The sequence below is a fragment of the Sphingomonas populi genome, from assembly GCF_004208535.1.
Taxonomy (GTDB): Bacteria; Pseudomonadota; Alphaproteobacteria; order Sphingomonadales; family Sphingomonadaceae; genus Sphingomonas; species Sphingomonas populi.
Map to the genome: position 1 here is coordinate 1 of NZ_SGIS01000014.1, position 57,094 is coordinate 57,094.

Annotated in this window: 50 protein-coding genes, 1 rRNA gene and 1 other annotated feature (1 of these 52 cut by a window edge); of the genes, 27 read left to right on the forward strand and 24 right to left on the reverse strand. The window is 66.0% G+C overall.

All coding sequences use genetic code 11. The annotated features are described in order from the left end of the window. Positions 1-123, reverse strand: a 16S ribosomal RNA gene (locus EWE75_RS10630); the annotation flags it as partial. A gap of 838 nt (positions 124-961) precedes the next feature. Between EWE75_RS10630 and EWE75_RS10635 the strand changes: the two genes are divergently transcribed. Continuing rightward, positions 962-3,496, forward strand: coding sequence for a TonB-dependent receptor (locus EWE75_RS10635; RefSeq protein ID WP_206364742.1), 2,535 nt, complete (start codon positions 962-964; stop codon positions 3,494-3,496). 256 nt (positions 3,497-3,752) lie between these two features. Here EWE75_RS10635 and EWE75_RS10640 read toward each other — a convergent pair whose 3' ends face one another. After that, positions 3,753-4,430, reverse strand: a complete 678-nt coding sequence (locus tag EWE75_RS10640; protein ID WP_130157221.1) for a response regulator transcription factor — start codon at positions 4,428-4,430, stop codon at positions 3,753-3,755. A gap of 128 nt (positions 4,431-4,558) precedes the next feature. Between EWE75_RS10640 and EWE75_RS10645 the strand changes: the two genes are divergently transcribed. After that, positions 4,559-5,638 carry an AI-2E family transporter gene (locus EWE75_RS10645; protein ID WP_130157223.1) on the forward strand — a complete coding sequence of 360 codons (1,080 nt, stop codon included), beginning with the start codon at positions 4,559-4,561 and terminating at the stop codon, positions 5,636-5,638. A gap of 98 nt (positions 5,639-5,736) precedes the next feature. Here EWE75_RS10645 and EWE75_RS10650 read toward each other — a convergent pair whose 3' ends face one another. Continuing rightward, entirely contained in the window at positions 5,737-6,729 is a 993-nt protein-coding gene (locus EWE75_RS10650) for an L-threonylcarbamoyladenylate synthase (protein ID WP_231708308.1), read from the reverse strand. 60 nt (positions 6,730-6,789) lie between these two features. Here EWE75_RS10650 and EWE75_RS10655 point away from each other — a divergent pair, with 60 nt between their 5' ends. Continuing rightward, the gene (locus EWE75_RS10655; protein ID WP_130157227.1) at positions 6,790-7,620 is read left to right on the forward strand and encodes an arylamine N-acetyltransferase family protein; all 831 of its coding nucleotides are present in this window, start codon (positions 6,790-6,792) and stop codon (positions 7,618-7,620) included. 28 nt (positions 7,621-7,648) lie between these two features. On the opposite strand, the gene EWE75_RS10660 is transcribed toward EWE75_RS10655, so the two are convergent. The 4 genes from EWE75_RS10660 to EWE75_RS10675 all read right to left on the reverse strand — a co-directional run bounded on the left by EWE75_RS10660 (position 7,649) and on the right by EWE75_RS10675 (position 13,180). Next, positions 7,649-9,655: a TonB-dependent receptor plug domain-containing protein gene (locus tag EWE75_RS10660; protein WP_130157229.1), complete on the reverse strand. Its 2,007-nt coding sequence runs from the start codon at positions 9,653-9,655 to the stop codon at positions 7,649-7,651. An 85-nt stretch (positions 9,656-9,740) separates the two neighbouring features. Then, positions 9,741-10,181: a hypothetical protein gene (locus EWE75_RS10665; RefSeq protein ID WP_130157231.1), complete on the reverse strand. Its 441-nt coding sequence runs from the start codon at positions 10,179-10,181 to the stop codon at positions 9,741-9,743. 144 nt (positions 10,182-10,325) lie between these two features. Further along, a complete protein-coding gene (locus tag EWE75_RS10670) occupies positions 10,326-12,809 on the reverse strand; it encodes a TonB-dependent receptor plug domain-containing protein (protein WP_130157233.1) in 2,484 nt (827 codons plus the stop codon). A gap of 167 nt (positions 12,810-12,976) precedes the next feature. Continuing rightward, entirely contained in the window at positions 12,977-13,180 is a 204-nt protein-coding gene (locus EWE75_RS10675) for a hypothetical protein (protein WP_130157235.1), read from the reverse strand. Positions 13,181-13,526: 346 nt separating this feature from the next. Here EWE75_RS10675 and EWE75_RS10680 point away from each other — a divergent pair, with 346 nt between their 5' ends. Next, a complete protein-coding gene (locus tag EWE75_RS10680; protein ID WP_130157237.1) occupies positions 13,527-14,540 on the forward strand; it encodes a sodium:calcium antiporter in 1,014 nt (337 codons plus the stop codon). Positions 14,541-14,550: 10 nt separating this feature from the next. On the opposite strand, the gene EWE75_RS10685 is transcribed toward EWE75_RS10680, so the two are convergent. Both EWE75_RS10685 and EWE75_RS10690 read right to left on the reverse strand, forming a co-directional pair. Further along, a complete protein-coding gene (locus tag EWE75_RS10685; protein WP_130157239.1) occupies positions 14,551-15,189 on the reverse strand; it encodes a glutathione S-transferase family protein in 639 nt (212 codons plus the stop codon). A 44-nt stretch (positions 15,190-15,233) separates the two neighbouring features. Next, complete coding sequence (locus EWE75_RS10690; RefSeq protein WP_130157241.1) at positions 15,234-16,109, reverse strand: dienelactone hydrolase family protein; 876 nt, start codon at positions 16,107-16,109, stop codon at positions 15,234-15,236. Positions 16,110-16,196: 87 nt separating this feature from the next. Between EWE75_RS10690 and EWE75_RS10695 the strand changes: the two genes are divergently transcribed. Continuing rightward, positions 16,197-16,949, forward strand: coding sequence for a TonB family protein (locus EWE75_RS10695; protein ID WP_130157243.1), 753 nt, complete (start codon positions 16,197-16,199; stop codon positions 16,947-16,949). Positions 16,950-17,123: 174 nt separating this feature from the next. Here the strand turns inward: EWE75_RS10695 and EWE75_RS10700 are convergent, their stop codons facing one another. Both EWE75_RS10700 and EWE75_RS10705 read right to left on the reverse strand, forming a co-directional pair. Next, the gene (locus EWE75_RS10700) at positions 17,124-18,746 is read right to left on the reverse strand and encodes a helicase HerA-like domain-containing protein (RefSeq protein WP_130157245.1); all 1,623 of its coding nucleotides are present in this window, start codon (positions 18,744-18,746) and stop codon (positions 17,124-17,126) included. Positions 18,747-18,890: 144 nt separating this feature from the next. Then, the gene (locus EWE75_RS10705) at positions 18,891-20,078 is read right to left on the reverse strand and encodes a penicillin-binding protein activator (protein WP_130157247.1); all 1,188 of its coding nucleotides are present in this window, start codon (positions 20,076-20,078) and stop codon (positions 18,891-18,893) included. A gap of 11 nt (positions 20,079-20,089) precedes the next feature. Here EWE75_RS10705 and rsmI point away from each other — a divergent pair, with 11 nt between their 5' ends. The 3 genes from rsmI to gshB all read left to right on the forward strand — a co-directional run bounded on the left by rsmI (position 20,090) and on the right by gshB (position 22,358). Further along, positions 20,090-20,923, forward strand: coding sequence for a 16S rRNA (cytidine(1402)-2'-O)-methyltransferase (gene rsmI / locus EWE75_RS10710; RefSeq protein ID WP_130157249.1), 834 nt, complete (start codon positions 20,090-20,092; stop codon positions 20,921-20,923). Then, the gene (locus EWE75_RS10715) at positions 20,920-21,273 is read left to right on the forward strand and encodes a YraN family protein (protein ID WP_130157251.1); all 354 of its coding nucleotides are present in this window, start codon (positions 20,920-20,922) and stop codon (positions 21,271-21,273) included. Before rsmI ends, EWE75_RS10715 begins: the two co-directional genes overlap by 4 nt. Before the next feature lie 125 nt (positions 21,274-21,398). Next, positions 21,399-22,358, forward strand: a complete 960-nt coding sequence (gene gshB / locus EWE75_RS10720; protein ID WP_130157253.1) for a glutathione synthase — start codon at positions 21,399-21,401, stop codon at positions 22,356-22,358. Between the two features lie 140 nt (positions 22,359-22,498). Here the strand turns inward: gshB and EWE75_RS10725 are convergent, their stop codons facing one another. The 3 genes from EWE75_RS10725 to sppA all read right to left on the reverse strand — a co-directional run bounded on the left by EWE75_RS10725 (position 22,499) and on the right by sppA (position 26,284). Beyond that, the gene (locus EWE75_RS10725) at positions 22,499-23,710 is read right to left on the reverse strand and encodes a CaiB/BaiF CoA transferase family protein (protein WP_130157255.1); all 1,212 of its coding nucleotides are present in this window, start codon (positions 23,708-23,710) and stop codon (positions 22,499-22,501) included. Positions 23,711-23,849: 139 nt separating this feature from the next. Beyond that, positions 23,850-24,413 carry a GNAT family N-acetyltransferase gene (locus EWE75_RS10730; RefSeq protein ID WP_130157257.1) on the reverse strand — a complete coding sequence of 188 codons (564 nt, stop codon included), beginning with the start codon at positions 24,411-24,413 and terminating at the stop codon, positions 23,850-23,852. Then, positions 24,407-26,284, reverse strand: a complete 1,878-nt coding sequence (gene sppA, locus EWE75_RS10735) for a signal peptide peptidase SppA (RefSeq protein WP_130157259.1) — start codon at positions 26,282-26,284, stop codon at positions 24,407-24,409. The genes EWE75_RS10730 and sppA overlap by 7 nt, the downstream gene beginning before the upstream one ends. A 221-nt stretch (positions 26,285-26,505) precedes the next feature. Here sppA and groES point away from each other — a divergent pair, with 221 nt between their 5' ends. The 4 genes from groES to EWE75_RS10755 all read left to right on the forward strand — a co-directional run bounded on the left by groES (position 26,506) and on the right by EWE75_RS10755 (position 29,967). Next, positions 26,506-26,793 (forward strand): co-chaperone GroES, encoded by a 288-nt coding sequence (gene groES / locus EWE75_RS10740; RefSeq protein ID WP_069207177.1) that lies wholly within the window; start codon positions 26,506-26,508, stop codon positions 26,791-26,793. Between the two features lie 115 nt (positions 26,794-26,908). After that, positions 26,909-28,555 carry a chaperonin GroEL gene (gene groL, locus EWE75_RS10745; protein ID WP_130157261.1) on the forward strand — a complete coding sequence of 549 codons (1,647 nt, stop codon included), beginning with the start codon at positions 26,909-26,911 and terminating at the stop codon, positions 28,553-28,555. A gap of 201 nt (positions 28,556-28,756) precedes the next feature. Continuing rightward, positions 28,757-29,320, forward strand: coding sequence for a Uma2 family endonuclease (locus tag EWE75_RS10750; RefSeq protein ID WP_130157263.1), 564 nt, complete (start codon positions 28,757-28,759; stop codon positions 29,318-29,320). Positions 29,321-29,397: 77 nt separating this feature from the next. Next, positions 29,398-29,967 carry a Uma2 family endonuclease gene (locus tag EWE75_RS10755; RefSeq protein WP_130157265.1) on the forward strand — a complete coding sequence of 190 codons (570 nt, stop codon included), beginning with the start codon at positions 29,398-29,400 and terminating at the stop codon, positions 29,965-29,967. A gap of 37 nt (positions 29,968-30,004) precedes the next feature. Here EWE75_RS10755 and EWE75_RS10760 read toward each other — a convergent pair whose 3' ends face one another. Further along, complete coding sequence (locus EWE75_RS10760) at positions 30,005-30,532, reverse strand: hypothetical protein (protein WP_130157267.1); 528 nt, start codon at positions 30,530-30,532, stop codon at positions 30,005-30,007. 176 nt (positions 30,533-30,708) lie between these two features. On the opposite strand from EWE75_RS10760, the gene pepF reads away from it, so the two are divergent. From pepF to EWE75_RS10775, 3 genes are all read left to right on the forward strand, one after another. Next, positions 30,709-32,568 (forward strand): oligoendopeptidase F, encoded by a 1,860-nt coding sequence (gene pepF, locus EWE75_RS10765; protein WP_130157269.1) that lies wholly within the window; start codon positions 30,709-30,711, stop codon positions 32,566-32,568. Positions 32,569-32,881: 313 nt separating this feature from the next. Then, positions 32,882-33,148 carry a DUF1294 domain-containing protein gene (locus tag EWE75_RS10770; protein WP_130157271.1) on the forward strand — a complete coding sequence of 89 codons (267 nt, stop codon included), beginning with the start codon at positions 32,882-32,884 and terminating at the stop codon, positions 33,146-33,148. Between the two features lie 236 nt (positions 33,149-33,384). Next, entirely contained in the window at positions 33,385-34,398 is a 1,014-nt protein-coding gene (locus tag EWE75_RS10775; protein WP_165388345.1) for an energy transducer TonB, read from the forward strand. Positions 34,399-34,615: 217 nt separating this feature from the next. Here EWE75_RS10775 and EWE75_RS10780 read toward each other — a convergent pair whose 3' ends face one another. After that, on the reverse strand, positions 34,616-35,161 hold the full coding sequence (locus tag EWE75_RS10780) for a CAP domain-containing protein (protein ID WP_130157275.1): 546 nt from the start codon (positions 35,159-35,161) through the stop codon (positions 34,616-34,618). 38 nt (positions 35,162-35,199) lie between these two features. Between EWE75_RS10780 and hemW the strand changes: the two genes are divergently transcribed. Beyond that, a complete protein-coding gene (gene hemW, locus EWE75_RS10785; protein WP_130157277.1) occupies positions 35,200-36,366 on the forward strand; it encodes a radical SAM family heme chaperone HemW in 1,167 nt (388 codons plus the stop codon). Between the two features lie 59 nt (positions 36,367-36,425). Here the strand turns inward: hemW and EWE75_RS25300 are convergent, their stop codons facing one another. Both EWE75_RS25300 and dxs read right to left on the reverse strand, forming a co-directional pair. After that, a complete protein-coding gene (locus EWE75_RS25300; RefSeq protein WP_206364743.1) occupies positions 36,426-37,442 on the reverse strand; it encodes a transferrin-binding protein-like solute binding protein in 1,017 nt (338 codons plus the stop codon). Positions 37,443-37,640: 198 nt separating this feature from the next. After that, positions 37,641-39,566, reverse strand: a complete 1,926-nt coding sequence (dxs, locus tag EWE75_RS10795; protein ID WP_130157279.1) for a 1-deoxy-D-xylulose-5-phosphate synthase — start codon at positions 39,564-39,566, stop codon at positions 37,641-37,643. Between the two features lie 96 nt (positions 39,567-39,662). Here dxs and EWE75_RS10800 point away from each other — a divergent pair, with 96 nt between their 5' ends. After that, entirely contained in the window at positions 39,663-40,199 is a 537-nt protein-coding gene (locus tag EWE75_RS10800) for a GNAT family N-acetyltransferase (protein ID WP_130157281.1), read from the forward strand. A gap of 2 nt (positions 40,200-40,201) precedes the next feature. On the opposite strand, the gene EWE75_RS10805 is transcribed toward EWE75_RS10800, so the two are convergent. Continuing rightward, positions 40,202-40,672 carry a Fur family transcriptional regulator gene (locus EWE75_RS10805; RefSeq protein ID WP_130157283.1) on the reverse strand — a complete coding sequence of 157 codons (471 nt, stop codon included), beginning with the start codon at positions 40,670-40,672 and terminating at the stop codon, positions 40,202-40,204. 181 nt (positions 40,673-40,853) lie between these two features. On the opposite strand from EWE75_RS10805, the gene EWE75_RS10810 reads away from it, so the two are divergent. Next, the gene (locus EWE75_RS10810; protein ID WP_130157285.1) at positions 40,854-41,687 is read left to right on the forward strand and encodes a metallophosphoesterase family protein; all 834 of its coding nucleotides are present in this window, start codon (positions 40,854-40,856) and stop codon (positions 41,685-41,687) included. Positions 41,688-41,821: 134 nt separating this feature from the next. On the opposite strand, the gene galU is transcribed toward EWE75_RS10810, so the two are convergent. Both galU and EWE75_RS25530 read right to left on the reverse strand, forming a co-directional pair. Further along, complete coding sequence (galU, locus tag EWE75_RS10815; protein ID WP_130157287.1) at positions 41,822-42,694, reverse strand: UTP--glucose-1-phosphate uridylyltransferase GalU; 873 nt, start codon at positions 42,692-42,694, stop codon at positions 41,822-41,824. Positions 42,695-42,894: 200 nt separating this feature from the next. Beyond that, positions 42,895-44,301 (reverse strand): sugar transferase, encoded by a 1,407-nt coding sequence (locus EWE75_RS25530; protein WP_130157289.1) that lies wholly within the window; start codon positions 44,299-44,301, stop codon positions 42,895-42,897. A 163-nt stretch (positions 44,302-44,464) separates the two neighbouring features. Between EWE75_RS25530 and EWE75_RS25015 the strand changes: the two genes are divergently transcribed. Genes EWE75_RS25015 through EWE75_RS10835 form a run of 4 tightly spaced genes read left to right on the forward strand, consistent with a single transcriptional unit; the run spans position 44,465 to position 48,105 of the window. Further along, on the forward strand, positions 44,465-44,791 hold the full coding sequence (locus tag EWE75_RS25015; protein WP_165388346.1) for a hypothetical protein: 327 nt from the start codon (positions 44,465-44,467) through the stop codon (positions 44,789-44,791). A gap of 47 nt (positions 44,792-44,838) precedes the next feature. Beyond that, positions 44,839-46,641 carry a right-handed parallel beta-helix repeat-containing protein gene (locus tag EWE75_RS10825; protein ID WP_165388347.1) on the forward strand — a complete coding sequence of 601 codons (1,803 nt, stop codon included), beginning with the start codon at positions 44,839-44,841 and terminating at the stop codon, positions 46,639-46,641. Between the two features lie 16 nt (positions 46,642-46,657). Beyond that, positions 46,658-47,758 carry a glycosyltransferase gene (locus EWE75_RS10830; protein WP_165388348.1) on the forward strand — a complete coding sequence of 367 codons (1,101 nt, stop codon included), beginning with the start codon at positions 46,658-46,660 and terminating at the stop codon, positions 47,756-47,758. 59 nt (positions 47,759-47,817) lie between these two features. Beyond that, complete coding sequence (locus EWE75_RS10835) at positions 47,818-48,105, forward strand: hypothetical protein (RefSeq protein WP_130157295.1); 288 nt, start codon at positions 47,818-47,820, stop codon at positions 48,103-48,105. A 76-nt stretch (positions 48,106-48,181) separates the two neighbouring features. Here EWE75_RS10835 and EWE75_RS10840 read toward each other — a convergent pair whose 3' ends face one another. Beyond that, a complete protein-coding gene (locus EWE75_RS10840; protein ID WP_130157297.1) occupies positions 48,182-48,958 on the reverse strand; it encodes an SDR family NAD(P)-dependent oxidoreductase in 777 nt (258 codons plus the stop codon). A 111-nt stretch (positions 48,959-49,069) separates the two neighbouring features. Between EWE75_RS10840 and EWE75_RS10845 the strand changes: the two genes are divergently transcribed. The 3 genes from EWE75_RS10845 to EWE75_RS10855 all read left to right on the forward strand — a co-directional run bounded on the left by EWE75_RS10845 (position 49,070) and on the right by EWE75_RS10855 (position 53,358). Next, on the forward strand, positions 49,070-49,966 hold the full coding sequence (locus EWE75_RS10845; RefSeq protein WP_130157299.1) for a LysR family transcriptional regulator: 897 nt from the start codon (positions 49,070-49,072) through the stop codon (positions 49,964-49,966). Positions 49,967-50,104: 138 nt separating this feature from the next. Continuing rightward, positions 50,105-50,160: a sequence feature (sul1 is cis-regulatory element that is thought to sense ions involved in sulfur or methionine metabolism; They are found in Alphaproteobacteria), on the forward strand. 41 nt (positions 50,161-50,201) lie between these two features. Continuing rightward, entirely contained in the window at positions 50,202-51,692 is a 1,491-nt protein-coding gene (locus EWE75_RS10850; protein ID WP_130157301.1) for a SulP family inorganic anion transporter, read from the forward strand. Between the two features lie 196 nt (positions 51,693-51,888). Continuing rightward, positions 51,889-53,358, forward strand: a complete 1,470-nt coding sequence (locus tag EWE75_RS10855; protein ID WP_130157303.1) for an ATP-binding protein — start codon at positions 51,889-51,891, stop codon at positions 53,356-53,358. Positions 53,359-53,417: 59 nt separating this feature from the next. On the opposite strand, the gene EWE75_RS10860 is transcribed toward EWE75_RS10855, so the two are convergent. Continuing rightward, the gene (locus EWE75_RS10860; protein ID WP_130157305.1) at positions 53,418-54,692 is read right to left on the reverse strand and encodes an Hsp70 family protein; all 1,275 of its coding nucleotides are present in this window, start codon (positions 54,690-54,692) and stop codon (positions 53,418-53,420) included. Positions 54,693-54,772: 80 nt separating this feature from the next. On the opposite strand from EWE75_RS10860, the gene EWE75_RS10865 reads away from it, so the two are divergent. Then, a complete protein-coding gene (locus tag EWE75_RS10865; protein ID WP_130157307.1) occupies positions 54,773-54,949 on the forward strand; it encodes a DUF4169 family protein in 177 nt (58 codons plus the stop codon). Continuing rightward, positions 54,946-55,203 (forward strand): hypothetical protein, encoded by a 258-nt coding sequence (locus tag EWE75_RS10870; RefSeq protein ID WP_130157309.1) that lies wholly within the window; start codon positions 54,946-54,948, stop codon positions 55,201-55,203. Before EWE75_RS10865 ends, EWE75_RS10870 begins: the two co-directional genes overlap by 4 nt. A 125-nt stretch (positions 55,204-55,328) precedes the next feature. Here the strand turns inward: EWE75_RS10870 and EWE75_RS10875 are convergent, their stop codons facing one another. Further along, positions 55,329-57,094 carry the 3' portion of an acetyl-CoA carboxylase biotin carboxylase subunit gene (locus tag EWE75_RS10875; RefSeq protein ID WP_130157312.1) on the reverse strand. Its footprint extends 250 nt past the window's final position, so 1,766 of the gene's 2,016 nt are visible here — the last part of the coding sequence; its start codon lies off the right edge, out of view; the stop codon is at positions 55,329-55,331.

A 57,094-nucleotide genomic window follows, 5' to 3' on the forward strand; every position in this document is an offset into this window, starting at 1 on the left:
AGGGGCAGATTCCCACGCGTTACGCACCCGTGCGCCACTAACACCCGAAAGTGTTCGTTCGACTTGCATGTGTTAGGCATGCCGCCAGCGTTCATTCTGAGCCATGATCAAACTCTCAAGTTTATGTATGACAAGATCCAGGTGGAATGCCCCGATCAAGCCACTCATCTCAAGGAGCCGCTCTGCACATAACTTCAGGCGCCCATCAAAGTAATACTTTGATGGGAACCCATTTACGTATGGATACGTGAAGGACATAGAGAGCAGCTTAGCTTTAAACGAGTATCCGACGCCTTGAAGCCGCCAGAACCCGCAAGCCGCCGCCCACATGTCCCTTCATCTAAACCAACAATGTCAAAGAGCGCAAAATACCGACGCCCAACCTAACCCCCTTTTACCGGGGCGGTTCAGCGCCGAAGATTTCGTGACCACCGCGACGGCCATGTCGGCCACCGCTGCGGTGACATCCCTCTACGGCCACTCCCCCACACCGTCAAACCCTTTTTGCACTTTTCTTACGTTCACACCAAAAAATGGCGGTTTTCCGCCACTTCCGCGTGACAGTTCCGTGGCAGCCGATCCAACCCCTATCGCGAATCGACGGCTCGACGTGGCGACTCGTGGCAGCTTGACGCCCGGACCGTTGAGGTAGCGGACAACCAGCAACATCCTCGCCGCATCAAAGTGCGACATAGTCGCCACACCAAGAAGCGTTTCGACCGCAATCCTGCGTAAAGGAGCCGTACCGCGCTCGGGCAAATAGCACCCGGCAGCAGCCCGACACTCTAATATATAGACGCAATATCGCAGGCTTTAACGATATATGATATTTATATCATGTTTATGGTGCGAATATACGTTTACGATATCCGCTGCGTTGCAGCGATTGTAACGCCGGAGACTTAATAGGTTCGTACTGGCCCGCCGTCGGGAGAACGCTCCCGAGCCAAGGGGTAACGACATGAAAACTTCGCCAGGCGTTCGCCTGAAGCTGCTGCTCGGCAGCGCTCTTATCGCCTTCACCGCCGCGCCGGCTTTCGCAGCCGATGCCGTAGCGCCCGCACCCGCTCCCGCAGCAGACGCCGTTCCGGCCCCGGAGGCCGATACGGCCCAGATCGGCGACATCGTCGTCACCGCGACGCGCCGCGAAACCAATCTCCAGAAGACGCCGATCTCGATCAGCGTGCTCAGCTCGCAGGGCATCGCCGACCGCCACGTCCTCAGCCTGTTCAACCTCGCCGACGGCTCGATCCCGTCGCTGCGCGTCGCCACCTTCGAAGCCCGCCAGTCGGCGCTGACCATCGGTATCCGCGGCATCGTTCCTTATGACCAGAACCAGACCGCGCGTGACGGCGGCGTCGGCGTTTATATCGACGGCGTCGCGCTGGGTAAGACGCAGGGCCTGAACGCTGCGCTGTTCGACATCGAGCGCATCGAAGTTCTCAAGGGTCCGCAGGGCACGCTGTTCGGTCGCAACACCGAAGGCGGCGCGCTGAGCCTCGTCTCGAAAGCGCCGACCGGCGAATTCGGCGGCCGCATGACCGCTGGCGTGGGCAATTTCGGCGGTCGCAATGCCGACTTCCACCTCGACCTGCCTTCGTTCATGAACATCGCGCTCAAGTTCGACGGCGTGTACCAGCATCAGGACCCGACCGTGAAGGACCCGCTCACGGGTTCGACCGGCTGGAACTATTATGACCGCAAGGGCGGCCGCGCCGCCGCGCGCTGGAAGCCGATCGACGATCTGACGGTCGATCTCGCATACGATTATGCGAAGGACGACAACACGCCGCAGTACAGCCAACTGCTGAACTACAACCCCAAGGGCTATGCCGTGGGCACCTATGACGGCAGCGGCAAGCTGGTTTGCGCCACCTCGCCGTGCATCGCGCCCAAGGCGCCGCTCGTCGGCGTGCATCCGGATCGGCAGACCGTCGCCGACGTCGGCGTGCCGCAGCAGCCCAGCGTCGATATCACGCACGGCTTCTCGTCGAACATTAAGTACAAGGTCGCGCCGTTCCTCGAACTGCGTTCGATCACCGCGTGGCGCGGCGTTTCGACAGACCAGTGGGATAACTCGGGCGGTCCAGAGCGTCAGACCTTCGCGCCGAACGCGAACTTCAGCCGGTACAGCCTGTCGTTCCTGCGCCAGCACCAGTTCAGCCAGGAAATCCAGGCGGTCGGCAGCATCCCGCAGTTCGATTACGTCGTCGGTGCTTACTATTATACCGAACACGCGACCGAATACGCCGCGACGCCGCAGAGCAACCTGTGGAACGCCGACGGCACCGGCTACACCGTCCGCAGCCCGATCCCTGGCAACGGCAACCCGATCTCGAGCGCGAACTCGGGCTATCAGCAGTATGACTCGTCGTGCAACAACACGCTCGCCGCGACCGTGCCGCAGTTTGCCAACAGCTGCCAGTACATCACCCGCGCCAGCCAGGCTGTTGACCACAACTATTCGGTATTCGGCAACCTGACCTTCACACCGGAAGCGCTGGGCGACGTGGTCCACATCACGGCTGGTGGCCGCTGGACCAAGGACGACCGTCACGGCACGCTGTATGTCGTGAACAACAAGTCGAACCTGACCAACCCGACGGTCACGAACGTCGCGTCGCCGTTTAGCTTCAAGAACAGCATCAGCCGCTTCGATCCGATGATCAACGTCGCGTTCGATGCGACCGACACGATCCACCTGTACGCCAAATATGCGACCGGCTTCCGCGCCGGCGGCGCGAACGACCGTTCGCAGACCTTCAACGCGTTCGGCCCGGAATCGGTCAAATCATATGAAATCGGCGCTAAGATGGACTTTTGGGAGCACCGCGCTCGCCTCAACATCGCCGGTTATATCATGGACCGCAGCAACACCCAGTTCGACTTCGACCAGTACGATACGGCCGCCAACAGCCCGACGCTCGGCAGCCATATCGAACAGACGCAGAACGCCGGCGATACCAAGATCCGCGGTATCGAAGCCGATCTGACTGTGAAGCCGATTCCGGAACTGACGTTGTCGGCCTCGTACGCCTACACCTACTGGAAGGCACCGTCGGCGGTGAACCCGATCACCGGTGGCGCACCGCAGCAACTCTACATTGTCTACACGCCGACAAACGCGGCGTCGGGCGCGATCGACTATGTCACGCCGGTCAACATCGCGGGTGGCGCGAACATCCGCTTCCACCTCGACGGCAACTACGCGAGCAGCCAGTACAGCTTCCAGCTCGAGCCAACCAAGACCGACGCCAGCTTCGTCGTGAACGGCCGCATTGCGCTGGGCGACATCCAGGTCAGTGATCGCAGCAAGGTGACGGTCTCCGTCTGGAGTCGCAACCTGTTCGACACGACCTACGTCTATCGCCGGTCCGCAGCGAACTCGTCGCCCGCCAACAACAATGGCACGCTCAGCTATTCGGGCATCCTCGGCGATTACGGCAACCTCAACTCGCCGCGCACCTTCGGCGGCGAGATCAGCGTCAACTTCTGATCGCCTGATCGACCAAAAGAGAGGCCGGCGACCGCGAGGTCGCTGGCCTTTTTTTGTTGCGCACGGGCGTTATCGCGCTTCCCCCTTCCGATCCCACCTTCCCCGATCCCACCTTCCCCGGTCGTGCTAAGCTTGTCGAAGCACATGCCCCCAGCGCCCCGCTATCGATACGCACTCCGACGAGATAAGTGCGAACAGGTGCAATGCGATGGCGATACCGAAGCCGTATCGCGGAGGCGGTGCGCCCCTCCCCGTCTCAATCCCGATCGCTGAGCATGTACCCTGCGCCGCGGATCGTCGCGATCGGGTCGCGCTCGCCGGGCTGGGTCAGGTGGTTGCGCAACCGGGTCATGTGCGATTCGACCACGTTGGTCTTGGGTGCGGAGTCATAGTTCCACACCGTCTCGTACAGCATCTGCCGCGTCACGACGGTGTTCGCGTTGCGCACCAGCTCGCACAGGATACGGAATTCGATGTTCTGCACCTTGATTGCGCGACCGGCACGGGTCGCGCTGCGCTTGATCTCGTTGACCTCGATATCGCCCGCCCACATCACGCCGGACTTCCGCGTGCTCGCGCCACGCCGCAGGATCACCCGCAGCCTCGCATCGATCTCCGCCGGCGCGGCCGGCTTGACGAGATAATCGTCGGCGCCCGCCTCCAGCGCGATCAGACGCTGGTCGAGATCGTCGAGCGCGGAGACCATGATGATCGGCAGATCGATGCCGCGATCGCGCAGCAGCGCGGTCACGGCGACGCCGTCGACGAACGGCAACAGGCATTCGAGCAGGATCGCGTCGAACCGCGATTCGGTCGCCTGCGCGAGCGCGGCGCGACCGTCGCCGACGATCTCGCAATCGTGGCCCAGTTCGGCGAGATCGCGCGCCAGCAGCTTCGCGGCGGCGGGATCGGCCTCGGCGATCAGAAGGCGCATGACAGTGTTCGCTCCTCGCGGCAGATGCTCAAGCAGTCGCTTGCCAGCATGGGCGGCGTAATGCGCGTGAAATCCGTGTCATGTTCGCGGCCCTTTCGAAAACCGGCGATACCGCTACGGTGCGCGCCATGAACGATGAAGATGTCATGCGCGAACGCGTGCGGCGGATCGGCCGGGTCACGCTGGCCGCGCTGTTGGGGCTGCTCGGGCTATGGATCGCTTCGGCGTTCCTGCCCGCCTTGGTATGGGCGGTGGTGATCGCGGTCGCGATCGATCCGCTGCGGCAGCGCGCCGTCGCGCGCTGGCCGGGGCCGCGCGCGCGCACTTGGCTCGCCGCGATCGGCACCACCGCGCTGGCGCTGCTCGTGCTGATCCCGCTGATCCTGTGCATCGCCGAGGCCGCGCGCGAAGCGCATGAGGTCGCCACCTGGGTTACGCTCGCGCGCACGCACGGGCTGCCGGTGCCGGGCTGGGTCGCGCAACTGCCGGTCGGGTCGCACGCGCTGGCGTCCTGGTGGCAGGAGAATCTCACCACGCCCGAGGCGGCGAGCCTGCAATTGCAGCATTGGCGCAGCGCCGAGTGGCTGGCGCGCACGCAGTTGATCGGCAGCAACGTGCTGCACCGCGCGGTGATCTTCGGCTTTACGCTGCTGACCTTGTTCTTTCTGCTGCGCGACCGCGACTCGATCCTCGCGCAATGCCGCCATGCCGGCGACCGCATGCTCGGCCCGGCGGGCGAACGCATTGCGCTGCTCGCCGCGCTGTCGATCCGAGGCACGATCGACGGGCTCGTGCTGGTCGGCATCGGCGAAGGCGCAGTGATGGGCGTGGTGTATCTGGTGCTCGGCGTGCCGCATCCGTTGCTGTTCGGCGCGGTGACGGCGATCGCGGCGATGATCCCGTTCGGCGCGGCGGTGATGTTCGCGCTGGCGGCAGTGCTGCTGCTCGCCAAATCGGCGGTGGCGAGCGCGATCGCGGTGGTGGTGATCGGCCTGATCGTGGTCGCGATCGCCGACCATTTCATCCGCCCGATCCTGATCGGCGGCGCGACCCGCCTGCCCTTCCTGTGGGTGCTGATCGGCATCCTCGGCGGCGTCGAGACGCTCGGGCTGCTCGGCCTGTTCGTCGGGCCGGCGACGATGGCGGTGCTCATCATGCTGTGGCGCGATTTCGTCGGCGAGCCAGTGGTGGAAGCGGAGGCGGCATAGCCCCCCTTCCCGTCACCCCAGCGCAAACTGGGGTCTCGCGCGGCGGTCGTCACGCCCGCCCCGGAGAGATCCCAGCCTTTGCTGGGATGACGATAGCCTCAGCGCGGGTGCGCGGCCCGTCGCAGCCGGTCGTTGATTGCCGTCCCCACGCCGTCGCCCGGAATCGGCGCGACCGCGATGGCGGCCTTGCCGCTGGCATCCGCCTCATGCAGCAGGTCGAACAGCCGCGCCGCCGCTTCCTTCACATCGCCCGAGCGCGATAGCGAGGCATCGCCGAAGATCGGGCCGAAGCCGATCATCCACTCGTCGGGTTCGGCGTGGATCGCGTTGATCCGCAGTGGCTTGGACGGCGCATAATGCGAGGCGAGTTGCCCCGGCGCCTCGATCCGCGTCTCGAACCCGCTCAAACCCGGATCGAAGCGCTCGACCCCGGGGATGTCCCGCCACTTCTCGCCCGCACGCGCCTGGATCGTCGCGAGCAAGGCGTTGACGCTGACCGGACCGTGACGGAGCACGCGCGTCGCATTGTCGATTTCATGGACGATCGTCGATTCGACGCCCTGCTCGCACGGCCCGTCGTCGACGATCAGCGGGATGCGGCCGCCGAGGCTGGCGAGCACATGCTCCGCCCGCGTCGGGCTGATCGCACCGCTCAGGTTGGCGGACGGTGCGGCGAGCGGACGGCCCGATGCCTCGATCAGCGCGCGCATCGCGCGGTGTGCGGGCACGCGGATCGCGATCGTGTCGAGCCCGGCGGTGGCGACCGACGCCACCCCCGCCCCGGCGCGGCGCGGCACCACCAGAGTCAGCGGCCCCGGCCAGAACATCTCGGCGAGCGCCTCTGCCCGCCGGTCGAACTCGCCGAGCCGGTGCGCCATGTGCAGATCGAGGACATGGACGATCAGCGGATTGAAATTCGGCCGGCCCTTGGCGGCATAGATTTCCGCGACCGCCTTCGGCTGGGTAGCATCACCGGCAAGGCCGTACACCGTCTCGGTGGCGACGGCGACGACACCGCCGGACTTGATAAGCGTCGCCGCCTCGGCGATGGCGGCATCGCCGAAAGCCAATGTCCGGGTGCTGTTGATCATGCCGGGCGCGTTCATTGCGGCGCAATGTAGCATGTTGCGCCGCAATATAAAGAGGGCCTCATGACCAGCTTCAACTTTGCCGATTACCTTCAACGCATCCACTTGAGCGAACCCATCGCGGCTGATGTCACCGGACTGGAAGCGCTCCAGCGCGCGCATCGGCTGGCGATCCCGTTCGAGAACCTTGACGTGATGCTCGGGCGCCCGATCGCGATCGATAGCGGCGCGGTGTTCGCCAAATTGGTGACGGCGCGGCGCGGCGGCTATTGTTTCGAGCACAACCGGCTGTTCCTCGATGCGCTGGCGGCGGCAGGTTTTACCGCGCGGCCCCAGCTTGCGCGCGTGTGGCTCGGTGCCGAGACGACGCCGCCGCTGACGCATGCGATCAGCATCGTCACGCTGGATGGCGGCGAGTGGATCGCCGATGCCGGGTTCGGCGGCAGCTACACGCCGCCGATGCCGCTGATCGACGGTGCCGAGGCGACCGCGCCCGACGGCGCCAGCTTCCGCCTGACCCGCGAGGGCGAACAAGGCTGGATGCTATCGCGCGCCGGCGACCCCGCCACCACCGACGGGCGCGGCGGCGGAGACGGTTTCCAGCCGCAATACAGCTTCGTACCCGGCACCGCTTATGATGCCGATCTGGCGATGGGCAACCTCTGGGCCGCGACCGCGCCGGGCAGCCGCTTTCGCACCACCAGCGTGGTCAGCATCGTGCTGCCGCGCGGCTTCGCCTCGCTCACCGACCGCGCCTATCGCCGCCGCGCGGGCAGCGACGACGCGCAGACCGAGATCACCGATCCGCGCGTCTACCGGCTGCGGCTGAGCATGATGTTCGGCATCGACCTGTCGGTGGACGAGGTCGCCCAACTGGGTCTGTTCGCGGGCTGAGCGGCACCCGCCGCCCGGCCCGCGCGGGTCAGAACGTCGCCAGCTTCACCACGAAGCGGATATTGCGGCCCGGCATCACCACGTCATCCTTGTTGAGCGCGGCGGCATTGCGTTGCACGTCGTTGGTGAGGTTCTGCCCCACCACGGCGAACTCCACCCCCGGATGCGCGCTGAACGGCCGCATAGAGACATGCGCGCTCAGCGCATTGAAGCCGGGCGTCGCCGTATCGAACGCGCCGAACCTGTCCTGCCGCCCCGAGTGCAACATCAGGACGCCGGCATCGACTCGCGTGCTCGTCCACGTCAGCCCGCCGCCATAGCGATAGGGCGGAATGCGCGGCACGTTGCCGCCCGTGTCGAGCGTCGCGCGCGTGTAATCCGCCAGCGCGCGCAGTTGCAGCGCACTGCCCCCGGCTCTGAACAGATCGACGTTCGCCTCGCCCTCCAGCCCGCGGAAATGCGCGCCCTGCTGGCGATAGAACAGCTCCTTGAGGTCGCCCGTACCGTCGCCGCACACACCGGCGTCGTCGCAGGTGCGCCCGGTCAGGTCGCCATAGATGTAGTTTTTAAACCAGGTGCTGTACGCGCTGCCCTCAAACCGGAACGGCCCGCTGTGGATGCGCAACGTCGCCTCCAGCGAATTGGCGCGTTCGACCTTGAGCGCGGGATCGCCCGTCTCGAAGGTGCCCGGCCCGTCATGCCCGCCGCGCGCGAACAACTCGGTGATCCCCGGCGCGCGGCCGGTGCTGGCCGCGGTGAAGCCGAGCTTGACCACGCCTGCATCATACAGCGCGCCGATCGCGCCGCTGACGGGTGTGAAATCGGCGGCGGTGAAGCGGTCCGAGATCGGCGTGCCCTCGACGCGGACATGCTCGACCCGCCCGCTCACCTGCAATTTCAGCCGCGTCGCCAGAGGCGTCTCGACGAAGGCATAGCCCGCTTCGCTCTGGGTCGATGTCGGCAGCAGATAATCGCTGCCCTCACCCAGCGCCGAAAAATCGCGGTGCTGCACCTCGACACCGAGCGCGATGTTCTTGAACAGGCTGGTGCCGAGCAGCAGTTCGGCGCGGCCATCGACCTCCTTGTTGCGGAAAGTCGAGAGGACTTCGTTGGTGTCGGGATCGATCTCGCTGTGCGTGTAATCGGCATAGCTGCCGTCGATGGTCAGCGTCTTGAGCGTGCCGCCGCCGAGATCGAACGACGATTTGGTCAGCACTTTGGTCTGGTGCATGTCGATATAGGTGGTGTCGCTCGGGATGCCGTATTTCGAATCATATTGGATCACCGCCGCGCCGATGTGGCTGTCCGAATTCGGCCCGAAGAAATACGACGCGCCGACCGTCTCGCCGTGTCCGGTGAAATAGCTGTTCGGCTGCTTGCCGTCGGGCGTGTCGTAATCGCCGGTGTTGCGGTAGAAACCGTCGGCATGCACCGCGAGGTTGCCGGCGCGACCATCCATCAGCGCCGAGCCTTCGCCCGAACGCGCCGCGGTGCCGTAGCTGCCGACCAGTTCGCCGCTCAGCGCCTGCGTGGGCAGGCTCGTCGGCACGCGATCGTTGAGCGCATTGACCACGCCGCCGATCGCCTGGCTGCCGTAGCGCAAGGTCGCCGCGCCGCGCACCACCTCGATACTACGCGCCGAAAGCGGATCGAGCGGAATGCCGTGATCGGGGCCGACATCGGACACGTCCGAACTGCTCAAACCGTCTTCGAGGATACGCACCCGCTGCGCGTCCATGCCACGGATGATCGGGCGGCTCGCGCCGGCGGCGAAGCCGGTCGAGGAGATGCCGGGCACGCTCGCCAGCGCATCGGCGATGCTGGCGCCGCCGCTTTGCAGGATCTGGCTTCGATCGACCTTGGCGACGATCGTCGGCGTGTCGTCGCGCTGTAAGGCGAACGGCGACGCGGTGACGATGACTTCGCGCGACACCTGCCCCGAATCGTCGGGTGCCGGGGCGGGAGCGGGATCGGCATGTGCCGGGGCGGACAGCAGCGCGGCGAGCGCCGCACCTCCGAGGAGGACGTTTCGCATTTCTTCAAACTCCAGGAACCTTGACGGCAAGGCCGCACACGCGACCGCCGGGAACGAGGGACCGGATCGTCCCTTCGCGTTTATGTCAGAGGTGTGGAGCGACCGGCGGCCCGCGACTGCGCCACGCGTGCGAGCGCTGGCGCGGTAGCGCGCGCCATAGTGCCGCCGCCGCATACCAGGCGGCATGCTGCGCAGGCAGCGCGAATTCGACCGAGGGTGCGGGCAGATAGGCTCCAGCGGTCGCGATCTCCTGGCATAGCGGGCAGGAATCGGGCGCGGTCGGCGGGCGGCGATGATCGACCGGCGCGCGCTGGATGTCCGCGCCAGTCGCGGTGGAGAAAGCGGTGGAGCGCGGTTGCTCATGGACATGCGCGGCGACAACGCAGCCTTGCAGCCACAGCGCCACCACGAGCAGCAGTGCGAAAGCGATCCGCGCCAGCTCCGGCACGGCCGCACGGCGCAACGATCCGCGCCCGGCAACGCCGGGCGGTACGCGTCCCGCAACATGCCCGCTATGAACCGTCAAACCACCCGCACCCGCTTGGAAGATGTTACAACATATCACATATCAGCGCGGAAGCCAACCCGTCTTGTTGCGTTCGAACGTCTGCCAGACGGGAAAACGCCAACGGGGGTGCGGGGGCAGGCGAAGCGCCCGCCCCCGGTCCACTTACCAGTTCACGCCAATACGACCGTAGACATACCGCCCGTTGAACCCGAACGGCGAATAATACGGAAAGCCGACCAGCCCCGTGCTGTTGAGCACGGTGCCGCGCGACGACGCCAGCTTCACATAGTCGGGATATTCGTCGAGGAGGTTGTTCGCGCCGACCGCGAGGTTGATCCGCTTGAGCAACGTGTAGCGCACTTCGAGATCGAGGATCGTGTGGCGGCCGGTGTGGATGTCATCCTCGGCGAAGCCGGTGGTGCCCGGCTGGGTGACGTCGCCATAATAGGATGCCCGCGCGGTCGCGCCGAACTGGTCAAGCGACCAGTCGATCGTTCCGACCACCTTCTCGCGCGGCGTGCCTTGCTCGAACGAGACGATCCGCTGGCGGCTGAACACCGGCAGCGTGGTGCTGCTCTTCGATGAGGTGATCGTCGCGGCCGGCGGCGCTTGGGTCACCTTGATGTTGTTGATGTTGGTGGCAGCGGTCAGGTCGAAGGTGCCGAGGCTGGCTGTCGGCGCGCGGTAATGCGCGACGATATCGACGCCCTTCGCCGTCGAGCGGATACCGTTGAGGAAATAGCGCGCGGCGGTGACGGTGGTGATTTTCTCATCACGCAGTCGCTCGATCACGGTCGTGCCGCTCAGATTCTCCGACAGCGCGATCTGGTCGCGGATCTTGATGTAATAACCATCGACCGACAGATCGAACCCGCCGTGGCGGATGACGAAACCCGCCGAATAGTTGACCGCCTTTTCGGGCCGCAGCGCCTTGCCGCCGAGCGCTACGCCGACCGCGCTGGTCGACGGAAACAGGCCGGTCTCGACGATCGAACCCGTGGTCAGCACCGATGCGGTCGAGGTGTAATATTGCTGCTGGAGCGACGGCGCGCGGAAGCCGGTCGAGACGGTGCCGCGCAGCGCGAGCCACGGCGCGAAATCGTAGCGCGCGGAGAGCTTGCCGTTCACCGTCGTCCCGAAATCCGAATAATGTTCGAGCCGACCGGCCGCGCCCAAGGTCAGGCCGTCGATCGGCTTGGCTTCGAGGTCGAGATAGCCCGAGCCATTGTCGCGATGCGCGTTGACTTCGTTCGACGGCAGGAAGCCCGGAAAGCCCTGCGCGCCCGAACCGACGTTGGTAGGCGCACCCAGAGCACGGTCATAGGAGGTGTGTTCGCCAGCACCGATCTGGAAGCCCTCGCGGCGATATTCACCGCCGAACGCGACGTTGATCGTGCCCGCGCCGAGCGGAATTTCGCGCGCCACGTCGAGCCCGGTGACGATCTGGTCGTAGGTGATCTTGCCGTCGTAAAACGCGGTTTGCGAAGCGGCGCCATAGGTGGCGTTGCCGGAGTTGCGCGTGTTGAACTTCAACTGGTTGCGCCCGTAGGACACGCTCAGATCGGTCTTCCAGCCGGCGATGTCGCCGCGCAGGCCGGCGGTGGCGGTGAGATCCTCGGACGTCACCGCGATCAGCGGGGTGAAGCCGTCCGGGTAAAGGCTGGCGAGCGCCGCCGCGCTGGCGTTCGCGTCCGTGCCGCCGTTCACGCGCGCCGTCGCGGCGCTCACGCTATCGCGGTGCTGATAGCCGCCGAAACCGTAAAGGGTGAAGCCGCTGTCATCGAGCGGCTTGGCCGCGTTGGCGTAGAAGCTGTACTGCTCGACATCGGGATCGCCGAAGCGCGAGCGCACGCGAATCGGCGTCTTGCGCGGATCAAAATCGCCGCGGCTGGTCGGGTTGCGGTTGAGATATTCGCCCGACAGCGTGAGGAACCCGTCCGAGCCGAGCGCGAGGCCCTGCCACGCGCTCGCGGTGACGGTCTCGCCGTCGCGCTCGCTGCGGTCCCCGCGCGCGGTCTTCACGTCGGTGATATACTGGCCGTAGGTGACCGACGCGCCGCCGCCGGTGCGCGCCTCGCGCAGCCGCAGGTTGACGACGCCGGCGATCGCGTCCGAGCCATATTGCGCGGCGGCACCGTCGCGCAGCACTTCGATCCGGTCGAGCGCGATGCTCGGGATCGTGTTGAGATCGACCGCTGCCGATCCGCGCCCGACCGAACCGTTGGTGTTGAGCAACGCAGACGTATGCGCGCGCACGCCGTTGATAAGCACGAGCGTCTGGTCGGGCGAAAGCCCGCGCAGCGTGGCGGGGCGGATCGAGTCGGTGCCGTCCACCGCCGAGGAGCGCGGGAAATCGATCGACGGCACCACGGCGGCGAGTGACGCGCCGAGCTCGGTGGTGCCCTGCCGTTGCAGGGTCGCCGCGCTCAGCACGTCGATCGGCGAGACGCTGTCGAGCCGCGAGCGGCCGGTGGTGCGCGTGCCGGTGACGACGATGTCGGTCTGGTCGGTCGCCACGGTCTCCGGCGCGGCGGCGGGGTCGGCGGCGGGGCCGGCGGCGGGGCTGGTCTGGGCCTGCGCGGCTACGGCATGGGCGAGCGCGATCGTCGATACGGCGACGGCGAGGAGCGACCGGAGAGGTTTCATAGTCAAAGTCCCTGATTTTCTTTTGTTTTATCGTAACCGGATTAGCCGGCTGGCGGCGCGATCCAGGTTAGGTCTGGTAGAAAAAATGACCCGGCAGCGAGGCTGCCGGGTTCGAGGTTACGCATGGGAGCTTACCAGCGTGTCGGGTCGTCAGCGGACGCGCGGGATTACAGCGCGTTCCCTGATGTCTCGGTCGCGTTCGAATCGGTGACGTTGCCGTCGAGCGAATCGGTCGCGGAAAGATTGGCGCCGTCGGTATCGTTGAGGACGACATCGTTGAGCGCGGTAGCGTTGGCATCGTCCGCCTGTCTGGCGCAGCCCGTCACCGCGAGCGCAGCCGCGACCAGCGCGGGAAAAGCGAGCTTTTTCACATGTCCTCCTGTTGCACCGTCGCGCGGCGGGTTCGCTGTTACAGTGACGTGACTATATCCCATCCGCTCAATAGGAATTATTAGAAATGCTTCGCCGCGTACAAGCCGGCCTTTTGATGCTACTGAAAGCCGCCGGTTGACGGCACCGCCGCGATCCGCCACATCGCGGTCGCTTCCTGGGGAGTAGTCGCCCGCATCGCAGCGGGGCGCGCGTCAACACGATCGGCTTTGGCCGTGGCGCGTGCGGCCTGATGGTTTGACGAGACCATGGATCGGTGAACGTTCGGGGTCGGGCGTCGCGCCGCATCCGTGTGTCTGTCGTCCCGGCCCCGGGAGAACTCGTGCAATGGCTTCGCTTTGGATGACGGTCGCGCTGCTGCTTGGCTCGGCGGTGGTGATCTATCTGTCGTGCGAGTATTTCGTGAACGGCGTCGAATGGGTCGGCCGCAAGCTGGCGGTGGGCGAGAAGGCGACCGGCACCGTGCTCGCCGCGTTCGGCACCGCACTCCCCGAAAGCGTGGTGACGTTGGTCGCGGTCGCGTTCGGGGGAAGCGCGGCGGCGAAGGATCTCGGCGTCGGCGCGGCTTTGGGCGGCCCCCTCGCGCTCGCGACGATCGCCTATGCGACCGTTGGCATCATGCTGCTTTTGTCGGGCCGGCACCTCGCCGATACACCTGCGATGCGCGCCAGCTTCAGCCAGTTGAGCCGTGACCAGGGCTGGTTCCTCGCGATCTTCGTGGTCAAGATCGCGCTCGGCCTCGTGCTGTTCGCGGTCAAGCCGTGGCTTGGTCTCCTCTTCCTCGCCGCTTACGCGCTGTACGTTCGTCAGGAGATGACGGGCGATGACGCCGACGAAGAGGAAGGCGCGCTGGAGCCGCTCCGCTTCCAGCCCAAAGCGGAAACGCCCGGCACCGCAATCGCCATCGTCCAGACGCTCGCGGCGCTGGTGGTGATCTTCCTCGCCTCGCGGCTGTTCGTGCAGCAGCTCGAACATCTCGGCCCCGTGCTTGGCCTCAAGCCGCAACTGCTCGCGTTGCTGCTCAGCCCGATCGCCACCGAACTGCCCGAGACGATGAACGCGATCATCTGGGTGCGGCAAGGCAAGCACCGGCTCGCGCTTGCCAACATCTCGGGCGCGATGATGATCCAGGCGACGATCCCGACCGCGCTCGGGCTGTTCTTCACCCCCTGGCTGCTCGATCGCTCGCTGCTGCTCGCCGCCGGCGTGACGGCGATTGCGATCGCGATCCTGTTCGCCGCGTTTCGCGGCGGCTGGATTTCGCGCGCGCTGCTCGCGTCGATGGGGCTGCTCTACGGGGTGTTCGCCGGACTGCTTGTCGCCCTGCACCTGGCCGCGTGAGCGGCGGGCCTCACCCCTCCGCAGCGGCCTCCTGCGCGGCGGCGATCAGCGCGTCGTCGACTGCGGCGGCGCGCTTGAACGTATCGCGGGCCGAGATGCGGTTCCAATAGGCCACGAACGCCGGGCGCGGTTCCAACATGCCGAACTGGAGCATGAAGCCGATCTGCGCACCGACATAGACGTCCGCGGCGGTGAAGCTGTCGCCCGTCACATAAGGCGTCGCCGCGACCGCCGCCTCCAGCGTATCGATGGTCTGCTCGAAACAGCCATAGCCGACCATGCGCTTCTGCTCGTCGCTGGGGGTCACGCCAAGCGACTTGTTGGTGAACGCCTGCTCGACCGGCCCGGCCGCGAAGAACAGCCAGCGATAATAGTCCGCACGATCGGCCAGAGGTGGCGCCAATCCCGCCTCCGGGAAAGCATCCGCCAGATAGGCGCAGATCGCCGCGCCTTCAGTGACGACCTTGCCGTGGTGGACGATCGCGGGCACCTTCCCCATCGGGTTGACCGCCAGATAGTCCGGGTCCTTCATCGACGACGCGTAATCGAGCAGTACCGTCTCATAGGACGCGCCCACCTCTTCGAGCATCCAGCGGATCGTTCGTCCGCGCGACATCGGGTTGGTGTAGAATATCAGATCGTTTGCCATCATCCGTCCCTTCGAATCAGAACATTAGTGGAACATAGCCAGCGTCAGCGGTCAAGATGCGCGTGCAGGAACGCGATCGTGCGGTCCCACGCGAGCAACGCCGCTGCCGCATTATACCGCTCGGGCGAGGTATCGTTGTTGAAGGCATGATCGACACCGTCATAGGTGTAATCGGTAACGTCCTTGCCCGCCGCTTTCAGCGCGGCCACCCACGGCGCGCCGGTCGCGGCGACGCGCGCGTCCTTGCCGGCATAGTGCAGCAGCAGCGGCGCGGCGACCTTCACCGCCTCGGCGGGGTCGGGCGCGGGGCCGTAATAGGCGACGCCCGCCGCGAGCGCATCACCCGCCGCCACCGCGACGCGGTTGACCAGCGCGCCGCCCCAGCAGAAGCCAACGATGCCAACCTTGCCGTTGCCGCCGGGCCGCGCGCGCATCGCGCCGATCGTGCCGACCGCTTCGCTGGTGATCGCGGCGAGGTCGGCCTTGCCGATCAGGTCGCGCGCCTTGTCCTCATCGTCAGGCGTGCCGCCCTGATCGCTGAGGAAATCCGGCGCGACCGCGCGGAAGCCGGCCAGCGCGAAACGCCGCGCGACATCCTCGATATGCGGGGTCAGCCCGCGATTCTCGTGGAAGACGATCACGCTGCCGAGGTTGGTCTTGCCTTTGGGCGAGGCGAAATAGCCGGTGACCTGCTTGCCCGGCCCGACGCCATAAGCCTCTTTGACGATATCGAGCGTCGGATCGGCGACATCGGTGATCGCGGCAGCCGCCGGCGAGGCGGCGATGCCGGCGATCAACAGTTCGGCAGCGGCAAGCGATCCGGTCAGCGCCACCATGTCGCGCAGCAATGCGCGGCGGTCGCGATGTTCGTGGGTGAACGCATCGTAAAGCTGGATCGCGCGGTCGCGGAAATCGGTCATGCAAAAGGCTCCCGGATGAATCGGCTGGACGAAAGGCGCGGCTTGGCGTTGGAACCTAGCGGCACGATCCGAGGTTGGCACGCGACAATGACGACATACCGCGCCAGCAGCGACAGGAAGGTGATAGCCGCGATCGGCGCAGCGGTGCTGCAGGTCGGGCTGGGCCTGTTGCTCGCCACCGGCTTCACCGTGACGATCCCGCACGTCGTCACGCAGGACCTCAAGCTGTTCGGCGTGACCGTCCCGCCGCCCCCGCCTCCTCCACCGCCGAAACCGCACCCCAAGCCGAGCATCCACAAGGCCGGCGCAGCGGCACCGCCCAACATCCGATCGAAGGCGACCGAAGTGGTTGCGCCGCCGCCCAAGATCCCGATGCCGGTCCCCCCACCGATCGTCGCCGCGCCGACCCCGGCGGCGGGCAAGCAGGCCAGTTCGGGCGCGTCCGACAAACCCGGCACCGGCACTGGCGCGGGCGGAACCGGCAATGGCACCGGCAGCGGCGGCAAGGGGAATGGCGACGGCGGCGGCGGACGGGAAGCCTATCAGAAGAGCGGCCGCATCAAAGGGTCGGACTATCCCGCGAGCGCGCTGAAAGCCCGCGTCGGCGGCACCGTCTGGGTGAGTTTCACCGTCGAAGTCACCGGCCAAGCCACCGGCTGCACGATCCGCAAGACCAGCGGCAATCCCGATATCGACGCCACCACCTGCCGGCTGATCGAACAGCGCTATCGCTATGAGCCAGCACGCGACGCCAGCGGCAAGAAGGTCCGCTCGCGGATCGAGAACCAGGACCACACCTGGGTGGTCGGGCATGACGAGGACGACGACGGGGATCAGTGACGTGCGGGGCGCGGCATTCCGAGCGAGGTGGCAGGACAGGTGTGCGCTGTCCCGGATACCAAAACTGCCGTTCGTCCCGAGCGAAGTCGAGGGACCGCCCGGTGCGCGCATGCCTCGACTTCGCTCGGCACGAACGGTTTAAGGCGCGCCGAGCCGACGGCCAGCGCCGTCGCCCTACCGCCCCTTGAAGATCCCGCCCAGCACGCCGCGCACGATCCCGCCGAGCAGGTCGCCTCCCCCGCTCGCACCGCGCCGTGAGCCCGTGCCGAACACCTGCTTGGCCACTTCGTTCGCCACCTGCCGCGTGATCGTCGAGGTCGCTGTGCGCGCGGCGGTGGTGGCGATCTTGGCCCAGGGGCTGTTCGCCGCCGCCCGGTCAGCGGCGATCCTGGCGCGCTCGGCCTCCTTGGCGGCGCGGGCGTCGTCCTTGGCCTGCGCGGCGGCGGCCTTGTCGGTCGCGTCCTTCGCACTCGCCTCGGCGGCGGCGGCGCTCGCCTCCTGTGCCTTGGCGGCGAGGATTTCCTCGCACGATTCGCGATCGACGAGCGTGTCGTACTTCGCGCCGATCGCATCGGTCTCAATCAGCACCTTGCGTTCAGCGGGCGTGATCGGGCCGACGCGCGAGGCAGGCGGCTTGATGAGCGTGCGCTGCACCGGCGCGGGCGCGCCGTCGGGCAGCAGCAGCGAGACCAAAGCCTCGCCGACCTTCAATTCGGTGATCGCGGTTTCGACATCGACGCCAGGGTTGGCGCGGAACGTCGTCGCCGCCGCCTTCACCGCCGCCTGATCGCGTGGCGTGAACGCGCGGAGCGCATGTTGCACGCGGTTGCCGAGCTGCCCCGCCACCGTATCGGGCACGTCGATCGGGTTCTGCGTGATGAAATAGACGCCGACGCCCTTCGACCGGATCAGCCGCACGACCTGCTCGATCTTCTCCAGCAGAGCCTTGGGGGCATTGTCGAACAGCAGGTGCGCTTCGTCGAAGAAGAACGCCATCACCGGCTTGTCGGGATCGCCGACTTCGGGGAGATGCTCGAACAATTCGCTCATCAGCCACAGCAGGAAAGTGGCGTAGAGCTTGGGACTCTGCATCAATTTGTCGGCCGCGAGCACGTTGACGATGCCGCGCCCCTTGTCGTCCAAGCCGATGAAGTCCGCCATCGCCAGTGCCGGCTCGCCGAAGAAATTCTCCGCGCCCTGGCTGCGCAACTGCAACAGCGACCGCTGGATCGCGCCGATCGATTGCTTGGAGACGTTGCCATAGGTCGTGGTCAGCTCGTCGGCGCGCGCCGCGCAATAGCTCAACATCGATTGGAGATCGTCGAGGTCGAGCAGCAGCAACCCTTCCTTATCGGCGACGTGGAAGGCGATCGTCAGCACGCCTTCCTGCACGTCGTTGAGGTCCATCAGCCGCGCGAGCAGCAGCGGACCCATTTCCGAGATGGTGGTGCGGATCGGATGGCCCTGTTCGCCGTACAGATCCCAGAACTGCACCGGCGTTTCGGCATAGCTCCAGTCATCGTCGCCAATCGCCTTGGCGCGCGCGGCGAAGGCGTCGTGCGTCTTGGCTTGCGGCGATCCGGCCATCGCCAACCCCGACAGATCGCCCTTCACGTCAGCGACGAAGCACGGCACGCCGACCGCCGAGAAGCCTTCGATGATGCCCTGGATCGTCACCGTCTTGCCGGTGCCGGTCGCGCCGGCGATCAGTCCGTGGCGGTTGGCGCGCCTGAGGTCGAGACTCTGCGGGTTCGCCCCGCCCTCATCCGCGCCGATGAAGATGCCGCCGTCCGTCATGAAAAGCTCCCGCTCGCAAACGCTTTTGTCACCCCGGACTTGTTCCGGGGTCCACCCCGCCGCAAGCGCATCGACCGAGCCTCACGCGCAAAGACTGCCGCACCGTGGACCCCGGAACAAGTCCGGGGTGACGGTTGAGACCCCTTATTCGAAGCCGCGCGGCGCGGGCGAGACGGTGACGGCGGTGCCGCCGCGAATCTCCTGCACCTCCAGCGCGCGCTCGGCGACGCCATCCTTGCCGAAGCGGAACGCGCCGTCGATGCCCGCGAACCCGCCCGAATCGGATAGCCGCCGCTCGGGGAAGGGCGTGCCCACCGTCCAGTCCGCCGAAATGCGAATCGTCAGCAGCACCGCATCATAGCCGAGGCTCGAAAGCCGGAACGGCGCAGCGCCGAAGCGGGCACGGTATTTGGCGGCATATTGCCGGTACAGCCCGTTCGACACGCTCGCGAACCACGCGCCGTTGAGCGACGGCTTGTTCGCCATCGAGCTTTCCGAATTCCACAATTCGGTGCCGAGCACATGCGCGCTGCTCGTACCGACGCGGCGGATCACCGGCACCGCTGCCGACGCGGTGTTGGCGCTGTCGGCGATCAGGATCGCCTGATACGGCGAATCCTTGCCCATCCGCGTGATCGCGGCGGTGATCGACCCCGGCACGCGCTGATAGGTCTGCAGCGACACGACCTGCCCGCCCGCACTCTCCACCGATCGCAGGAACGCGGTCGAGGCGCGCTCGCCATAGGTGCCGTTGGGAACCAGCCCGGCGAAGCTCGTGATGCCCTGCGCCTTGGCGTAATCGACCACGCGCGCGATCGACTGGGTGGGCGCATAGCCCATCAGATACGCGCCCTGCCCCGCCGCCGAGGCATCGTTCGAGAACGCCACCACCGGCACCGCAGCACGGTGCGCGATCGGCGTGACGGCGCGGACATCGTCACCGAGCAGCGGGCCGAGGATCAGCCGGTTGCCCTCGGCGATCGCCCGTTGCGCGGCGGCGGCGGCGCCGAGATTGGTGTCATAGGTGGTGATGCGGATGCGCTGGTTGTTCGAATCGAGCAACGCCATCTGCGTGGCATTGGCGAGGCTTTGCCCCACGCCCGCATTCGGCCCCGACAGCGGCACCAGCAGCGCGACACGGTGGCGCGCGGTGTCGGTCGGGATGCCCTGTTCGACCTGATTCGGCTGCTGAACCGGCGGCGGGCGGCGGCCCGGCTCGGTTGCGCCGCGCGGCAGCACCGTCTGGCAGCCCGCCAGCAGCATCGCGGCCATGACGATCACGGCACGCCGCAGCGGCCTTCCTGGTTGCCGTACCCTTGCCACGTCTGTCATGAACCCCTCCGATGAACGCTGTACTCGCGCCCGGTCTCTATATCGTCGCCACCCCGATCGGCAATCTCGGTGATCTTTCGCCGCGTGCTGCCCAGATCTTATCACAAGCTGCCGTAATCGCAGTGGAAGACTCGCGTGTGACGGCGGGATTACTTCGTCACATCGGCGTGAAGCGGCTAATGACGCCCTATCACGACCACAATGCCGAAGCCGTCCGCCCCGGCCTGATCGCACGGATGGGGATGGAGGCGGTGGCGTTGGTGTCCGACGCGGGTACGCCGCTGATCTCCGATCCCGGCTACAAATTGGTCCGCGATGCCCGCGCCGCCGGACATACCGTGGTGACGATTCCCGGCCCGTGCGCCGCGATCGCCGCGCTGACGCTCGCCGGGCTACCGACCGACCGCTTCTTCTTCCTCGGCTTCCTGCCCCCCAAGGCGCAGGCGCGCGCCGCCGCTATCGCCGAAGTCGCCGCGATCCGCGCGACCTTGGTGCTGTACGAATCGGGACCGCGCCTCGCCGTCACGCTGGCGGCACTCGCCGAGGGGCTGGGGAATCGCGACGCGGCGGTCGCGCGCGAGATCACCAAGAAGTTCGAGGAAGCTGTCACCGATTCGCTCTCCGCGCTGGCGGCACGCTATGCCGATGCGCCGCCAAGGGGCGAGATTGTCATCGTCGTAGCCCCGCCGGGAGAACCAGAAGCCGCCAGCGCTGAGGATGTCGACGCCGCGCTCGCCGAAGCTTTGCAACGCCTCCCCGCCTCCAAGGCGGCGGGTGAGGTCGCCAAGAAGCTCGGGCTGGACCGCCGCGAACTCTACGCGCGGGCGCTTGAGATGAAGGGGTGAGAGACCGCCGCGTCGCCGAGGCGGCTGGCCGGCGCGGCGAGCGCATCGCAGGCTGGTGGCTGCGGCTGAAAGGCTGGCAGATCGTCGCGCGCCGGGTTCGCACCAAGGCGGGCGAGGTCGATCTCATCGCGCGCCGCCCCGGCCTCGTCGCGTTCGTCGAGGTCAAACTCCGCCGCACCGCCGCCGATCTCGACATGGCGATCGACGAGCACCGCCTCGCCCGCGTCGCCGCTGCCGCCGAAGTGCTGATGGCCGAGTATGCGCAGCCCGGCGACGATATCCGCGTCGATGTCATCCTCATCGCGCGCGGCGTGCCGCTCCGGCATATCGAGAATGCTTGGATCGGGTGAGTTTCGCACCTAGATGCCCCCTAACCGTCGCCCCGGCGAAGGCCGGGGCCGCTACGTTGCTTGGCGAAGCGGTTGCCCCACACACAGCGGCCCCGGCCTTCGCCGGGGCGACGAAAGGGCTATGAATGTCTCTCACGGTAGCCGTCCAGATGGACCCGCTCGACCAGATCAACATCGGCGGCGATTCGAGCTTCGCGCTGATGCTCTCCGCACAGGCGCGCGGCCACAAACTTTTTCACTACGCCGCCGAAGCCCTCAACTACTCAGACGGCCGCGTCTGGGCGCTCGCCCACCCCGTCACCGTCCAGCGCGTTCCGGGCAACCACTTCAGCTTCGGCGACCCCGTCCAGCTCGATCTCGGCGATGACGCCGATGTGGTGCTGATGCGGCAGGACCCGCCGTTCGATCTCGGCTACATCACCGCCACCCACCTGCTCGAACGGATCGCCGACAAGACGTTGGTGGTCAACGATCCCGCCAGCGTGCGCAACGCGCCGGAGAAGGTGTTCGTGCTCGATTACGCGCACTTCATGCCGCCGACACTCGTCACGCGCAGCCTCGACGAAGCGCGCGCTTTCCTCGCGAAGCACGGCGAGATCGTGATCAAGCCGCTCCACGGCAACGGCGGCAAGGCGATCTTCAAGGTTGGCAGCGACGGCGCCAATTTGTCGGCGCTGATCGAGGTGTTCAACACCGCCTGGCGCGAGCCGCATATGGTGCAGGCGTTCCTCCCCGACGTGGCGCAGGGCGACAAGCGGATCGTGCTGGTCGACGGCGTGGTCGCGGGTGCGATCAACCGCCTGCCAGGCGAAGGCGAGATCCGCTCGAACCTCGCGGTCGGCGGCTCCGCAGTGAAGACCGTGCTGACGCCGGAGGAAGAGGCGATCTGCGCCGAGCTCGGCCCCGAACTCAAGCGGCGCGGGCTGCTGTTCGTCGGCATCGACGTAATCGGCGGCAAGTGGCTGACCGAGATCAACGTCACCTCGCCGACGGGAATCGTCGCGATCGAAAAGTTCGACGGCACCGATGTGGCGGGGCTGATCTGGGACGCGATCGAGGCGCGGGTCGCATCTCGGGCGGCATGACGTAAACCTCCGTCCGTGCCGAGTAGCGCTCGAGTAGGCGAGCCGTATAGGGTGTGCATATCGAAGCAAAGGTTGCGCTCGGGACATGCGCCTTCGGGCTACTCGGCAGGAGCGGAATAAGACCACGCTATCTTTGCCGCTTAGGCGACGACCCCGCTCGCCCGCAACGCGGCAATCGCCGCGTCGTCCAGCCCCAGCATCTCGCGCAAAATCGCGTCGCTATGCTCGCCGAGATCGGGCGGCGCGGTTGGCTTCGGCATCGTTTCGCCCGGGAAGCGGAACGGCCGGTTGACGATCGGGATGCGCCCCAAGGTACGGTGATCGACCTCGACCACCATCTCGCGCGCCACCGCCTGCGGCTGCGCGAGCGCCTCCCCCACGCCGAGGATCGGCGCGTTCGGCACCTGATGCTCGCTGAACAGCGCGACCAGTTCGGCGACCGACCGCCGTTCGGTGAAATCCGAGATCAGCGCGTTGACCTCGGACCGTGCATCGCGACGCCGCTCGGTGGTGGCGAACCGCGCGTCGCGCGCGAGTTCGGGCTGCCCGAGCGCCGCGCAGATCCGCGCCCAGAACGCATCGGTCAGGCAGGCGATGATGATCGACCCGTCGCTGGCGGGAAACGCGCCATACGGCACCAGATTGGGATGCTGCGATCCTTGCGGTGTAGGGTCTTCACCAGTGAAGAAAGCAAGCTGCGCGAGATAGCTCAGCATCCCGAACATCCCGTCGAGCAGGCTGATGTCGATCAGCCGCCCCTTGCCGGTCGCGTGCCGCTCATGCAGCGCGGCGAGGATTGCGATCGGCCCGTTCACCCCGCCGACCAGATCGCCGAGCGGAATCCCCAGCCGGCTCGGCATTGCCCCCGGCTCGCCATTGACGCTGAGCGCCCCCGACAGCGCCTGCGTGACGATGTCGAACGAGGGCTTGTCGCGAAGCGGTCCGGTCATGCCGAAGCCGGAGATCGCGCAATAGATCAGCCCCGGATTGCGCTCGGCAAGCGTCTCATAGCCGAGGCCGAGCCGGTCCATCACGCCGGGGCGGTAATTCTCGATGAGGATGTCGCTCTTCGCCACCAGCGCCTTGGCGATATCGACACCCTCGGGCGTCTTGAGATCGATGACGATGCTGCGCTTGCCGCGATTGTTGGCGAGGAAATAATGGCTCACCCCGTCACGGTGCGGCGGGAAGCCACGCGTGTCATCGCCAGTCCCCGGCGGCTCGACCTTGATGACATCCGCACCGAGATCGGCCAGCGCCATCGACGCCGCCGGCCCGGCCAGCACGCGCGAGAAATCGAGCACCGTCACACCGGCGAGCGGGCCTTGCCAGGGGGGCGGCGTCTCACTCATCGCGCGTGGCCCTCAACGCCCATCCACTCCCAAACCGTTCGTCCCGAGCGAAGTCGAGGGGCACGCCCCAAGCGCAGGTGTCTCGACTTCGCTCGACACGAACGGTTGGAAGGCGTTTGTTACCGCACGCCGACACCCCTCACCAGTCCCACACCATCCCGGTCTCGCTGAACGGCTTGGGTTGCTTGGGCGGGATCGTCGCGTCGTTGAGTTCGCATTGCCAGAACCCCACGTCGATCCAGCGGCCGTTCTTGTAGCCCAGCTCGCGCAACACGCCGGTCCGCTTGAAGCCGACCGATTCGTTCAGCCGGATCAGCCAGTCGTTCGGCAAGGTGATGACGCTCACCGCATGCGCGAAGCCCTGCGCGCGCACCGTGTCGATCAGCGCGTCGTAAAGCTGGCGGCCATAGCCCTTCCCCTGCGCGTCCTGCGCAAGATAGACCGAGGTCTCGACGGTATATTCATAGGCCGGGCGGTCGCGGAACCTGCCGGCATAGGCATAGCCGATCACCGTTTCCGCCTCGCCCTCGGTCACCACCAGCCACGGGAAACGGCCCTCCGAGGCGAGCATGCGGCGGCGCATCTCGTCGGCATCGGGCGCCTCGGTCTCGAACGAGATCGTCGCGGCCTCGACATAGGGGCGATAGATATCCGCGATCGCCGAAGCATCCTCGGGCGTGGCGGGCCGAACCGCGATCACCATCCGAAGCGCGCCAGAATCAGGTTCATCAACGTCACGTCCTCCTGTGCCGGCGCGCTCGCGCCGAGGCCTTCGCATTCGAGGCAGCGCGCCTGGATCGCCGCGCCGGTGCCGATCCGTTTCACATCGCCCAGCGCCTGCGCGAACAGCGCGCGGTGCTGCGCGGCGATGCGGGTGAAGGCATCGCCCCCCGCCGCGGCATCGTCATCGTCATCGCGCGTAAGCTGTGCGATCAGCTTGGCGAGCATCCCCGGCCGCTTCTCGAGATATTCGGCATGATAGCCGTCGCTCTTCAATCCGGCCAGTTTCGCCGCCGCCGCAACCGCATCGTCGAGCCCGCCGAACTGGTCGACCAGCCCGATCTGCCGCGCGGTGCCGCCGTCCCACACCCGGCCCTGACCGATCTCATCGACGCGTTGCGGCGTCATGTGCCGCGCGGTCGCTACGCGGGTGATGAACTGGCGGTAGCCGTTCTCGATTCCCGCCTGGAAGATCGCGTCGGTCTCGGCGTTGGTGCCGGCATAGATGTCGGGCTGACCTGAGATCGGCGTGGTCTTCACGCCGTCGGTGGTGATGCCGATCTTCTTCAGCGTGTTCTCGAAAGTCGGGATGATCCCGAAGATGCCGATCGATCCGGTGATCGTGGTCGGCTCGGCGAAGATGCGGTCGCCCGCCGTCGACACCCAATAGCCACCCGACGCCGCGACCGACCCCATCGATACGACGACCGGCAGCTTCTGCGCCTTCGCCTCCTGGATCGCGCGGCGCATCGTCTCCGAAGCGAGCGCCGAGCCGCCCGGTGAATCGACCCGCACCACCAAAGCCTTGAGGGTCTTCTTGGCGAGGCCGTCGAGCAGCAGCTTGGCAACGGTGTCGCCACCTGCACTACCGGCGGTCGATTTGCCGTCGATGATGTCGCCCGCGACGGTCAGCACGCCGATCGCGGCGCCGCCGGTCGGCAGCGGATTGCGCGAGACATAGCCGTCATATTTGATCGTGTTGAACGTGCCGGCAGCCTTGCCGCTGCCCACGCCCGCGATCTCGGCGACGCGCTTGTCGAAATCGAGCCGGGTGCCGAGCTTGTCGACCAGCCCGGCATCGAGGTTCGCCTGCGCGACATTGCCCTGTGCGGCGACGATCACCTTGTCGGGCTGGGTCAGGAACGGCGTGATCTTCGCCTTGGGCCGCGCCTTGGTGATCGCGTCCTGCCACTGTGCGAACAGCACCTGATACAGTTTGACGACCTCTTCCTTCGCCTCGGGCGAAGCGGCGTCACGCGTATAGGGCTCGACGAACGACTTGTACTTGCCGACCCGGTAGACGTGCGCGGTCACGCCGAGCTTGTCGATCAGGCCCTTGTAATAGAGCTGCGATCCGCCAGGCCCCATGAACAGCGAGCCGCCCATCGGGTTGACCCAGATCTCGCTTGCATTGGCCGCGAGGCGGTATCCGCTGTCAGTATAGGCGGTGGCATACGCGAGCACGGGCTTGCCGCTATCGCGCACCCGCCGGACCGCGTCGGCGACCTCGTTGACCGCCGCCGGATAGCCGCCGCCGAACGAATCGAGATCGAGCACGACGACCTTGACGTCGCCGTCACCCTTCGCCTTGTCGAGCGCGCGCACCAGGTCGCGCAGGCGATATTCGGGCGTGGTCGATGATCCGCTCAGGCTGACGAGCGCGCCGGGTTCGTTCGGCTGCTCGACGATCGGTCCGTCGAGCTTGAGCAGCAGCGCGCCCTGCCGGGTGGTCGATCCGCCGGGCCGCGCGGCGAGCGCGCCGAACAGCACGCCGAAGAACAGCAGCATCGCGATCAGGACGAGCGCGTCCTTGATCCCGACCAGTAGCTTCCAAGCACCCCGAACGAGTTTCACTCTGCCGCTCTCCTGTTGGCGGATGATCCGCCATCGCTAGAGTCCCCGCTAGAGCATCGCCGCGAACAGGTAAACACCCGTATTATTCAACCAATACAGACGCGAAATTCGCGTCGGCGCGGTTGACGATCAGGTCACGCAGGCACATATGAGCACCGCTGGCACTCACCTTTGGCGAGTGCTAACAACCATTCCCCATGTTCTATGAAAAGGGACAGTGTATGAACTTTCGTCCATTGCACGACCGCGTTCTCGTGAAGCGCGTCGAGGCCGAGGAAAAGACGGCTGGCGGGATCATCATCCCCGACACCGCCAAGGAAAAGCCGCAAGAGGGCGAAGTCGTCGCCGTCGGCACCGGCACCAAGGCGGAAGACGGCAAGGTCACGCCGCTCGACGTCAAGGCCGGCGATAAGATCCTGTTCGGCAAATGGTCGGGCACCGAGGTCAAGGTCGACGGTGAAGACCTGCTCATCATGAAAGAGTCGGACATTCTGGGGATTGTCGGCTGATCCCATTCCGTCACCCCAGCGTAAGCTGGGGTCTCCCCGGGGCCAGGGAATACGCCCAGCCCCATAAGATCCCAGCTTTCGCTGGGATGACGATATTTTTGAAAGGCTAGATACAATGGCAGCCAAGGACGTAAAATTCAGCCGTGACGCGCGCGAGCGCATCCTGCGCGGCGTCGATATCCTCGCCGATGCGGTGAAGGTCACGCTCGGGCCGAAGGGCCGCAACGTCGTCATCGACAAGTCGTTCGGCGCACCGCGCATCACCAAGGACGGCGTCACCGTCGCCAAGGAAATCGAACTCAAGGACAAGTTCGAGAACATGGGCGCGCAGATGGTGCGCGAAGTCGCCTCGAAGACTAATGACGTCGCTGGCGACGGCACGACCACCGCGACCGTTCTGGCTCAGGCGATCGTCCGCGAAGGCATGAAGTCGGTCGCGGCCGGCATGAACCCGATGGACCTGAAGCGCGGCATCGATCTCGCCGTCATCAAGGTCGTCGAGGACATCAAGTCGCGCTCGAAGCCCGTTTCGGGTTCGGCCGAAGTCGCTCAGGTCGGCATCATCTCCGCCAACGGCGACCGTGAAGTCGGCGAGAAGATCGCGGAAGCGATGGAGAAGGTCGGCAAGGAAGGCGTCATCACCGTCGAGGAAGCCAAGGGTCTCGATTTCGAGCTCGACGTCGTCGAAGGCATGCAGTTCGACCGCGGCTACCTCTCGCCCTACTTCATCACCAACCCCGAGAAGATGACGGTCGAGCTCGCCGATCCGTACATCCTGATCCACGAGAAGAAGCTCTCGAACCTGCAGGCGATCCTGCCGATCCTCGAAGCCGTCGTTCAGTCGGGTCGTCCGCTGCTCATCATCGCAGAGGACATTGAGGGCGAGGCTCTGGCCACGCTCGTCGTCAACAAGCTGCGCGGCGGCCTCAAGGTCGCAGCCGTCAAGGCGCCGGGCTTCGGTGATCGCCGCAAGGCGATGCTCGAGGACATCGCCGTCCTGACCAAGGGCGAAGTGATCTCGGAAGACCTCGGCATCAAGCTCGAGAGCGTCACGCTCGGCATGCTCGGCACCGCCAAGCGCGTCACGATCGACAAGGACAACACCACCATCGTCGATGGTGCTGGTGAAGCCGATGCGATCAAGGGCCGCACCGACGCGATCCGTCAGCAGATCGAAATCACGACCAGCGATTACGATCGTGAGAAGCTCCAGGAGCGTCTCGCCAAGCTCGCTGGCGGCGTGGCCGTCATCAAGGTCGGCGGCGCTTCGGAAGTCGAAGTCAAGGAGCGCAAGGATCGCGTCGACGACGCACTGCACGCAACCCGCGCAGCCGTCGAAGAAGGCATCGTCCCCGGCGGCGGCACGGCCCTCCTCTACGCAACGAAGGCCCTCAACGGCCTGACCGGCGCGAACGAGGACCAGACCCGCGGCGTGGACATCGTCCGCAAGTCGCTGACCGCACTGGTTCGCCAGATCGCTCAGAACGCTGGCCATGACGGCGCGGTCGTCTCGGGCAAGCTGCTCGACCAGGACGATACCTCGTTCGGCTTCAACGCTTCGACCGACGTGTACGAGAACCTCGTCGCTGCCGGCGTGATCGACCCGACCAAGGTCGTCCGCACCGCGCTCCAGAACGCGGCCTCGGTCGCCGGCCTGCTCATCACGACCGAAGCGGCCGTGAGCGAGCTGCCGGAGGACAAGCCCGCAATGCCGATGGGCGGCGGCGGCGGCATGGGCGGTATGGGCGGCATGGACTTCTGATTTTCGACCGGGGCAGCGAAAGCTGCCCCGGACAGAAAATCAGAACGGCCGGCGGGTCGGCGGCAAAGCCGACGATCCCGTCCGACGCCCAGCGCGGGCTTCGCCCGCGCCGGTCAACGCAAAACGAAGGGCCGGGGGATCGCTCCCCCGGCCCTTTGTGCGTGAACGCGCCATGCGCTATACTCTCCCCGAGAGGTGACGATGCGACACGAGCCCGCCTACCAGCCGATCACGGTCGAGACGTTCCTGTCGCTCGATTTCGGCACGGACAAGAAGTTCGAGCTGGTCGATGGCGTCATCCAGATGATGACGGGCGGAACACGAGCGCATGCCCGCGTCGCCGGCAATATCTACGCCTATCTTCATGCCGCGCTGCGGGGCTCGGGATGTAGACCCTATGGCTCCGACGCCGCCATCCGCATCGACGACATCAACCTACGCTATCCAGACGTCAGCGTGATGTGCGACGAACCGCCGCTGCCGGAGACCGATACCCTGCAACTGTTCGAACGGCCGAAGGTCATCTTCGAAGTGCTGTCACCCTCGACCGAGGCGAACGACGTGGGCAAAAAACTCGACGAATATCGCCGGTTGGAGTCGATCGACACGATCGTCTTCGTCAATCCGGTCAGCGAACTGGCGCGCGTCGTCCAGCGCCTCGGTCCGACCTCATGGCGTGACGATCTGTTCGCACAACCGCAGGATGTCGCGCTCCCCTCGCTCGGCATCACCCTGCCCCACGCGGAAATCTTCGCACGCGATTGAAGGCCCGCCCGACATGAACGGGTCTCGAATGCCCCCCGGCCCTTTGTCTATACCCCACTCTCTGCTACACTGCCGACATGGCTCAAGTCGCGCTAGACCCGTCCTATCGTCGCGTATCGGTCGAGGAATTCCTCGAAATGGATTTCGGTGGCGCAAAGGCCGAACTCGAAGACGGGCTGATCTATATGATGGCCGGCGGCAGCGAGGAGCATGCCCGCATCGCGGCGAATATCCTCATCTTTCTCGGCCCTGCACTGCGCGGTTCGGGATGCCGTCCCTATGGCTCAGACTTCGCGACTCGCACGGACGAACGCACCGTCCGCCTCCCCGACGTCAGCGTCTATTGCAACAATCCCAGCGCGCCCGAGAACGCCCGCAAGAAGCTGCTCGGCGATCCGCATGTTGTCTTCGAAGTGCTATCCCCTTCGACATCGTCTTACGACCAGAAGGTGAAGCTGCTCGAATATCGCGCGCTTGCCGGCGTCCAGGCGATCGTCCTCGTCGATACCGGCAGCGAGCGGGTGCGGATCGTGCGTCGCGTGGCCGGCGACGATTGGGCCGACACTTGGCTCCCAACCGGAGCCGACGTGCCACTACCCGCGCTCGGCATCACCCTGCCCCACGCCGAGATCTTCGCGCGCGACTGACGACCCGCCCGCCGCGAGCGGGTCTCGTAGCCAGTGCTTACTGATCCGCCGCCAGCAACTCCGGCCGGTCGGCCAGCGCAGCCGCCGTCGGCGCGGCCGGCACGCGGCAGCGCTTCGCCAGACCGATACCCTTCAGATACCCGCGCCGCACTGCGCCGGCATAGACCGCCGCCTCGGCGCGGCGCTGCACCTTGTCGGCGCCGGTGATGACGCGCACCAGCCCGAGGCCGGGGATCAGCGTGCTGACCACGGCGCGCGCGCCGGTTGCCGCGATCGCGGACCCCTCGCCCTTTTTCTTGGCGGGCGTATCGACATCGGCACCGAGCGCGCCGCTCAGATCGCGGATCTGCGCGGTGATCGCGGCGCAGCTTTGCGTACCGAACGCGGAATACGGCGCCGAGGCGGCGCGCTGCAACACCGCCGGGATCTTTTCGTCCTTGATCCGCACATCGCGCAGCGGCTGGGTGACGGCACGGCCGAGGCTGTTGTTGTTCTGCTGCGCGGTTGTGGCGGTAACCGGCGCGACGAGCAGACCGGCGATGACGAACGTTGGGATGACTCGCATGATCCATATCCCTGTTGGATGAGGTTGATGCTGGTCGGAACGCCCGTCCGACCAATTTGGTTACACGTCCGACACAATAATTTGCGCGCGGCGCTCTACCAGCGTCCGGTGCCCTACCCTAGCCAAGCACCCGGCGCTTTGGCATCATCCGCTCATCACGTTCTTGGGGACCATCCATGCCAGACCTCACCCGCCGCGCGGCGATCGCCACCGCCAGCCTCGCCACGCTCGCCGCCGCGTTGCCCGCCTTCGCGCAGGCCCCCGTTGGCGGCGCTGCGTGGGATCTGACCGACCTGTTTCCCAACGATGCCGCATGGGACGCCGCGCGCAAACAGGCGCTCGCCGAACTGCCCGGCTTCGCCAAGTTCAAGGGCACGCTCGGCACCAGTGCCGATGCGCTGGCGGCGGCGCTGTCGGAGCAGACCAAGCTCGATCGCACCATCTCGCGCGTCTACGTCTACGCCAGCCTCAAGGCCGATGCCGATCTGCGCGCTTCGGCCAATCAGGAAAAGGAGGCGCTCGCCACCGATCTCTACACCGCGTTCGGCGAGGCGACCTCCTGGGTCGCGCCCGAAATCCTCAGCGTCGGCAAGGCCAGGATCGACCAGTTCGTCGCCGCCAACGCGACGCTCAAACAGCATTTCGACTTCCAACTCGCCGACATTCTGCGGCAGGAAGCGCACACGCTGTCGCCCGAGGGCGAAGTGCTGCTCGCCGGCACGTCCGCGCCGTTCAGCGGCCCGCGCGACATTCGTGAACAGCTCGTCGCCTCGGACATCCCGTGGCCGACCGTCACGCTGTCGACCGGCAAGGCGGTGCGGCTCGACGATCAGGCCTATACGCTCAACCGCGACGCGCCCGATCGCGCCGACCGCAAACTGGTGTTCGACACGTTCTGGGCACAATATGGCAAGTTCCAGGCGTCGCTCGGCACCGCCTACCTCAGCCATGTGAAGGCCGACGTCTTCACCAAGAAGGCGCGCAAATATCCGACCTCGCTGGCGATGTACCTGTCGAGCGGCAATGTGCCCGAGGCGGTGTACCGCGCGCTCGTCAAGGAAACCAACGCCGGCCTGCCCCAGCTCCACCGCTATTTCGAGCTGCGCCGCAAGCTGCTCAAGCTGCCCGACATGGCCTATTACGACATCTATCCGCCGCTCGTTCAGCTCGACAAGAAAGTCACCGTGCCCGAGATGCGCGCCACCACGATCGAGGCGCTCAAGCCGCTCGGCCCCGAATATGGCGCGCTCTTCGCCGAAGCCACCGCTAAGAAATGGATGGACCCGCTGCCGCGCCCCGGCAAGAAATCGGGCGCGTACATGAACCCCGGCGCGGCGTTCGACGTCCACCCCTATCTGCTGCTCAACCTCGGTGAGAATTACGATGGGATGACGACCTACGCACACGAATGGGGCCATGCGATGCACACATTGCTCGCCAACAAGAATAACGTGTACGAGAAAACCAACTACCCGATCTTCCTCGCCGAGATCGCCTCGACCTGCAACGAACAGCTCCTCGCCGCCTATATGGTCGCGCGCGCCAAGACCAAGCAGGAGAAATTGTTCTACCTCGGCCAGCAGCTCGAATCGATCCGCGGCACCTTCTACCGGCAGGCGATGTTCGGCGAGTTCGAACTGCTCGTCCACGACAAGGCCGAGGCGGGCGAGGGTCTGTCAGGCGAGACACTGACCAAACTCTACCTCGATCTGCTGCGCCGCTATCACGGCCCGAACGTCGCCATCGCCGACACGTACGGCTCGGAATGGGCGTATATCCCGCATTTCTATACGAGCTTCTACGTCTACCAATATGCCACCTCGATCTCGGCGGCATCCTATTTCGCGCGCGCCATCCTCAAGGGCGGTGCCAAGGAACGCGACAATTATCTCACCGTGCTGAAGGCAGGCGGATCGGACTATGCCGTCGACATCCTCAAGCGCGCCGGGCTCGATATGGCGAGCGCCACCCCGTATCAGGCGATCATCGCGACCTTCAAGGATACGCTCGATCAGTGCGAAGCGCTGATGGCGTGAGGCCCGAGCGGGGCGCCTGTAGCGCCGCTCGTCCGGGGTAGCCGCCGAATAGCGCGAGGGGCGTATCGAAATGAGCGGGCCGGATCGACACCGACGATCCTGGACCTGCCGGGGCATGTCCGCCGGCTTATGAAAGGACGGCCCCGGCGAGACCCGCGTCGCGATACAGGCTCTCGATCCGGCGCACACGCGTTCGTGATCCTCACACACCGAAGCGCCGCCCGAACTGTATGTGCAATGTCGCGTTTCGCCCCACTTTCTGCCCCTCGCTGCTGATTACGGGTCTTTAGTAAGTGCCAACTAAAAGGTGCTCATGCTCGCCGCCGCGCTCTGCTGGATTGTTCTCGTAAACGCCTGGACGGTTTTGCGTTTTTGGCAGGATAAGGCGCGGGCTCGTGCAGGTGGCCGTCGGATACCGGAGGCGAGTTTGCTGGGGTTAGCGCTCATCGGCGGTTCACCCGGTGCGTTTGCAGCCCGCCATCTCTTTCGACACAAGACGCGCAAGCAGCCGTTCTCAACGCAGTTGATGGTCATCGCTGCGGCTCAGGTCGGCGCTGGCGGCGCTCTGCTTTTGTTCTGATGCGCGTGGCCGCAGGCCACGACCGCTTGCCACCAGACCCAGTCGTTCCTAACCGCGATTACCGTGCTCACCAGCGACCGATCGCCACCCATATGGGATTGGCGCGCATACCGATGCTGCTATCGTCGCCCCGCACCGCAATCGAGTCGGAGGGCGCCGTGACCGTTCCACCCCCACCACCCCCGCCGCCGCTTCACGGCCCGATACTCCCATCCGGTCAAAGGCCGGGTGAAATCGTGCGCCTGACGCCCGGTACGATCCTGTGCGCGGGTGGTCCCGTGTCGCCAACCCATCTCGAAGTGCCGTTTGCCACCAGCACCAAATGGTTCGGTCGGGACGCGCCGACAACGGCGCCATCCTATGCCCTGACGTTCGCGATCGATCAGGACGGGCGTGCGGTCGATATCCAGTCCAGTCCGCCGATCTTCCCCGGTTTCTTCATCGACACGACCGACCTCGCGCCCGCCCTCGCGGCGTCTCGCTTCGCGCCGGGGATGCCGCAACGGACATGCGGGATAACCTACACGGTCGCGTTCGTGCCGGTTCCCGACGCCCCCCTCGCCTCCCTTTACGCAGCCGCGAGCGCCCCGGTTCCGGGTCCGGCCGCGAGCGAGATTTATGAGCGGCTCGGTGCCGACGGCGATTGCGCGCGCGGCCCCGGATCGCCGCGCCGCCTGAATTACCCGGCCTTCGAAGCGATCGCGCAAGCCTCGGGCACGCGGTCATGGTCGTTCCTCAGCTTCGATGTCGACGCGACCGGACGGACGCAGAACGTCCATGTGGTTGGCTCGTCTCAAAACGCCGCGCTCGACAGCGCGAGCGTCAAGGCACTGCGCGGCAATCGCTACGCACCGGGAAAGGCATCGCGCGGTTGCACGTTCCACTTCTACCGGCTTGGCAACCAACCCATCGCGGCACCGGCGCTCCCGGCGGACGCTCCGAAAGACACGGATGCGCTTCCGGCCTGCGCGATCGACCCGAAGACCATCCCGTCGCTGCTCAACGGCAAGGCCTATCCCGGCCCGTTCGCCGCGCGACGGATCGAAGGTTATGCGATCATCGGCTTCGACACGGCACCCTGGGGCGCGGTCGGTAACGTCCGGGTGCTCGCCGCCGAACCGGCCGCCGGCTTCGGACAGGCCGCGATGGAAGCGATCTCCCAAGCCAGAGTGGTTGAGGGCGACGTCGGGCATCGCGGCTGCGTGAGCCGCGTGCAATTCCGGCTGCCAAAGGAGAAACCTGCGGAGTGATCCCCGCCACGACGTCACGGTGCGCTTCCGCGTCAGCCGACCTGTCCTACACGCACCGCTTTTGGCATATGGCTGGCCCGCTCTTTGACAGTGTCAGCGCCAACCGTAACGGCTTCCGCAAGGGACCTCACCAGCCGTCAGCCACGCCCAAAAGTGACACTCCCGCACGATGCCTTCTGTGGACAACCTTTGCCACGCTTGCGACGGCCGCCGTACGTCAGAACGCAACCTCGCCCACCACATTGCCCGGCGGCGTATAGCGGCACACCAGATAGTCGTCGCGTTCATTGCTCGCCAGCGCGCAGCCGAAGCGGGTCGTGCCGCGCCACACGATCTGCGTGTAGTGCGCGACGTCCTCCCATTTGCCGGTCGTGCTGAAATCGGGCGTCACGCCGTTGCGGAAGACGCGCTTCTCATCAACGAAGCCGCCGACCATCTCGTCATAGCGATACGCGCCGCGCGTGCCGGTCCACAGATTCTCGCCCTCGCGACCCGGCCCCATCGGCTGCACGGCATGTTCGAAGCGGTGTTCGGCGGCGAGCGTGCGGGCATAGGTGAGTGCGTGCGCCGCGAGCGCGTCGTCCCACAGCAGCGGCGCGACGCCGACCGCCGCGCGCGCGCGATTGTGGCCGTCGAGCATCGCTTGCCGCAGCAAGCTCAGCCCCCGCGCCGGCTGCTCCTTCAGCCGCGCCTCGACGATGCGCGGTGGCCCGGGCGGCGAACACGCCGCGAGCAGCAGCGCCAGCATCACGACGATCCGCATCTTTCCACTTCCTCCGCACACGCGCATAGGCCCGCGATATGACCGCCGACCAAACGCCGCCACTCGCTCTATATGTCCATTGGCCGTTCTGCGTCTCGAAATGTCCGTATTGCGATTTCAACAGCCACGTCCGCGAGAGCGTCGATCAGATCGCCTGGCGCGACGCGCTGCTCGCCGATCTCGCCTATGAGGCACGCGCGCTGCCGGGGCGGCGGCTCGGGTCGATCTTCTTCGGCGGCGGCACACCCTCGCTGATGCCGCCCGCGACCGTCGCGGCGATCCTCGCGGCGGCGGAGCGCGCGTGGGGATTCACCGACGATATCGAGATCACGCTGGAGGCGAATCCCTCCTCGGTCGAAGCGGCACGCTTCGCCGATCTGGCGGCGGCGGGGATCAACCGCGTCTCGCTGGGGTTGCAGGCGCTCGATGACGAAGCTTTGCGCTTCCTCGGCCGCGCGCATGGCGTGGATGAAGGGCTGGCCGCGCTGGCCACCGCACAGGCCGCGTTCGCGCGGGTCAGCTTCGACCTGATCTACGCCCGGCCCGGCCAGAGCCTCGCCGCATGGGAAGCGGAACTGCGCCGCGCGCTCGGCTTCGGCACCGAGCATCTGTCGCTCTACCAACTCACCATCGAACCCGGCACGCGCTTCGCGACAGAAGCGGCGGCGGGGCGGCTGACCATCCCGAACGAAGACGCCGCCGCCGACCTGTTCGAGACGACACGCGCGATCACGGCGGCGGCGGGGCTACCGGCCTATGAGATATCGAACCACGCGCGGCCGGGCGCGGAGAGCCGCCACAACCTCGTCTACTGGCGCTATCAGGATTACGCCGGCATCGGCCCCGGCGCCCACGGCCGCCGCGCCGGCCTCGCCACCGCGCGCCACAAGAAGCCAGAGAACTGGCTCGGCGCGGTCGCCCGCAACGGCCACGGCGCGCAGATCGAGGACGCGCTCGCGCCAAGCGAGCGCGCCAAGGAAGCGCTGCTGATGGGCTTGCGGTTGCGCGAGGGGATCGACCTCACGCGCATCGCGCGCCTTGGCGCGGCGCCGATCGCGGACCTGATCGATGAAGCGACGGCGACGAGGCTCGCGGCGCAAGGACTGCTCACGCGCGCCGACGATCGACTCGCCGTCACCGAGGCCGGAATGCTGCTGCTCGACGCGATCCTTCCGCTCGTGGTGCTCGATGGATCGGAATCATGACCTTCCGATAGCGCCAGCCACGCGACGCAGGAACCCTTCCGGGTTCCCAACCGGAACCATCATTTGCCGCCGCCGATGAAGGCCACCACGAAGACTGTCGAAGTGGCAGCGTTGTTGGAGATCGCCGCATTGTACAAAGCTCCAACTTCCATGCCGCCGGGACCAAAGAACGCCCCGGCGAAAGACGCGAACCGATTGATATCGCTGCTATAGGGGCCCGCTTTAGGTGCGATGCCGTTGTCAGTGCCATCGAAATTGATCGATCCAGCCAGAGTCGTAATTCGAACATCCGCGCCACCGGACATTGGGGTGCCGATCAACACGAGGTTGGCGGTGATCCGCTGCTGCGTGAAATCAATCTTGATGGTAATAGTGCTATGATCTAGCGAATAGATCGTCTGCGTCGAACTGCCTTTCGCCACGGTGATTGCGCGTCCACTCACAACGGTTCGCGAATACGTCGCGGAGCCGCTCTTCGGGACATCTGCGGCCAGCGTCGGAATGCCGGTCAATAGAAAACCAAACGGATTGTATTTTCTGTCCAGCGTGACGTGATTGACGAACCGGACATACTCCAGATGCCCGCCCGACGTGGCCGGAGTGATGACCTCAAGCGTATTCCCATTCGATCTGATCCAACGCCGCGTGCCTTGCGGAGCGCGAGTATCGACATCCTCAGCTAAGAACCCTTCTTTAAGGGCGCCATCAACCACCGTAATCCTGGTTGCGCTCGGGATGTAGTCGAGTGTCGGAGACCCCACGCCGCCGAAGGGCACGACCGTTTCCAGTGCTGTATAGCTCGACAGGCCGCTCTCTAAAGGAGAGCTAAATCCGCTCCCGGTGGTAAGCAGGATCGTACGCTTGGTGATGCCATCGAACGTCAAATAAGAGGCGGGCGTCGGCGTGGCGGTTGGTGAAGGCGTCGGGGTGGGAGTGGAGGTGGGCGTCGGCGTCGGCGTCGGCGTCGGCGTCGGCGTCGGCGTCGGGGCTGAAACAACCGGCGTCGAAGTCGCCCCCCCATCTGCTCCACATGCCGACAGCAACAAAATGCCCGCGATACCCCAGCGGCGCGCCATAAAACTCCCCCCCGGAAATCATGCCCTAGGGCAACGTGACATGAAACCTATCTGGTTACAAGGCTTGCGGAAGAACGAATCGGAGCCGCATGACGGTGGCGCCATTCAGGCCGGGCGGACCAAAAACGTCGAGCGCCCACTCGCGGAGCGCACTCGATCTGGACACCACCGGAACCCCGCGCTGCGGTGAGCGGGCTGTTACGCCCGCGCGCTCTCGACGACACCGTCCGAATTGTAGCGCAGCGCCTTCAGCACCGAATCGACGATCGCATCCGCGTCGAGTCCCGCCTGGGCATATTGCACCTCGGGCTTGTCCTGATCCTGGAAGGTATCGGGCAAGCGCAACGTGCGCAGCTTGAGGCCGGCGTCGATCAGGCCGTTGTCCGACGCGAACGTCAGCACATGGGCACCAAACCCGCCGATCGAACCCTCCTCGATCGTGATCGCGACTTCGTGCGTCGTCAGCAACTTGCGGATCAGCGCCTCGTCGAGCGGCTTGGCGAAACGCAAATCGGCGACGGTGGTCGACAGCCCGCGCGCATCGAGTGCGTCGGCCGCCTTGAGCGCCTCGCCCAATCGCGTGCCGAGCGACAGGATCGCGACCTTCTGGCCCTGCCGGACGATGCGGCCCTTACCGATCTCCAGCACCTCGGGCGTCGCGGGCAGTTCGACCCCCACACCGTTGCCACGCGGATAGCGCACCGCGATCGGCCCGCTGTCATGCGCGACGGCGGTGTGGACCATATGCACCAGTTCGGCCTCGTCCGACGGCGCCATCACCACGAAATTGGGCAAGGTCGCCAGATAGGACACGTCAAAGCTGCCGGCATGCGTCGCGCCGTCCGCGCCGACCAGCCCGGCGCGGTCGATCGCGAAGCGGACCGGCAGGTTCTGGATCGCAACGTCATGCACGACCTGATCGTAGGCGCGCTGGAGGAAGGTCGAATAGATCGCGCAGAACGGCCGCATCCCCTGTGCGGCAAGTCCGGCGGCGAAGGTGACGGCATGCTGCTCGGCGATGCCGACGTCGAAGAAACGCTCTGGATAGGCGCTCGCGAACTTGTCGAGCCCGGTGCCCGAGGGCATCGCCGCGGTGATCGCGACGATAGTCGGATCGGTCTTCGCCGCTTCGACGAGTGCCTGACCGAACACGTTCTGATATTGCGGCGGCCCCGGCGGCGCCTTGGCTTGCGTGCCGGTGATGACATCGAAACGCTGGACGCCGTGATATTTGTCGGGTGCGGCCTCAGCGGGCGCATAGCCCTTGCCCTTCTGCGTCACGACATGGACGAGGATCGGGCCTTTGTCCGCGTCACGGACATTCTCGAGCACGGGGATGAGCTGCTCGAGATTGTGACCATCGACCGGCCCGACATAATAGAAGCCAAGCTCCTCGAACAGCGTGCCACCCATCGCCATGCCGCGCGCGAACTCGTCGGTCTTCCTGAGACTGGTCGCGAGCGGACGCGGCAGCCGCTTGGCAACGCGCTTGGCGAGATCGCGCAGGCCAAGGAATTCCTTGCTTGACGCCAGCCGCGCCAGATACGCGGACAGGCCGCCGACCGGCGGCGCGATCGACATGTCATTGTCGTTGAGGATCACGACCAGGCGGTTACCGGCGGCTTCGGCGTTGTTCATCGCCTCATAGGCCATGCCGGCCGACATCGCGCCGTCGCCGATCACCGCGATCGCCTTGCCCGGCCGTTCGGCGATCTTGTTGGCGATCGCGAAGCCGAGGCTCGCCGAGATCGATGTGGACGAATGCGCCGCGCCGAACGGATCATATTCGCTCTCGCTGCGCTTGGTGAAGCCCGACAGGCCACCGCCCATGCGCAGCGTGCGGATGCGGTCGCGCCGGCCGGTGAGAATCTTGTGCGGATAGCATTGGTGGCCGACGTCCCAGACCAGCCGATCGCGCGGGGTGTCGAATACGTAGTGAATCGCCACGGTCAGTTCGACCACGCCCAGCCCTGAGCCGAGATGGCCCCCGGTCACGCCGACAGCGGCGATCGTTTCCTGGCGCAACTCGTCGGCGAGCTGGCGAAGATCGGCGGGTGCGATCTTGCGGAGATCGGCGGGCGTGTCGACGGTGTCGAGAAGCGGCGTGGTGGAAGCGTCAACCATCGGCCGTCATTAGCGAAGCCCGGCGCGACTGTCGATTGTTGCGATCGTTGTCCACACGACTTGACGCGCGGTGCGTTGCAATTGGACAACGGCTGCATGTCAAATCCATCACACCGCCTCGCCACCGCCGACGACATTCCCGCGATCGCCGCGCTGATGGACCGCGCGATCGCTGCGCTGCAAAGCGATTTCCTCACCCCGGAACAGGTTGCGGCGAGCCGGCTGAGCATGGGGCTGGACACGCAACTGATTGAGGACGGAACCTATTTCGTCGTGATGGTGGACGGTCAAATCGCCGGGTGCGGTGGCTGGAGTTTTCGCGCGACCTTGTACGGCGGCAATCACAGCGTCTCACTCCGGGATGGCTCGGTGCTCGACCCGGCCACTGACGCCGCGCGCATTCGGGCGATGTACACCGATCCCGATTTCACCCGGCGCGGGATCGGTCGGATGATCCTGCGCATTTGCGAGGAGGCCGCGCGGGGCGCTGGTTTCGCGCGTGCGGAGATGATGGCGACGCTGGCGGGCGAGCCGCTCTACCGCGCCTGCGGTTACGACGTGATCGAGCGGGTCGACAAGATGAACGGCAGCGGTGTGCCGGTGCCTGGCGTGCGGATGGGCAAGGCGCTTTAGGCTCAGCTCGCCGCGTCGCACTCCGCGCACTTGCCGCGCACTTCGATCACCGGGCGCTCTGGCGAAAAACCGGCTTTCTCCGCCGCCGAGCGCACGCCGTTGGTGATGCGGTCGTCGTCGAGGTGCGTGGTCTGACCGCAGGTGTCGCAGACCAGGAAGATGCAGTCGTGCAGGCAATCGGGATGCGCGTTGGCGATATAGGCGTTGGAGCTTTCCACCCGCCGCGCCAGATTGGCGGACACGAACAGGTCGAGGATGCGGTACACGCTATTGGCCGCGACACGACGCCCCTCCGCCTTCGAAACCGCTTCGGCGATGTCATAGGCAGACGCCGGCTTGTCGAAGCTCGCCAGTGCGGTGAAGATGTGCGCGCGCATCGTCGTCCATTGCTCGCCCGAACGCACGAGGGCGTCCTGTGCAGCGCGCGCGAGATCGTCGCCGTGCGGTTCCTGATGATGATGAAGGCTCGCCATAATGTGGAAATAGGCCTTCCTGCAGTGCGGAGCAAGGCGCTCGGCCCGTCGCGCTCTCGTCGCGGCCTGCCGATACGGGATTGAGGCCAGTTAAAATTCGTCCTATTGCAGTGCAACATGGCGATCCGTGAGATAAGCCAGTTCCGGCTGAACCAATCGACGAGGCAAGTGTTCGACGTAAATGTTATCGCGCTTTCTCAACCGTCGCCGCGAGCGGCAGCCCGAACGGCGGATGGTGGCGGCCTCTTATGGCGCCCGTCTGTACGCGATCGGTGATATCCACGGCCGGCGCGACTTGCTCGACGATGTCCTCCAGCAAATCGCCGAACAGGATGCTAAGAACGCGGGCAACCCGTCCGAGATTATCTTCCTGGGCGACCTGATCGACCGCGGCCCTGATTCGGCGGCGGTGGTCGAGCGTGTCGTCGCGCTGCGTGCGAGCGGACGCAGCATCAGCGTGCTGCTCGGCAATCACGAGGAAGTCTTCCTGCGCGTCCTGCAGGGCGAGGCCAATCTGCTGCCGATGTTCATCAAGATCGGCGGCCGCGAAACGCTGTTCAGTTACGGCATCACGCGCCACGAATATGACACGCTCTCGAACGAGGCGCTGGCCGAGCGGATGCGCGCGCTGGTGCCGCCCGCCCATCTCGCTTTGCTCAACGATTGCGACGAAATGGTGTTTCGGGGCGACTATGTCTTCGTTCATGCCGGCATCCGGCCGGGCGTACCGCTCGCCGAGCAATCCGAGAACGATCTGCGCTGGATTCGCAGCCCGTTCCTGGAAAGTAGCGTGGATCACGGTCGGGTCATCGTCCACGGCCATACCGTGACCGAAGAGCCGGAGTTGCGCACCAACCGCATCGGCATCGATACCGGAGCGGTGTATAGCGGCCGGCTCACCGTGCTCGGCATCGACGGCACGCGCCGGTGGCTCTTCGAATCGGCCGCCAAGCCCGCCGTCGAACCGGCGCGGCGCAGCGCAGCGCGGCTTGATCTCCACTCCCATTCGTCCTGAGCGTGTCGAACGACGTGCGATACGCGTAGCGCTTTAGGCACGTCCTTCGACACGCTCAGGGCGAACGGTTCGGGCGGGTTGGTCGCAGTGCCTCGAACGAGTCCGGGGACTGCGACCTTACCGCCTTATTCCGCTTACTTCGCGAGCAGTTCCGTAGCGAAAGCGCGCACACTCGGGCCGATGTCCGCATGTGCCAACGCAAGCGCGAGGTTCGCCTGAATGAAGCCAGCCTTGTCGCCGCAATCGTAGCGCTCACCGGCGAAGGTGAAGCCGTGGAACGGCTGCCGACCGATCAGTTGCAGCATCGCGTCGGTCAACTGGATCTCGCCACCGGCGCCGGCTTCCTGAGTCTCCAGAATACGCATCACTTCGGGCTGGAGGATGTAGCGGCCCGGGATCATCAGGTTCGAAGGCGCGCTGCCCTGCGCCGGCTTTTCGACCAGCGCCTTTACCTCGGTCAGCCGACCATCGATTTTGCCCGGCGAGATGATGCCATATTTGTGCGTTTCCGACGGCGCCACTTCGAGCGCGCCGACGACATTGCCGCCGACCGTCTGATACGCCTCGACCATCTGCTTCATGAAGCCCGGCTTGCCCGCCATCAACTCGTCGGGCAGCAGCACCGCGAACGGCTCGTCGCCGACGATCTCGCGCGCACACCACACCGCATGGCCCAGGCCCAGCGGCTCTTGCTGGCGGACATAGACGGGCGAACCCGGCTTCATGCGAATGCTCTCGACCACGGCGAGCGACTTGCCGCGACGGCGCATCGTGTCCTCAAGCTCGTAGGAAATATCGAAATGGTCTTCCAGCGCGGACTTGTTGCGGCCGGTGACGAAGATGATCTGCTCGATTCCCGCTTCGAGCGCTTCCTCGACCGCATATTGGATCAGGGGCTTGTCGAGGACGGTCAGCATTTCCTTCGGCATCGCCTTGGTCGCGGGCAGAAACCGCGTACCTAGACCCGCCACCGGGAAAACCGCCTTGCGCACCGGCTTGATCGTCATGCGTATCTATCTCCGAAATCGCGATGAAATATGTGAAGTGCGCCGCCGGAAACAGGGCCGCTGCTGCCACGGCTATACCGGGGTACGTGTCGTCTTGTCGATTGGCATACAACGCCGATCCGGCACCAAATGCCGTATTCTTGCTGCGGCGCGATACTGTTCAGCCACACGAACATGCCGCTGTGCTGGTGGCGACGCCCTTAAAAGGCATTGCGGTGCATCAGCACTTTGAAAGTCTGCAAAACCAGAATCACGTCGCGCCACACCGTCCACGATTCGAGATAGGCGAGATCGGCCTGAAGCCGGTTGAGCAGATCGGCGCCGGTCTCGGTATTACCGCGAAACCCACGTACCTGCGCGAGTCCGGTCAACCCTGGCTTGACAGCGTGACGGTTCCAGTAATGCGCCGACACCTCCCAATAGAGGGCGCGGCCAGCCAGCGCGCCGGTCGCATGCGGGCGGGGGCCGACGATACTCATCTCGCCACGCAAAACGTTCAAAAGCTGTGGCAATTCGTCAATGCTGGTCTGGCGGATGAGCCAGCCGACCCGCGTCACGCGTGGGTCGCCGCGCGTGACGAGGCGGCTGGCGCTGGCATCGGCCTGCGCGACGTACATGCTGCGGAACTTGAGCATGCGGAACAGCCGGTTGCCTTGCCCGACGCGCTGTTGCGCAAACAGAATCGGCCCACGCGAATCGCATTTGATCGCGATCGCGACGATCAGCAGCAGCGGCAGCAGCCCGATCAACATGCCGCCGGCCACGATGAGGTCGAAGACCCGCTTGGTAACCCGGTCGATACCGCTAAGCGGCCCGACCGCGACCACCGCAGTCGCGAAACCATGATATTGGCTCGTGCCGATCGCACCCAGGGCGTCGAGTTCGGGCGCGAGCACCTCGACCTGAACGCCGGCGCCTTTGAGCGCCAAGGCCCATTTGCCGCGCCGCTCGGGCGGGCAGGAAATGATGACGCGGTCGGCCTGGAACACACATTCGCCGATACGGTGCAGCATCATCGGATCGTTGAGATTGGGGGTGATGCCAGCGCCCTCCACGTCGACACGGGTCGCCGTGCATTGCGGTGGCGGCTCGACCCCGTCGACGATGACGATCTCGGTTGCCGGAGTGCCGCCGAGCGCGCGCGCCGCCAGATCGGCGAAGATCGCGCGCGCGAGGATCAGCGAAACGCCGCTCAGCAGGCAGCCGGTCGCCACCAGCACCCGCGACAATTCCTCGTTCGAGCGGGTGGCGAAGGTTATCGCCAGCCCAATCGCATAAGCGCCGAGCAACGCGGAGAACGCCTTGCGCATGCTCCGCGGCGGCTTGATGATGTTGCGGAGGGAAAACGCCTTTATTTGCAAGGCGATGAGATAATAGAGCGGCAGCACGAGCGTGAGCAGGCTGACCACGCGCACGCCGAAGAAATAGCCGAGATGCACCCAGGCGGCGAACACGATCGGCGCGACGATCGCGACCAGATCGACCGCGAGCACCAAGAGCACCAAGCGGCCGCGAATCATTTGCTTGGATATGCCGCGCGGCGCGAGCGCAACCGGATCAAACGACACGCGTTCGCTCTCCCCCTGCTTGCTCTCGAACGTGGCCACGCGAATTCATCCCCTTCTCTCGATCTCGACGGGGCGGCAGGATGCTAGTGCGAAGGATGCCATAAATGGTGCGATGCATCAACTCGTTCCAATATGGCGGTTGTTCCACGGTCGGACGCCGCTATGGTCCCGGCGCGGAGTCCCACTCGGGTAGACGGTGAAGATGAGCGGTATCGCGGATTTCGAAGCGCTGAAGAATCTCGTCGCACCTCGCGGCGAACTCGGCCGGTCGATCCTCCATATCCATCTTGGCATTGCGATCTATATCGCGCTGCGGCTGGCAACGCGCCAGCGGCTTGGCCCGCTATGGGCCTTGGCGGGGGTTGCGATACTCGAAGCGCTCAATGAAACGATGGATCTCGCTGCGACATGGCCGGTTCTTCAGGCCTGGCAGATTCGCGACACGCAGCAGGATGTGTTCAACACGATGTTATGGCCGTGTGTGCTGTGCGGGCTGGCGTTGTGGGATGCGCGCAGACGGCGCGGCTAGGCGCGTCGGCGCCGATATGCCAACGGGCAAGTGCAGGAGTCTCTTCGATGCGTGACCTCGACCTTCCGAAGCTCACTCGCCGCGCCGTGCTGCCGCTGCTCGGCGTCGCCGGGGGCGCGTTGTGCGTGCGCGCGACGCTTGCCCAGCACGGCACCACCGAAGATGCCGACTGGCCGAAATGGGCACCGACACGCGCCGCTTTCTATGCCGAGATCGCGCAGTGGCGGACCAAGGGCCAGGACATCCGCCAGTTCGGCGCGAAGCTCGATGGGCAGGCCGACGATACGCAGGCGCTTCAGCAGGCGGTCGATGCCGGCGTGGCGGTGCTGTTGATTCCGGCGGGCACGCTAAAGCTGACAAGGCCCGTGATGCTGACCAGGCCGATCGCGATTCTCGGCGCGGGCGACGCCACGGTGCTGCGCTGGGAAGGTCGGCAACGCGACCCCTTCCTTGCGATGCCGGCGGACAAGAACCCTGCGACCTTCCTCATCGGCGTACATGTCGATTCGATACGATTGGTACGACCTGCGCCGCTACCCTCCAACGGCACGATCCTGCGGTGTCTCAATGGACGGAAGGTGTCGGTAACACGCTGTTCGACCGATCGGTTCGGCGCCTTGGTGGTGAGCCCGCTACGCAGACTGACGCGCGATACGCGTAAGGACATCCACGATCTCGCGCTCGATGCAGGCTTCTCACCGAATGGGGACGATCTGAACGAGGACATCATCGTCTTCGACAATCGCGTCGACGGCGGCGCATATATGAGCCAGATTTTGCGGGCGAATTTCGCCAAGCGGATCATTGCCGTGGGGAACACCGGGCGATACGCCAACATAAGCTGGTTCGGTGGCTCGGCGAAGATCACCTTCGGCGGGGCACAGCAATATCTGCGACGCGCGCGCGATATCTATATCACGCACAACAAGGTGCATGGTGCCAATGGCGGCATCTACGGCAATAATGGCGACGGCATCCTCGTCGCGCACAATGAGGTGAGCGAAATGCTCGACGTCGGCATCGACTTCGAGGGCTGCTTCAACGCGCTCGCGCATGACAATGTCGTGCGCAATGCCTCCAATTACGGGCTGGCGACCTTCTATGCCGCCAAGAACATCGTGTTCCGCAACAACCAGGTTTATCAGGACGGCAGCGCCGCGCAGCTACCCGCCCGCTATGGCAAACGCTATGGAAAGAGTGGTGGCCGCGCGCTGTTCGCGCTGCGCAGCGCGGGCTTCAGGCGGTCGCCGGGCGCGATCGACGTGTCGTTCATCGGCAACCGCTTCGTCTTTGCCGGCAAGACCGGGAGCGGGGTGTGCCTGCCGAGCTATTTCTCGCGGTTGGTGCTCGACGGGAACACGTTCGAGAATGTCGCATGCGACCTGACCTGCGGCTCGACCGGCACGGTGATCGTGACGCGCAACAAACTCAGTTTCGACCGCGCGATCGTGGCGCCCTACCGTGTACTCGGCGACAGTGCGGTGCAAGCGACCTTCACCGACAATGAGATACGCGTGACCGCAGCCCAGACCCCCGGCACGATCGCGATCGCCGACACCGCACCGGTCGCCGGCGGTCACCGCGCCGAGATTTCGCGCAATACGGTGATCGACGCGGGCAAGGACACCGCATTGCCGATCGTGCTGTTCGGAGCGCAAGGCCACGCGACCGTCACCGGCAACACCGTCGGCGCGGTCTATGTGGAAAGCAAAGCCCTCGGTGTCGTGTCGGGCAACCGCACGCGCGGCGGTGCCGCCGTGGCGGCGGCGGGGCTACCGCCGGCATTCGTGCCCGCAGCGGCCGAACCCGAAGCCGCTCCCGAACAAGCGCCGACCGACGATACGCCGTGATGCCGGGCTCTCACGCGTGAAGATCCTGCATGTCGCGCAGAAGACGAAAGGCGGCGTCGCGACACATATGGCCCAGCTCGTCGCGGCGCAGGCGGTCGAGCACGGTGTCGGCAACGTCGTGATCGTGGTCGGCGATGACGAGAAGCACTTTTTCGAAGCGATTCCGCAAGCGACGTTGCGCCTGTTCCGCAGTTCCGCGCGGCGGCCCGGCGCGTTCGCGGGCATGGCGCGGTTCGCGCACCGCGTCATCGCGGCGGAGCGGCCCGATATCCTCCACGTCCACAGCACCTTCGCCGGGGTGCTGATCCGCGCGCGCTATCTGTTCACGCGGGCAGAACAGCGACCGGCGATCGTCTATTGCGCGCACGGCTGGGCGTTCAACATGCAGATTCCCGCATGGCAGAAGCGGATCTATGTCGCGATCGAGCGGCTGCTGGCGCGGGTTACCGATCGCATCCTGTGCATCTCACGGTTCGAGCAGGATAGCGCCATCGCGGTCGGTCTGCCGGCGGCGAAGCTGGCGATGGTTTATAACGGCCTGCCGCCGCTCGATGGCGATGTCGCGCCAGCGGCGGGGTTCGACCCTGCCACGCTCAACCTGCTGTTCATCGGGCGGACCACACCGCAAAAGGGCTTGCCGGACCTGTTCGCGGCGATGGCGATGCTCGGCGACCGGCCGATCCACCTGCATACCGTCGGCGACAGGATGGACGACGCGCGACTCGCCCCCGCCAACATCACCGAGCATGGCTGGAAACCGCGCGAGGTGCTGCCAAGCTACATCGCTGCGGCCGATGCGATCGTGATGCCGTCGCGGTGGGAGGGCTTCGGACTCGCCGCCATCGAGGCGATGCGGCAGGCGCGCGCGGTGGTGGCGAGTGACGCCGACGCCCTGCCGGAGATCGTTCGGCCCGGTATTTCTGGCTACCTCTATCCGCGCGGGACCGTAGCGGCGCTGGCGGACGTTCTATCGGGGCTGGATCGCACGGAATTGCGCGCGCTCGGGCAGAGCGGACGCGATCTGTTCCTTGCGGCGTTTACGGAAGACCGGATGATCGCGAAGGTCGCGAGTCTCTATCGCGACATCACTGTCGCCCGCGCCAGCGAAGAATATTGACTCTATGCTTGGGCTCGACTAGCAAACACTCCGTAGTTTCAAATTCAGGGAGGCAGATCATGAAGACGTTCGTTGCGATCGCAACCGCCAGTTGCATGCTCATGGCTACCTCCGTGCCGGTGATGGCCGCGCCTGCGCCGCAGCCAGCCGTCGCCGCACAGGATGCCCCGACCACCGGCGTTCGCGCGAAGCTGGTCGAGCGCGCTGCGTATACCCCGCGCCAGAAATCCAAGAAATTCCTCGACACGGATACCATCATCGTTGGTATCGGTGCGCTCTTCGCGATCTCCATGGGAATTTGTGCCGCAGCAGGCGGTTGCTACAGCAGCCATCCCGCCAGCTCCTGATCGCTCCGCGTTAGCGGTGACGGATTGAACCCCGGCGATACACGGTATCGCCGGGGTTTTTCATGTCTGGACGCAATCAGGCGATCGTCGGCACCATCCCACCCTCAACGCGAATCGCCGCGCCGTTGGTGACGGCCGCAAGCGGGCTGGCGAGAAACGCGGTCATCGCGGCGACTTCCTCGGCTTCGATCAGGCGGCGGATCAGCGACAGCGGACGCAGCTTCTCGAAGAACTCGGCCTCGCGCTCAGCCTCGGGCGCGTCCTTGTTGGAGACGGTCGAGCGGATGAACTCGACGATCCCTTCCGAGCGAGTCGGCCCGGGCTGCACGGTATTGACCGTAACGCCGGTGCCGCGCGTCTGCTCGGCGAGGCCGCGCGAGATCGCGAGCTGCGCGGTCTTGGTCATGCCGTAATGGACCATCTCGGCCGGGATGAGCTGCGCGCTCTCGCTGGCGATGAAGATCACACGGCCCCAGTTCGCCTCCAGCATCTTCGGGAAATAGTGCCGCGACAGACGGATGCCGCTCATCACGTTGATCTCGAAGAAGCGGAACCAGTCGGCGTCGGTGATGTCGACGAAGGGCTTGGCTTCGTAAATGCCGAGATTGTTGACGAGGATATCGACGGCGGGCACCGCCGCGATCAGCGTGTCGCAGCCTTCGGCCGTGCCGGCATCGGCGAGCACCGCGCGGGTGGCGCCGACCTTGGCGGCGGCGGCGTCGAGCTTGTCCTGGGCGCGGCCGGTGACGATCACCTCGGCGCCCTCGACGGCGAGTCGCTCGGCGATGGCGAGGCCGATGCCGGCGGTCGAGCCGGTGACGAGCGCGGTCTTGCCCTTGAGTTGCAGGTCCATTGTCCAAAACCTCCGTTGGAATGACGAAGCAGGAGATATGGCGGCGCGGCATTGATGATTAGCCGGCAGCAGCGCACAATAGAAGTGACCGAAAATCACGAAGGCGCGGACATGGACAACCGCATCGGCGACATGCAGACCTTCCTCGCCGTCACCGAGGGCGGCAGCTTCGCCGCCGCCGCCAAGGCGCTACGGCTCACGCCCTCCGCGGTCAGCCGCAGCATCGCGCGGCTGGAGGCGCGGCTCGGCGTGCTGCTGGTCCAGCGTACCACCCGCTCGCTGTCCTTGACGCCCGAGGGCGAATCGTACCGCAGCCGTATCTCGGCGCTGCTCGCCGAGGTCGATGCGGTCGAGCAGAGTCTTGGCCGCGAGCAGGACCGGCCGCGTGGGCTGCTCCGCGTCAACGCCGCAGTGCCGTTCGGCGTGCATTGCCTGCTACCGATCCTGCCGCGCTTCCTCGACGCCAATCCCGAAGTGACGGTCGATCTGGCGCTGTCCGACACATTGGTCGATCTGATCGAGGAGCGCGCCGACATCGCGATCCGCATCGGCCCCTTACGCGACACACGGTTGCGCGCGAAGAAGCTCGGCCATAGCGCGATGGTGCTGGTGGCGAGCCCCGGCTACCTCGCCCGGCGCGGCACCCCGCGCGACCCCGGTGACCTCGTGCAGCACATCTGCCTCAAGTTCAGCTTCCGCCGCAGCGTTGATTCGTGGCCGTTCCTGAGCGGCGGCCGCGTCGTGCAACGGCCGGTCGATGGGCCGTTCCTCGGCAATTCGGGTGAGGTGGTGCGGCTGATGGCGGTCGCCGACGGCGGCATCGCGCGACTGGGCCGCTTCCATGTCGCAGGGGATCTTGGCACCGGAAGGCTGGTGGAGGTTCTGGCCGACTGCAATCCGGGCGATGGCGAGGATATCCATGCGCTGTACAGTGGGCACGACCGGCTGGCGCTGCGGGTGCGGGCGTTTCTGGACTTTCTCGACGCGGAGTTGCGGTTGGCGGAATGACCGTCGCCCCGGCGGAGGCCGGGGCCGCCGGGTTTTGGGCACCCGGATCGCCAAATTACGCAACGGCCCCGGCCTTCGCCGGGGCGACGATGTAATGTCTTGCGCCGACACGGCGCGGCGGTATGACGGCGGCATTCACATGGACCCGGTGTAATTCCGGGTGGCTATTCCGGCCGCCGATCCGCCGGACAATGACAGGCCTTCGCCGCGCGACGCCTGCCTCATGGTATTTCCAATGACTCACCTTTTGTCCCGCTGGCGCGGCGAATGGTTCGCCGATGCCGCCGAAGCCCGGCGTGATGTGCTCGCCGGCATCGTTGTCGCGCTCGCGCTGATCCCGGAAGCGATCGGCTTTTCGATCATCTCGGGGGTCGATCCGCGCGTTGGCCTGTATGCCTCGGTGGCGATCGCGATCGTGTCCGCCTTCGTCGGCGGGCGGCCGGCGATGATCTCGGCCGCGACCGCCGCCGTGGCGGTGGTGGTGACGCCGCTGGTGCGCGATCACGGGCTCCATTATCTGTTCGCCGCGACGATCCTGATGGGCGTGTTCCAGATGATCGCCGGCGCGCTGCGGCTCGACCTGCTGATGCAGTTCGTGTCGCGCTCGGTCATCACCGGCTTCGTCAACGCGCTCGCGATCCTGATCTTCATGGCGCAGCTTCCGCAGTTCGTCGGCGTGAGCTGGCACACCTATGCGATGATCGCGGGCGGGCTCGCGATCATTTACCTGCTGCCGCGAATCACCAAGGCGGTGCCCTCGCCGCTGGTCGCGATCCTCGTGCTGGCGGCGGTCAGCATCGCGATGGGGCTGCCGGTGCGGACCGTCTCCGACATGGGCCGCTTGCCCGAGGGCCTGCCGAGCCTGACCTGGCCGCAGGTGCCGCTGACGCTGGAGACGCTGCGCATCATCCTGCCCTATGCACTGACGATGGCGGCGGTCGGGCTGCTCGAATCGATGATGACCGCACAGATCGTCGACGACATGACCGGCACCGGCAGCGACAAGCGCCGCGAATGTTTCGGCCAGGGTAGCGCCAACATCGCCGCCGCGCTGGTCGGCGGGATGGGCGGCTGCGCGATGATCGGCCAGTCGGTCATCAACGTCACCTCGGGCGGGCGCAAGCGACTGTCGACCTTCACCGCCGGCGCGTTCCTGCTGTTCCTGCTCGCGGTGCTGGGGCCGTGGGTGGGGCGGATTCCAATGCCGGCCTTGGTCGCCGTGATGGTGATGGTGTCGATCGGCACGTTCAGTTGGAATTCGATCCCCAATCTGCGCCGCCACCCACCGACATCCTCGGTGGTGATGCTGGCGACGGTCGCGGTGGTGGTGGCGACTCACGACCTCGCGCGCGGCGTGCTCGTCGGCGTGCTGCTGTCGGGCATCTTCTTCGCCGGCAAGGTGCGGCGGATGTTCGCGGTCGAGCGGACCGGCGACGGCGACACCGCGACCTACCGCGTGACGGGGCAGATCTTCTTCGCTTCGGTCGATCGCTTTACGCGCGCCTTCGCCGGTGACGAACCAGCGGCACGCGTGACGATCGACGTGTCGGCAGCGCATTTCTGGGACATTTCGGGCGTGGGCGCGCTCGACAAGGCGGTCGCGCGGCTGCGGCAGGGCGGCGCGCAGGTCGCGGTGATCGGCTACAATCAGGCGAGCGCCGATCTGGTCGATCGTTTCGCGCTTCACGACAAGACCGGCGTCGAGATGGGCGTGGTGCCGCATTGAGACGGTGGCCCTCCACAACCGTTCGTGTCGAGCCCTTCGGCTGGCTGGGAAGCCGGCCGCTCAGAATACACTTCGGCCCTTTGGGCCGAAGTCGAGACACATGCGCAGGTGCCTCGACTGCGCTCGGCACGAACGGACTTTGTGGGAACCGCATTAACGCTTGCTCCCCCCCGCCCCTTTCCGCCATTCGCCGCCCATGACATTCCGTGTGGACATGGGCACCGACGCGAACGGCGGCGCGGTGACGATTGACCTTGAGGAACTGCTCGCGACGCGGCTGCTGGTGCAGGGCAATTCGGGTTCGGGCAAATCCTATCTGCTGCGCCGCCTGCTGGAAGGCAGCGGGCGCGAGGTCCAGCAGATCATCATCGATCCCGAGGGCGATTTCGTCACGCTTTCGGGGCCGTATGGCCATGTCGTGATCGAGGCGGTCGATTATTCGATCGCCGAGATCACGCGCTTCGCGGCGCGCGCACGCGAGCATCGCTCCTCGGTGGTGCTGAGCCTCGAAGGACTCGAGATGGAGGGGCAGATGCGCTGCGCCGCCGCCTTCCTGATGGGGCTGTTCGATGCGCCGCGCGAACATTGGTATCCCGCGCTGGTGGTGATCGACGAGGCGCAGATCTTCGCGCCCGCCGCCGGCGCGGAAGTGACCGAGGAGGTGCGCCGCGCCTCGCTGTCGGCGATGGCGAATTTGATGTCGCGCGGGCGCAAGCGTGGCCTCGCCGGCATCATTGCGACGCAGCGACTCGCCAAATTGTCCAAGAACGTCGCGGCGGAAGCGTCGAACTTCCTGATGGGGCGGACCTTCCTCGACATCGACATGGCGCGCGCGGCCGATCTGCTCGGCATGGAGCGGCGGCAGGCCGAACAGATCCGCGACCTGACCCGCGGCACCTTCCTGGGGCTGGGGCCGGCGATCGCGCGGCGGCCGATCATGGTCAAGATCGGGCAAGTGCTGACCTCGGCGCGCAGCAGCAGCCCGGTGCTGACGCCGCTGCCGCAATCGCAGGGCAACGACATGCGCGACCTGTTGATGACCGAGGTCGAGGTCGACGAGCCGACGTTGTTCATGCACGCCGCCGCCAACCCACCGCCGGCGCGCCCGGCTGCATCGGCCGATCTGATGGACAGCGTCATCGCCCGCCCCGAGCCGGTTCGCGCCGAGCCGGAGCCGGAGATCACGCCCGAAGAGCGCGAACAGATCATCGTCGATGTGCTGCGCGCGATCGCCGAAGACCCCGAATCGGGCGGGCGCGCGGCGGCGGTGCTGTATCAGGATTTCCAGGTGCGCTGCCGGATGGTCGGGGTGCGGCGCGCGCCGCTCGATCCGTCCGCGTTCGCACGGCGGCTGGCGGCAGCGCGGGCGGGGATCTTCGAGGGGCTGGACGGCGAATGGGCGCAAGCGCTCGCGGTCGCGGCGACGTTACCGGACGACATGCTCGGCGCGTTCCTGCTGGTGGCGCGCGCGGCACGCGAGGGCACGCCCTGCCCGACCGACGAGCAGATCGCCCGCATCTACGGCACGAGTTCGCTCGGACGCGCGCGACGGGTGATGAGCTATATCGAGGGGCGCGACATCTTCGTGACTCGGGTCGATCTGTCGGGGCGGCGGTCGATCACGATTCCGGGGCTGGGCTGGACGACTGAATCGACCGAGGCTTGATCCATTTCGTCATGCCAGCGCACGCTGGCATCTCCCCGTGATGCACGGGACGGCTCGCCTCACACCGCCCAGGCGGCGACATCCTCTTCCTGCCCGATCAACGCGAGGCCGTTCGCGATCGAGGTGAGCTCGCCGCCGCTTGCGATGCGGTCTTCGCCGAAGCGCTGCGTGAACAGCGCACGCACGCTCGGGATCAGCGAGGTGCCGCCGGTTAGGAAGACGCGGTCGATGCCGCCTTCGTCCACGCCGGCTTGCGCGAGCGCGCGGTCCACCGTCGCCTTCATCCGGGCGAGGTCAGCGGCGATCCAGCCTTCGAACTCGGCGCGGGTGACGGTCGCGTCGATCCGCACGCCCTCGCCGTCGAAGTGGAAATCGGCGGCGTCGTCGCGCGACAAAGCGCGCTTGAGCTGGCCGACCGAATCGTAGAGCCGGTAGCCCTGCTCCTGCTCGATGATCGCGATCATCCGCCCGATTGCTTCGGGGTCGAGCGCCGAGCGTTGCAGCTTGCGGAGCTCCTCCAGCGTGCGGCGGTTGCGCATCAGCGCGAGCCGCGACCAATCGCTGAAATCGGCGAAATAGCCGCGCGGGATTTCGAGCTGCTTGTCGAACGAGCGGTACAGGCCGCCGAAGCCGAGGATCGGCAACACCAGCTTGTCGACGATGCGCGAATCGAACTGATCGCCGGCGATGCCGATGCCGGCGTGGCCGAGTGGGGTGCAGCGCTTGGGCGAACCCGGCGGCGCGACCCGCACCACCGAGAAATCGCTGGTGCCGCCGCCGAAGTCCGCGACGAGGATGGTCGCGCTGTCCTCGATCCGCGCGGCATAGCTGAACGCGGCGCCGAGGGGTTCGTAGACGTAGTGGATTTCGGCGCCGAAGCCGGCGAACATCGCGTCGTAACGCTGGCGCGCGAGTGCCTCGTCGGGGCGGGCGCCGGCATAATGGACGGGGCGCCCGACGACGACGCGCTGTGGCGGCGTGGCGAGCGCGCCGCCGGCGTGGGCCGATAGCTTGGCGAGGAACAGCTTGCCGAGTTCTTCGAAGCGCAGCCGTTTGTCGAACACCGAGGCGTGTTCGAAGGTCGCGCTGGCGGCGACCGACTTGAACGATTGCAGGAAGCGGCTGCCCTGCGGATAGTCGAGGTAATCGGCGATCGCCCACGGGCCTGCCTCATAGGCTAGGCCGTCCTCCTCCCAGAAGCACAGCGCCGAGCGGAACACCGCGCTGGTTTCCTCCGGCGCGGCGAACTCGATCAGGTGCGGCTGTCCGTCCGCGCCGACCCGCGCGACGACGCTGTTGGTGGTTCCGAAATCGAGGCCGATCGCGTCCTGCACTGTGCTGTCCTCATCGGCTGGTCGGGCCGGCGGCTAATGCCGATCTGGCCGCGAAACGCAAGTGTGCTACACACGGTCGCATGGCCGAGATCATCAACCTGAGGACTGCCCGCAAGGCGAAAGCCCGCACGCAAGCCGCCGCCACCGCCGCGCAGAACCGCGCGCTGCACGGGCGCACACCGGCGCAGAAGCAGGCCGATGAGCTAGAGGCCGAGCGGCGGGAACGCACGCTCGACGGCGCGAAAATCGGGGAATGAGGCTCGACGATCTGTTCGTGCGCTATTTCGGCAGCGACGATCTCGATGCGGTCTCGCCGGATGCGTTGCAGGCGGGTGCCGAGCGGCTGCGCGTCGAGTTCGGGCTGGAGACAGATCGCGGGCGGCGCTTCGGGATGTGGGCGCTGATGCAGATGTTGGGGGTCGCGCCCGACCTCGACGTAGCGTTCAAGGATGCTGCTGACCGCGATGCGGCGAGGACGCTGATGGAGCTGTCGGAGCGCGCGGAAGAGTAGCGCCCGTCTTCTCCCCTCCCTGACAGGGAGGGGCCGGGGGTGGGTCGACCGGTGGCGGGCGTTACGGTCCCCCACAGGCCCACCCTCCCCCAACCCCTCCCTTCACAAGGGAGGGGCGTAAAGCGTCACGCCATTTCGAGGATCACCGCGTCCACCGCGAGGCTCTCGCCTGGCGCTGCATTCACCGCTTTCACCACGCCGGCCTTTTCGGCGCGGAGGATGTTTTCCATCTTCATCGCTTCGACCACCGCGAGCGGCTGGCCGGCTTCGACCGAATCGCCTTCGGCGACGTAGAGCTTCTGGAGCAGCCCCGGCATCGGGCAGAGCAGGAACTTCGACAGATCGGGCGGCACCTTGACGAGCAGATGCTTGGCATAGGGCGCGACATGCGCAGGCAAGACGCGGGCGGTGTGGATCGCGCCGCGCGCGTTGAGGCGGAAGCCGGTGCGCGTGCGGGCAATCTTGACGAACAGCGGCGTGCCATCGACTTCGGCCTCGATCACGCGGTCGCCCGGCGTATATTCCATCGCGATGTCGATCTCGGTGCCGTCGACGGTGATCGTGTCTTCGGACAGCGCGACCTTGTGGTCCTTCCCCGCGATCCGCACCACCCAGTCGGACGGGGGATCGAGGCGTTGGCCGAGCTGGCCGTCGGTGCGGCGGGCGCGATCGGCCTCCGCCGTCGCTGCGAACGCCGCCACCGCCGCCAGTTCGGCGAGCAACGCGGGCGCGGCGGGGGCGCCGGTGAAGCCGTCGGGATATTCCTCAGCGATGAAGCCGGTGGTGATGTTGCCCGATCGGAAGCGGTCGTGCTGCATCAGCGCCGAGAGGAAATCGAGGTTGTTGCCCGGCCCGTCGATCTCGAACTGGTCGAGCGCGGCGATCTGGAGGTCGATCGCGGCCTCGCGCGTGTCGGCATGGGTGATGAGCTTGGCGATCATCGGATCGTAGAACATGCTGACCTCGCCGCCTTCCTTCACGCCGTCATCGACGCGGACGTATTCGGCGCCCTTCTGGACCGGGCCGTAGGCGGGGCGGTCATCGGCGGGCGGATCGTAATGGACGAGGCGGCCGATCGAGGGGAGGAAGCCGCGATACGGGTCTTCGGCATAGACGCGGTTCTCGATCGCCCAACCGGTCAGCGTCACGTCCTTCTGCGCGAAGGGCAGCTTCTCGCCAGCGGCGACGCGGATCATCAGCTCGACCAGATCGAGCCCGGTGATCGCCTCGGTGACGGGATGTTCGACCTGAAGCCGGGTGTTCATTTCGAGGAAATAGAAGCCCTTCCCCGTCTTGTCCGCGCCTGAGACGATCAGCTCGACCGTACCGGCGCTGTAATAGCCGACCGCGCGGGCGAGCGCGACCGCCTGCTCGCCCATGCTTTTGCGCATCGCGGGCGTGACGAACGGCGACGGCGCTTCCTCGACGACCTTCTGGTGGCGGCGCTGGATCGAGCATTCGCGCTCGCCGAGATAGACGATGTTGCCGTGCTGATCGCCCATCACCTGGATTTCGATGTGGCGCGGGCTTTCGATGAACTTCTCGATGAAGACGCGGTCGTCGCCGAAGCTGGCGAGACCCTCGCGCTTGGTCGCCTCGAAGCCCTCGCGCACGTCCTTCTCGCTATAGGCGAGCCGCATGCCCTTACCGCCGCCGCCAGCCGAGGCTTTCATCATCACCGGATAGCCGATGTCGCCGGCGATCTTCACCGCCTCCTCGGTATCGGCGATCTCGCCGAGGAAACCGGGGACGACGTTGACGCCCGCTGCCTTGGCGAGCTTCTTCGATTCGATCTTGTCGCCCATCGCGGCAATGGCTTTGGGCGGCGGGCCGACGAAGGCGATGCCGGCCTCGGCGCAGGCGCGCGCGAAGCTCTCGCGTTCGGAGAGGA

Coding starts and splice junctions, on each gene's coding strand:
- EWE75_RS10635 (WP_206364742.1), top strand. CDS start 962: ATGAAAACTTCGCCAGGCGTTCGCCTGAAGCTGCTGCTCGGCAGCGCT.
- EWE75_RS10640 (WP_130157221.1), bottom strand. CDS start 4,430: ATGCGCCTTCTGATCGCCGAGGCCGATCCCGCCGCCGCGAAGCTGCTG.
- EWE75_RS10645 (WP_130157223.1), top strand. CDS start 4,559: ATGAACGATGAAGATGTCATGCGCGAACGCGTGCGGCGGATCGGCCGG.
- EWE75_RS10650 (WP_231708308.1), bottom strand. CDS start 6,729: ATGATCAACAGCACCCGGACATTGGCTTTCGGCGATGCCGCCATCGCC.
- EWE75_RS10655 (WP_130157227.1), top strand. CDS start 6,790: ATGACCAGCTTCAACTTTGCCGATTACCTTCAACGCATCCACTTGAGC.
- EWE75_RS10660 (WP_130157229.1), bottom strand. CDS start 9,655: ATGCGAAACGTCCTCCTCGGAGGTGCGGCGCTCGCCGCGCTGCTGTCC.
- EWE75_RS10670 (WP_130157233.1), bottom strand. CDS start 12,809: ATGAAACCTCTCCGGTCGCTCCTCGCCGTCGCCGTATCGACGATCGCG.
- EWE75_RS10680 (WP_130157237.1), top strand. CDS start 13,527: ATGGCTTCGCTTTGGATGACGGTCGCGCTGCTGCTTGGCTCGGCGGTG.
- EWE75_RS10685 (WP_130157239.1), bottom strand. CDS start 15,189: ATGGCAAACGATCTGATATTCTACACCAACCCGATGTCGCGCGGACGA.
- EWE75_RS10690 (WP_130157241.1), bottom strand. CDS start 16,109: ATGACCGATTTCCGCGACCGCGCGATCCAGCTTTACGATGCGTTCACC.
- EWE75_RS10695 (WP_130157243.1), top strand. CDS start 16,197: ATGACGACATACCGCGCCAGCAGCGACAGGAAGGTGATAGCCGCGATC.
- EWE75_RS10700 (WP_130157245.1), bottom strand. CDS start 18,746: ATGACGGACGGCGGCATCTTCATCGGCGCGGATGAGGGCGGGGCGAAC.
- EWE75_RS10705 (WP_130157247.1), bottom strand. CDS start 20,078: ATGACAGACGTGGCAAGGGTACGGCAACCAGGAAGGCCGCTGCGGCGT.
- rsmI (WP_130157249.1), top strand. CDS start 20,090: ATGAACGCTGTACTCGCGCCCGGTCTCTATATCGTCGCCACCCCGATC.
- gshB (WP_130157253.1), top strand. CDS start 21,399: ATGTCTCTCACGGTAGCCGTCCAGATGGACCCGCTCGACCAGATCAAC.
- EWE75_RS10725 (WP_130157255.1), bottom strand. CDS start 23,710: ATGAGTGAGACGCCGCCCCCCTGGCAAGGCCCGCTCGCCGGTGTGACG.
- EWE75_RS10730 (WP_130157257.1), bottom strand. CDS start 24,413: ATGGTGATCGCGGTTCGGCCCGCCACGCCCGAGGATGCTTCGGCGATC.
- groES (WP_069207177.1), top strand. CDS start 26,506: ATGAACTTTCGTCCATTGCACGACCGCGTTCTCGTGAAGCGCGTCGAG.
- groL (WP_130157261.1), top strand. CDS start 26,909: ATGGCAGCCAAGGACGTAAAATTCAGCCGTGACGCGCGCGAGCGCATC.
- EWE75_RS10750 (WP_130157263.1), top strand. CDS start 28,757: ATGCGACACGAGCCCGCCTACCAGCCGATCACGGTCGAGACGTTCCTG.
- EWE75_RS10755 (WP_130157265.1), top strand. CDS start 29,398: ATGGCTCAAGTCGCGCTAGACCCGTCCTATCGTCGCGTATCGGTCGAG.
- EWE75_RS10760 (WP_130157267.1), bottom strand. CDS start 30,532: ATGCGAGTCATCCCAACGTTCGTCATCGCCGGTCTGCTCGTCGCGCCG.
- pepF (WP_130157269.1), top strand. CDS start 30,709: ATGCCAGACCTCACCCGCCGCGCGGCGATCGCCACCGCCAGCCTCGCC.
- EWE75_RS10770 (WP_130157271.1), top strand. CDS start 32,882: ATGCTCGCCGCCGCGCTCTGCTGGATTGTTCTCGTAAACGCCTGGACG.
- EWE75_RS10780 (WP_130157275.1), bottom strand. CDS start 35,161: ATGCGGATCGTCGTGATGCTGGCGCTGCTGCTCGCGGCGTGTTCGCCG.
- hemW (WP_130157277.1), top strand. CDS start 35,200: ATGACCGCCGACCAAACGCCGCCACTCGCTCTATATGTCCATTGGCCG.
- EWE75_RS25300 (WP_206364743.1), bottom strand. CDS start 37,442: ATGGCGCGCCGCTGGGGTATCGCGGGCATTTTGTTGCTGTCGGCATGT.
- dxs (WP_130157279.1), bottom strand. CDS start 39,566: ATGGTTGACGCTTCCACCACGCCGCTTCTCGACACCGTCGACACGCCC.
- EWE75_RS10800 (WP_130157281.1), top strand. CDS start 39,663: ATGTCAAATCCATCACACCGCCTCGCCACCGCCGACGACATTCCCGCG.
- EWE75_RS10805 (WP_130157283.1), bottom strand. CDS start 40,672: ATGGCGAGCCTTCATCATCATCAGGAACCGCACGGCGACGATCTCGCG.
- EWE75_RS10810 (WP_130157285.1), top strand. CDS start 40,854: ATGTTATCGCGCTTTCTCAACCGTCGCCGCGAGCGGCAGCCCGAACGG.
- galU (WP_130157287.1), bottom strand. CDS start 42,694: ATGACGATCAAGCCGGTGCGCAAGGCGGTTTTCCCGGTGGCGGGTCTA.
- EWE75_RS25015 (WP_165388346.1), top strand. CDS start 44,465: ATGAGCGGTATCGCGGATTTCGAAGCGCTGAAGAATCTCGTCGCACCT.
- EWE75_RS10825 (WP_165388347.1), top strand. CDS start 44,839: ATGCGTGACCTCGACCTTCCGAAGCTCACTCGCCGCGCCGTGCTGCCG.
- EWE75_RS10835 (WP_130157295.1), top strand. CDS start 47,818: ATGAAGACGTTCGTTGCGATCGCAACCGCCAGTTGCATGCTCATGGCT.
- EWE75_RS10840 (WP_130157297.1), bottom strand. CDS start 48,958: ATGGACCTGCAACTCAAGGGCAAGACCGCGCTCGTCACCGGCTCGACC.
- EWE75_RS10845 (WP_130157299.1), top strand. CDS start 49,070: ATGGACAACCGCATCGGCGACATGCAGACCTTCCTCGCCGTCACCGAG.
- EWE75_RS10850 (WP_130157301.1), top strand. CDS start 50,202: ATGACTCACCTTTTGTCCCGCTGGCGCGGCGAATGGTTCGCCGATGCC.
- EWE75_RS10855 (WP_130157303.1), top strand. CDS start 51,889: ATGACATTCCGTGTGGACATGGGCACCGACGCGAACGGCGGCGCGGTG.
- EWE75_RS10865 (WP_130157307.1), top strand. CDS start 54,773: ATGGCCGAGATCATCAACCTGAGGACTGCCCGCAAGGCGAAAGCCCGC.
- EWE75_RS10870 (WP_130157309.1), top strand. CDS start 54,946: ATGAGGCTCGACGATCTGTTCGTGCGCTATTTCGGCAGCGACGATCTC.